This window comes from Mesorhizobium sp. WSM4983, from assembly GCF_029625765.1.
Taxonomy (GTDB): domain Bacteria; phylum Pseudomonadota; class Alphaproteobacteria; order Rhizobiales; family Rhizobiaceae; genus Mesorhizobium.
In genome coordinates this window covers 334,231-388,547 of record NZ_JARTVM010000001.1, presented here as the reverse complement: position 1 = coordinate 388,547, position 54,317 = coordinate 334,231, and the positions used below count along the sequence as shown (strand labels likewise).

The 54,317-nt window shown below is 63.8% G+C and carries 59 protein-coding genes and 3 pseudogenes (1 of these 62 running past the window's edge); 34 read left to right on the top strand and 28 right to left on the bottom strand.

The features are described from left to right. The 6 genes from sufC to P9254_RS02040 all read left to right on the top strand — a co-directional run. A protein-coding gene (sufC, locus tag P9254_RS02065) for a Fe-S cluster assembly ATPase SufC (protein ID WP_066995090.1) crosses the window boundary here: on the top strand, positions 1-81 show its 3' end. Its footprint begins 675 nt before the window's first position; the window shows 81 of its 756 coding nt (coding positions 676-756); its start codon lies beyond the left edge, outside the window; its stop codon occupies positions 79-81. 25 nt (positions 82-106) lie between these two features. Continuing rightward, positions 107-1,381, top strand: coding sequence for a Fe-S cluster assembly protein SufD (sufD, locus tag P9254_RS02060; protein WP_278053984.1), 1,275 nt, complete (start codon positions 107-109; stop codon positions 1,379-1,381). A gap of 103 nt (positions 1,382-1,484) precedes the next feature. Further along, positions 1,485-2,726 carry a cysteine desulfurase gene (locus tag P9254_RS02055; RefSeq protein ID WP_278053986.1) on the top strand — a complete coding sequence of 414 codons (1,242 nt, stop codon included), beginning with the start codon at positions 1,485-1,487 and terminating at the stop codon, positions 2,724-2,726. A 5-nt stretch (positions 2,727-2,731) separates the two neighbouring features. Next, entirely contained in the window at positions 2,732-3,124 is a 393-nt protein-coding gene (locus tag P9254_RS02050; protein WP_066995299.1) for an SUF system Fe-S cluster assembly protein, read from the top strand. A 108-nt stretch (positions 3,125-3,232) separates the two neighbouring features. Beyond that, positions 3,233-3,619, top strand: a complete 387-nt coding sequence (gene sufA, locus P9254_RS02045) for a Fe-S cluster assembly scaffold SufA (RefSeq protein ID WP_066995098.1) — start codon at positions 3,233-3,235, stop codon at positions 3,617-3,619. Beyond that, on the top strand, positions 3,620-4,138 hold the full coding sequence (locus P9254_RS02040) for a DUF2199 domain-containing protein (protein WP_278053987.1): 519 nt from the start codon (positions 3,620-3,622) through the stop codon (positions 4,136-4,138). It begins immediately after the preceding gene. 8 nt (positions 4,139-4,146) lie between these two features. Here the strand turns inward: P9254_RS02040 and P9254_RS02035 are convergent, their stop codons facing one another. Continuing rightward, on the bottom strand, positions 4,147-4,644 hold the full coding sequence (locus P9254_RS02035) for a GFA family protein (RefSeq protein WP_278053988.1): 498 nt from the start codon (positions 4,642-4,644) through the stop codon (positions 4,147-4,149). 89 nt (positions 4,645-4,733) lie between these two features. Between P9254_RS02035 and P9254_RS02030 the strand changes: the two genes are divergently transcribed. After that, positions 4,734-5,057: a TfoX/Sxy family protein gene (locus tag P9254_RS02030; RefSeq protein WP_066995104.1), complete on the top strand. Its 324-nt coding sequence runs from the start codon at positions 4,734-4,736 to the stop codon at positions 5,055-5,057. Positions 5,058-5,060: 3 nt separating this feature from the next. On the opposite strand, the gene P9254_RS02025 is transcribed toward P9254_RS02030, so the two are convergent. Together P9254_RS02025 and P9254_RS02020 are read right to left on the bottom strand one after the other, a co-directional pair. Further along, a complete protein-coding gene (locus tag P9254_RS02025; RefSeq protein WP_127240416.1) occupies positions 5,061-5,978 on the bottom strand; it encodes a pseudouridine-5'-phosphate glycosidase in 918 nt (305 codons plus the stop codon). A 49-nt stretch (positions 5,979-6,027) separates the two neighbouring features. Further along, complete coding sequence (locus tag P9254_RS02020) at positions 6,028-6,966, bottom strand: carbohydrate kinase family protein (protein WP_278053990.1); 939 nt, start codon at positions 6,964-6,966, stop codon at positions 6,028-6,030. A 280-nt stretch (positions 6,967-7,246) separates the two neighbouring features. Here P9254_RS02020 and recA point away from each other — a divergent pair, with 280 nt between their 5' ends. Both recA and alaS read left to right on the top strand, forming a co-directional pair. Continuing rightward, positions 7,247-8,347 carry a recombinase RecA gene (gene recA, locus P9254_RS02015; protein WP_067328293.1) on the top strand — a complete coding sequence of 367 codons (1,101 nt, stop codon included), beginning with the start codon at positions 7,247-7,249 and terminating at the stop codon, positions 8,345-8,347. A gap of 269 nt (positions 8,348-8,616) precedes the next feature. Next, positions 8,617-11,286 (top strand): alanine--tRNA ligase, encoded by a 2,670-nt coding sequence (gene alaS, locus P9254_RS02010; RefSeq protein WP_278053991.1) that lies wholly within the window; start codon positions 8,617-8,619, stop codon positions 11,284-11,286. A 10-nt stretch (positions 11,287-11,296) separates the two neighbouring features. On the opposite strand, the pseudogene P9254_RS02005 reads toward alaS, so the two are convergent. From P9254_RS02005 to P9254_RS01990, 4 genes and pseudogenes are all read right to left on the bottom strand, one after another. Further along, positions 11,297-11,870: pseudogene (locus P9254_RS02005) on the bottom strand (demethoxyubiquinone hydroxylase family protein). Between the two features lie 115 nt (positions 11,871-11,985). Further along, a pseudogene (locus tag P9254_RS28960) lies at positions 11,986-12,105 on the bottom strand (glutathione S-transferase N-terminal domain-containing protein); the annotation flags it as partial. A gap of 1 nt (position 12,106) precedes the next feature. Further along, positions 12,107-12,844 carry a hypothetical protein gene (locus P9254_RS01995; protein ID WP_278053993.1) on the bottom strand — a complete coding sequence of 246 codons (738 nt, stop codon included), beginning with the start codon at positions 12,842-12,844 and terminating at the stop codon, positions 12,107-12,109. A 3-nt stretch (positions 12,845-12,847) separates the two neighbouring features. Continuing rightward, positions 12,848-14,059: an NADP-dependent isocitrate dehydrogenase gene (locus P9254_RS01990; RefSeq protein WP_095800849.1), complete on the bottom strand. Its 1,212-nt coding sequence runs from the start codon at positions 14,057-14,059 to the stop codon at positions 12,848-12,850. A gap of 203 nt (positions 14,060-14,262) precedes the next feature. Between P9254_RS01990 and P9254_RS01985 the strand changes: the two genes are divergently transcribed. From P9254_RS01985 to P9254_RS01950, 8 genes are all read left to right on the top strand, one after another. Then, entirely contained in the window at positions 14,263-15,102 is an 840-nt protein-coding gene (locus P9254_RS01985) for an RNA methyltransferase (RefSeq protein ID WP_278053996.1), read from the top strand. A 79-nt stretch (positions 15,103-15,181) separates the two neighbouring features. Beyond that, positions 15,182-15,796, top strand: a complete 615-nt coding sequence (locus tag P9254_RS01980) for a DUF805 domain-containing protein (RefSeq protein ID WP_176477641.1) — start codon at positions 15,182-15,184, stop codon at positions 15,794-15,796. Positions 15,797-15,902: 106 nt separating this feature from the next. Next, a complete protein-coding gene (murI, locus tag P9254_RS01975; protein ID WP_067328310.1) occupies positions 15,903-16,703 on the top strand; it encodes a glutamate racemase in 801 nt (266 codons plus the stop codon). Positions 16,704-16,762: 59 nt separating this feature from the next. Then, positions 16,763-16,945, top strand: a complete 183-nt coding sequence (locus P9254_RS01970) for a DUF3008 family protein (protein WP_066995133.1) — start codon at positions 16,763-16,765, stop codon at positions 16,943-16,945. A 407-nt stretch (positions 16,946-17,352) separates the two neighbouring features. After that, entirely contained in the window at positions 17,353-17,970 is a 618-nt protein-coding gene (rpsD, locus tag P9254_RS01965; RefSeq protein ID WP_066995136.1) for a 30S ribosomal protein S4, read from the top strand. 187 nt (positions 17,971-18,157) lie between these two features. Then, entirely contained in the window at positions 18,158-19,054 is an 897-nt protein-coding gene (gene ttcA, locus P9254_RS01960; protein WP_442920290.1) for a tRNA 2-thiocytidine(32) synthetase TtcA, read from the top strand. Continuing rightward, complete coding sequence (locus P9254_RS01955; RefSeq protein WP_278053999.1) at positions 19,044-19,871, top strand: inositol monophosphatase family protein; 828 nt, start codon at positions 19,044-19,046, stop codon at positions 19,869-19,871. Before ttcA ends, P9254_RS01955 begins: the two co-directional genes overlap by 11 nt. 78 nt (positions 19,872-19,949) lie before the next feature. Beyond that, positions 19,950-20,360, top strand: coding sequence for a hypothetical protein (locus P9254_RS01950; protein WP_127241473.1), 411 nt, complete (start codon positions 19,950-19,952; stop codon positions 20,358-20,360). A gap of 23 nt (positions 20,361-20,383) precedes the next feature. Here P9254_RS01950 and P9254_RS01945 read toward each other — a convergent pair whose 3' ends face one another. Together P9254_RS01945 and grxD are read right to left on the bottom strand one after the other, a co-directional pair. After that, on the bottom strand, positions 20,384-21,628 hold the full coding sequence (locus P9254_RS01945) for a multidrug effflux MFS transporter (RefSeq protein ID WP_082954039.1): 1,245 nt from the start codon (positions 21,626-21,628) through the stop codon (positions 20,384-20,386). A 147-nt stretch (positions 21,629-21,775) separates the two neighbouring features. Beyond that, a complete protein-coding gene (gene grxD, locus P9254_RS01940) occupies positions 21,776-22,111 on the bottom strand; it encodes a Grx4 family monothiol glutaredoxin (protein ID WP_066995148.1) in 336 nt (111 codons plus the stop codon). 293 nt (positions 22,112-22,404) lie between these two features. Between grxD and P9254_RS01935 the strand changes: the two genes are divergently transcribed. Both P9254_RS01935 and P9254_RS01930 read left to right on the top strand, forming a co-directional pair. Then, on the top strand, positions 22,405-23,526 hold the full coding sequence (locus tag P9254_RS01935) for a multicopper oxidase domain-containing protein (RefSeq protein WP_278054003.1): 1,122 nt from the start codon (positions 22,405-22,407) through the stop codon (positions 23,524-23,526). Next, positions 23,523-24,722, top strand: coding sequence for a ZIP family metal transporter (locus P9254_RS01930; protein WP_278054005.1), 1,200 nt, complete (start codon positions 23,523-23,525; stop codon positions 24,720-24,722). The genes P9254_RS01935 and P9254_RS01930 overlap by 4 nt, the downstream gene beginning before the upstream one ends. Positions 24,723-24,741: 19 nt before the next feature. Here P9254_RS01930 and P9254_RS01925 read toward each other — a convergent pair whose 3' ends face one another. From P9254_RS01925 to P9254_RS01910, 4 genes are all read right to left on the bottom strand, one after another. Then, positions 24,742-24,975: a BolA/IbaG family iron-sulfur metabolism protein gene (locus P9254_RS01925; protein WP_023674714.1), complete on the bottom strand. Its 234-nt coding sequence runs from the start codon at positions 24,973-24,975 to the stop codon at positions 24,742-24,744. 107 nt (positions 24,976-25,082) lie between these two features. Next, positions 25,083-25,607, bottom strand: coding sequence for a hypothetical protein (locus P9254_RS01920; protein ID WP_278054017.1), 525 nt, complete (start codon positions 25,605-25,607; stop codon positions 25,083-25,085). After that, entirely contained in the window at positions 25,604-27,835 is a 2,232-nt protein-coding gene (gene purL, locus P9254_RS01915) for a phosphoribosylformylglycinamidine synthase subunit PurL (RefSeq protein ID WP_095825269.1), read from the bottom strand. Before purL ends, P9254_RS01920 begins: the two co-directional genes overlap by 4 nt. Before the next feature lie 153 nt (positions 27,836-27,988). Next, positions 27,989-29,398: an aminotransferase-like domain-containing protein gene (locus P9254_RS01910; RefSeq protein WP_127216717.1), complete on the bottom strand. Its 1,410-nt coding sequence runs from the start codon at positions 29,396-29,398 to the stop codon at positions 27,989-27,991. 94 nt (positions 29,399-29,492) lie between these two features. On the opposite strand from P9254_RS01910, the gene P9254_RS01905 reads away from it, so the two are divergent. Further along, on the top strand, positions 29,493-29,735 hold the full coding sequence (locus P9254_RS01905) for a DUF1127 domain-containing protein (protein WP_278054227.1): 243 nt from the start codon (positions 29,493-29,495) through the stop codon (positions 29,733-29,735). Between the two features lie 157 nt (positions 29,736-29,892). Here the strand turns inward: P9254_RS01905 and P9254_RS01900 are convergent, their stop codons facing one another. From P9254_RS01900 to purC, 4 genes are all read right to left on the bottom strand, one after another. Continuing rightward, positions 29,893-30,303: a hypothetical protein gene (locus tag P9254_RS01900; RefSeq protein ID WP_067328325.1), complete on the bottom strand. Its 411-nt coding sequence runs from the start codon at positions 30,301-30,303 to the stop codon at positions 29,893-29,895. 55 nt (positions 30,304-30,358) lie between these two features. Continuing rightward, on the bottom strand, positions 30,359-31,027 hold the full coding sequence (gene purQ, locus P9254_RS01895; protein ID WP_067328327.1) for a phosphoribosylformylglycinamidine synthase subunit PurQ: 669 nt from the start codon (positions 31,025-31,027) through the stop codon (positions 30,359-30,361). A 109-nt stretch (positions 31,028-31,136) separates the two neighbouring features. After that, complete coding sequence (purS, locus tag P9254_RS01890) at positions 31,137-31,376, bottom strand: phosphoribosylformylglycinamidine synthase subunit PurS (protein ID WP_066995172.1); 240 nt, start codon at positions 31,374-31,376, stop codon at positions 31,137-31,139. Positions 31,377-31,443: 67 nt separating this feature from the next. Then, entirely contained in the window at positions 31,444-32,238 is a 795-nt protein-coding gene (gene purC / locus P9254_RS01885; RefSeq protein ID WP_040969563.1) for a phosphoribosylaminoimidazolesuccinocarboxamide synthase, read from the bottom strand. Positions 32,239-32,513: 275 nt separating this feature from the next. Here purC and P9254_RS01880 point away from each other — a divergent pair, with 275 nt between their 5' ends. Both P9254_RS01880 and P9254_RS01875 read left to right on the top strand, forming a co-directional pair. Continuing rightward, positions 32,514-32,834: a DUF1476 domain-containing protein gene (locus P9254_RS01880; protein WP_066995175.1), complete on the top strand. Its 321-nt coding sequence runs from the start codon at positions 32,514-32,516 to the stop codon at positions 32,832-32,834. A 100-nt stretch (positions 32,835-32,934) separates the two neighbouring features. Next, positions 32,935-33,708: an HpcH/HpaI aldolase family protein gene (locus P9254_RS01875; RefSeq protein ID WP_095800840.1), complete on the top strand. Its 774-nt coding sequence runs from the start codon at positions 32,935-32,937 to the stop codon at positions 33,706-33,708. A 6-nt stretch (positions 33,709-33,714) separates the two neighbouring features. Here the strand turns inward: P9254_RS01875 and P9254_RS01870 are convergent, their stop codons facing one another. After that, the gene (locus tag P9254_RS01870) at positions 33,715-34,272 is read right to left on the bottom strand and encodes an RBBP9/YdeN family alpha/beta hydrolase (RefSeq protein ID WP_067328331.1); all 558 of its coding nucleotides are present in this window, start codon (positions 34,270-34,272) and stop codon (positions 33,715-33,717) included. A 198-nt stretch (positions 34,273-34,470) separates the two neighbouring features. Between P9254_RS01870 and P9254_RS01865 the strand changes: the two genes are divergently transcribed. Beyond that, positions 34,471-35,283 carry a VOC family protein gene (locus P9254_RS01865; protein ID WP_278054023.1) on the top strand — a complete coding sequence of 271 codons (813 nt, stop codon included), beginning with the start codon at positions 34,471-34,473 and terminating at the stop codon, positions 35,281-35,283. Positions 35,284-35,319: 36 nt separating this feature from the next. On the opposite strand, the gene purB is transcribed toward P9254_RS01865, so the two are convergent. Both purB and P9254_RS01855 read right to left on the bottom strand, forming a co-directional pair. Then, the gene (gene purB / locus P9254_RS01860; protein ID WP_278054024.1) at positions 35,320-36,627 is read right to left on the bottom strand and encodes an adenylosuccinate lyase; all 1,308 of its coding nucleotides are present in this window, start codon (positions 36,625-36,627) and stop codon (positions 35,320-35,322) included. Positions 36,628-36,687: 60 nt separating this feature from the next. Then, complete coding sequence (locus P9254_RS01855; RefSeq protein WP_278054228.1) at positions 36,688-37,146, bottom strand: hypothetical protein; 459 nt, start codon at positions 37,144-37,146, stop codon at positions 36,688-36,690. Positions 37,147-37,398: 252 nt separating this feature from the next. Here P9254_RS01855 and P9254_RS01850 point away from each other — a divergent pair, with 252 nt between their 5' ends. Further along, the gene (locus P9254_RS01850; protein WP_095800838.1) at positions 37,399-37,656 is read left to right on the top strand and encodes a DUF2171 domain-containing protein; all 258 of its coding nucleotides are present in this window, start codon (positions 37,399-37,401) and stop codon (positions 37,654-37,656) included. A gap of 15 nt (positions 37,657-37,671) precedes the next feature. Here the strand turns inward: P9254_RS01850 and P9254_RS01845 are convergent, their stop codons facing one another. Beyond that, on the bottom strand, positions 37,672-38,688 hold the full coding sequence (locus P9254_RS01845; protein WP_278054025.1) for a P1 family peptidase: 1,017 nt from the start codon (positions 38,686-38,688) through the stop codon (positions 37,672-37,674). Beyond that, positions 38,688-39,752, bottom strand: coding sequence for a branched-chain amino acid ABC transporter substrate-binding protein (locus P9254_RS01840; RefSeq protein WP_095800836.1), 1,065 nt, complete (start codon positions 39,750-39,752; stop codon positions 38,688-38,690). Before P9254_RS01840 ends, P9254_RS01845 begins: the two co-directional genes overlap by 1 nt. A 179-nt stretch (positions 39,753-39,931) precedes the next feature. Between P9254_RS01840 and P9254_RS01835 the strand changes: the two genes are divergently transcribed. From P9254_RS01835 to P9254_RS01810, 6 genes and pseudogenes are all read left to right on the top strand, one after another. Continuing rightward, positions 39,932-40,426 carry a flavin reductase gene (locus P9254_RS01835; protein ID WP_067328468.1) on the top strand — a complete coding sequence of 165 codons (495 nt, stop codon included), beginning with the start codon at positions 39,932-39,934 and terminating at the stop codon, positions 40,424-40,426. 3 nt (positions 40,427-40,429) lie between these two features. Then, positions 40,430-40,621 (top strand): annotated as a pseudogene (locus tag P9254_RS01830) (VWA domain-containing protein); the annotation flags it as partial. A gap of 69 nt (positions 40,622-40,690) precedes the next feature. Then, the gene (locus tag P9254_RS01825) at positions 40,691-41,029 is read left to right on the top strand and encodes an XdhC family protein (RefSeq protein WP_278054028.1); all 339 of its coding nucleotides are present in this window, start codon (positions 40,691-40,693) and stop codon (positions 41,027-41,029) included. Between the two features lie 6 nt (positions 41,030-41,035). Further along, entirely contained in the window at positions 41,036-41,740 is a 705-nt protein-coding gene (locus tag P9254_RS01820) for an XdhC family protein (RefSeq protein WP_278054030.1), read from the top strand. Next, positions 41,737-43,356: a molybdopterin-binding/glycosyltransferase family 2 protein gene (locus P9254_RS01815; RefSeq protein ID WP_278054032.1), complete on the top strand. Its 1,620-nt coding sequence runs from the start codon at positions 41,737-41,739 to the stop codon at positions 43,354-43,356. The genes P9254_RS01820 and P9254_RS01815 overlap by 4 nt, the downstream gene beginning before the upstream one ends. A gap of 32 nt (positions 43,357-43,388) precedes the next feature. After that, a complete protein-coding gene (locus P9254_RS01810; RefSeq protein ID WP_127248025.1) occupies positions 43,389-44,279 on the top strand; it encodes an alpha/beta hydrolase family protein in 891 nt (296 codons plus the stop codon). Here P9254_RS01810 and P9254_RS01805 read toward each other — a convergent pair whose 3' ends face one another. Beyond that, a complete protein-coding gene (locus P9254_RS01805) occupies positions 44,280-45,329 on the bottom strand; it encodes a DUF1176 domain-containing protein (RefSeq protein ID WP_067328350.1) in 1,050 nt (349 codons plus the stop codon). 145 nt (positions 45,330-45,474) lie between these two features. Between P9254_RS01805 and P9254_RS01800 the strand changes: the two genes are divergently transcribed. Next, complete coding sequence (locus P9254_RS01800; RefSeq protein WP_095800831.1) at positions 45,475-45,978, top strand: DUF1993 domain-containing protein; 504 nt, start codon at positions 45,475-45,477, stop codon at positions 45,976-45,978. Between the two features lie 51 nt (positions 45,979-46,029). On the opposite strand, the gene P9254_RS28955 is transcribed toward P9254_RS01800, so the two are convergent. Further along, entirely contained in the window at positions 46,030-46,194 is a 165-nt protein-coding gene (locus P9254_RS28955; protein WP_082954041.1) for a DUF1127 domain-containing protein, read from the bottom strand. A 330-nt stretch (positions 46,195-46,524) separates the two neighbouring features. On the opposite strand from P9254_RS28955, the gene P9254_RS01790 reads away from it, so the two are divergent. The 3 genes from P9254_RS01790 (at position 46,525) to P9254_RS01780 (ending at position 49,533) form a co-directional block, all read left to right on the top strand. Then, complete coding sequence (locus tag P9254_RS01790) at positions 46,525-47,043, top strand: hypothetical protein (protein WP_179294479.1); 519 nt, start codon at positions 46,525-46,527, stop codon at positions 47,041-47,043. Positions 47,044-47,160: 117 nt separating this feature from the next. Further along, on the top strand, positions 47,161-48,228 hold the full coding sequence (locus P9254_RS01785) for an aldo/keto reductase (protein ID WP_067328473.1): 1,068 nt from the start codon (positions 47,161-47,163) through the stop codon (positions 48,226-48,228). A gap of 36 nt (positions 48,229-48,264) precedes the next feature. Further along, positions 48,265-49,533, top strand: a complete 1,269-nt coding sequence (locus tag P9254_RS01780; protein WP_095825346.1) for a cysteine desulfurase-like protein — start codon at positions 48,265-48,267, stop codon at positions 49,531-49,533. Position 49,534: 1 nt separating this feature from the next. On the opposite strand, the gene P9254_RS01775 is transcribed toward P9254_RS01780, so the two are convergent. The 4 genes from P9254_RS01775 to P9254_RS01760 all read right to left on the bottom strand — a co-directional run bounded on the left by P9254_RS01775 (position 49,535) and on the right by P9254_RS01760 (position 54,306). Then, entirely contained in the window at positions 49,535-50,563 is a 1,029-nt protein-coding gene (locus tag P9254_RS01775) for a histone deacetylase family protein (RefSeq protein WP_095825284.1), read from the bottom strand. Beyond that, positions 50,560-51,057 carry a GNAT family N-acetyltransferase gene (locus P9254_RS01770; protein ID WP_278054040.1) on the bottom strand — a complete coding sequence of 166 codons (498 nt, stop codon included), beginning with the start codon at positions 51,055-51,057 and terminating at the stop codon, positions 50,560-50,562. The genes P9254_RS01775 and P9254_RS01770 overlap by 4 nt, the downstream gene beginning before the upstream one ends. A gap of 224 nt (positions 51,058-51,281) precedes the next feature. Continuing rightward, complete coding sequence (locus tag P9254_RS01765; RefSeq protein WP_127248021.1) at positions 51,282-52,664, bottom strand: aminotransferase family protein; 1,383 nt, start codon at positions 52,662-52,664, stop codon at positions 51,282-51,284. 1 nt (position 52,665) lies between these two features. After that, positions 52,666-54,306: a N,N-dimethylformamidase beta subunit family domain-containing protein gene (locus P9254_RS01760; RefSeq protein WP_278054041.1), complete on the bottom strand. Its 1,641-nt coding sequence runs from the start codon at positions 54,304-54,306 to the stop codon at positions 52,666-52,668. Positions 54,307-54,317: the final 11 nt, after the last annotated feature.

Below are 54,317 nucleotides of genomic sequence, written 5' to 3'. Positions count from 1 at the left end.
GTCATCAAGTCTGGCGACAAGTCGCTGGCGCTCGATCTCGAAACCAACGGCTATGCCGGCGTGATCGGGCAAGCCGCGTGAGATGGGGCCAAGTGAGGCAAGAGCAATGAACATGCACGCACAGCCCCAGCGGACATTGGCCGAAACGGCGCTGATCGACGCCTTCGGCGAGCGGCTATCGCTGCTGCCCGGCGACGGCGCAGTGATGGTCAAGCGCGACGACGCGATCGAGGCGGTCAAGCACGGCCTGCCGACGCGCCGCGTCGAATCCTGGCACTATACGGACCTGCGCCGGCTGCTGACCTCGGTGCCGGCCTTCGAGGCCAACGGCAATGCAAAGGCGCTCGATCCGGTCCTCGATGGTTCGGCCGCTCTGCCCATGCTGAACGGTGTTTCGAGCGCCAAGGCGCCTGCGATCGAAGGCGTCACGGTGCAGCGCCTGTCGGAGAAGCTCACCGACGGCAGTGTCGCGCCGGGGCTCGATCGCTATGGCGCCGATGACGCAATCGGCGCGCTGAACACGGCCTTCGTGGCCGACGGCTATTTCATCGACATCGCCGACGGCGCCGAGCTGGAAAAGCCGATCGAGCTGCAGAACCTGCAGGCCGGCGGCCAGACGCATGTGCGGCTCCTGGCACGTGTCGGTGCCGGCGCCAAGGCAATCATCGTCGAGCGCCAGACGGGCGAGGGCGCCGAGGCCGCGCTCGTCAGCTCGGTCAGCCAGCTCGTGGTCGGCGACGGCGCCGAGGTGACCTGGCTGATCGTGCAGGAGCAGCCGGACACGGCAACGCACCTTGCTCAGTTCAAGGCGCATATCGGCAAGGACGCGAAGCTGACGCTGTTCGTGATGAACGCCGGCGGCAAGCTGGTGCGCCAGGAAGTCGTGGTCAGGACGACTGGTGAGGGCGCCGATTTCAAGCTGCGCGGCATCAACCTTCTGGCCGGCGACACGCATACCGACACCACCATGGTGCTCGACCATGCCGTGCCGCACACCGCTTCGACCGAAGTGATCCGCAACGTTGTGACCGGCAAGGCGCGGGGTGTCTTCCAGGGTCGCATCAACGTCCACCAATACGCGCAGAAGACCAACGCCAAGATGGCGTGCAACACGCTGCTCCTGTCGGACGAGGGTGAGTTCTCGACCAAGCCGGAACTGGAAATCTTCGCCGACGACGTCGTCTGCGGTCACGGCGCGACGGTCACCGAGATCGACCACAACCATCTGTTCTATCTGATGGCGCGCGGCATTGACGAAAAGGCGGCTCGAGGGCTGCTGGTGAAGGCTTTCGTCGCGGAAGTGATCGAGGAACTGGACGACGAGGCGCTCGTCGATGCGCTCGAAGCGCGGCTCGACGCCTGGTTTTCGACGCACGGATAGCGCTTTCCCCTTCTCCTACTTGGGAGAAGGTGGATTGGCGCGGAGCACCAAGACGGATGAGGGATGCTGGACGGAGTGAGGCGAAGCCTCGAAAGACCTTGTGATGGACCAGAAGATCGAAACCGCTCCCTACGACGTCGAGGCGATCCGCCGCGACTTCCCGATCCTGTCGCGGCAGGTCTATGGCAAGCCGCTGGTCTATCTCGACAACGGCGCCTCGGCGCAGAAGCCGCAGGTGGTGCTCGACACGATCCAGCACGCCTATTCCCAGGACTACGCCAATGTCCATCGCGGCCTGCATTTCCTGTCGAACGCCGCGACCGATGCTTATGAGAAAGCACGCGAGACGGTACGCCGCTTCCTCAACGCGCCGAGCACCGACAACATCGTCTTTACCTCGAACACCACCTCGGCGATCAACACGGTCGCCTATGGCTACGGCATGCCGAGGAACGGCGAAGGCGACGAGATCGTGCTCTCGATCATGGAGCACCACTCCAACATCGTGCCCTGGCATTTCATCCGCGAGCGGCAGGGCGCGAAGCTTGTCTGGGTGCCGGTCGACGATCTCGGCGCCTTCCATATCGAGGAATTCGAGAAGCGGCTGACGAACCGCACAAAACTCGTCGCCATCACCCACATGTCGAACGCGCTGGGCACGGTGACGCCGATCAAGGAGATCGTGCGCATCGCGCATTCGCGCGGAATTCCCGTGCTCGTCGACGGCAGCCAGAGCGCCGTGCATATGCCGATCGACGTGCAGGACCTCGATTGCGACTTCTTCGTCTTCACCGGCCACAAGGTTTACGGTCCGTCCGGCATCGGCGTGCTCTACGGCAAGAAGCACATGCTGGAAGCGATGCGGCCCTTCATGGGTGGGGGCGAGATGATCGAGGAGGTGACGGAAGACATCGTCACCTACAACGAGCCGCCGCACCGTTTCGAGGCCGGCACGCCGCCGATCGTGCAGGCGATCGGGCTGGGCGCCGCGCTCGAATATATGGAAAAGGTCGGCCGCGAGCGCATCGCGGCGCATGAGGCGGACCTCAAGAATTACGCGCACGAGCGGCTGCGCGCCATCAATTCGCTGCGCATCTTCGGCGACGCGCCCGGCAAGGGCGCCATCATCTCGTTCGAATTGCAGGGCATCCACGCCCATGACGTGTCGATGCTTATAGACAGGCAAGGCGTCGCGGTCCGCGCCGGCACGCATTGCGCCCAGCCGCTGTTGAAACGCTTCGGCGTAACCTCCACATGCAGGGCATCGTTCGGCATGTATAACACCAGGGCCGAAGTCGACGCTTTGGCCGATGCGCTGGAAAAGGCGCGAAAGTTCTTCGGGTGACGACCATGGAAGATGCGAGCACCACCGCAGAAACCGCGCCGGAAACGGCCGGTAACGGCCTCGTCTCGGCCTCGGCGATCCCCGCCGATGAGCTGGCGAGGCTGACCGACGATATCGTCTCGGCGCTGAAGACGGTCTACGATCCGGAAATCCCGGCCGACATCTACGAGCTCGGCCTCGTCTACAGGATCGACATCGAGGACGACCGGACGGTCAAGATCGACATGACGCTGACCGCGCCGGGCTGCCCGGTGGCCGGCGAAATGCCGGGCTGGGTCGAGAACGCCGTCGGCGCCGTGGAGGGGGTTTCGGGCGTCGAGGTCAATATGGTGTTCGACCCGCCGTGGACACCCGACCGGATGTCGGAAGAGGCGCAGGTCGCGGTTGGATGGTACTAGCCAGCGACCCCACTAAGGTTGGCTGGCTTGCAGCAAAGGTGAAACTTCACCATCTTAAAGGCAGACTCATTCCGCGGGCCTTGAACCCGCGCGAACGTGGAGAATGACATGGGACGCTTCGCCGTCATCACGATGACCGACAAGGCCGCGGACCGCGTGCGTGAGATCGTCGCTACGCGCGACAACGCGCATGGGATCCGCCTTGGCATCAAGAAGGGCGGCTGCGCCGGGATGGAATACACGGTCGATCTGGTCACCGAGCCGAACCCCAAGGACGATCATATCGAGCGCGACGGCGCGCACGTCTATGTCGCGCCGGAAGCGGCGCTTTTCCTGCTCGGAACCGAGATGGATTTCGAGCAGACGACGCTGCGAACCGGCTTCACCTTCAGGAACCCGAACCAGAGCTCGGCCTGCGGCTGCGGCGAATCCGTCGAGCTGAAGCCGGCCGATCTCAAGGCGCTGGCGGAGGCGCGCGCTTCAAGCGCTGCTTAGGTGAGCGCCGAGGCATATCGCTGGCGATGTGCCTGCTGTGACCAGGAGTTCACCGGACTTCCCACCGATATAGCCTTTGGCGCACCGGTGAATCCAGACGCGCTTGACGAGGTAGCTCGGTCGACTTTCCGCAGGAACGACGATTTTTGCGTGGTGAGCTACGCCACGGGGCAAACAGACCGCTTCATTCGTTGCCTGCTGCCCTTGCCGGTACCTCAGTTGTCCGAAGAGTTCTGTTTCGGTGTTTGGATGTCGGTCTCGGAAAGAAGCTGGAATGTCTATCGAGCCGGGTATGATAGCGGCCAATATGAGGACGAGCTCTGCTTCGGGTATTTGATGCACGACATTCCTGAGTATCCGAGCTCGATGCACCTGTATGCCAATGTTGTGTTTCAGCCCGGCAATCTGCGTCCCAGGGTTTTTCTGCATGATGCAGACCACCCCTTGGTCGCCGCGCAGCGCGAAGGGGTAGATGTGAGGCAGATCGAGCGCTGGGTTGCGCTAACCCATCGCTCTTAGATTCAGGCTTAGTCCATCCACAAGCCGGTGCGCTTGTGCCAGTCGGCGATCGATTCTTCGGGATAGAACTCGAACACCTTGTCGTTCTCGCCGATCGCCGGCTCGACCCAGCTCGCCTTGTATTTCAGCATCAGGTGCACCTTTTCCGGCGGCTTCGGCAGGTCGCTGTCGATCGCCGAGGCGAAGGGATGGACGAGGTCCGGCCAAGTCGGGTCGTAGAGCCAGAGCGCGGCGCCGCATGTCTTGCAGAAATTGCGCTCGCCGGTCGAGACCTCGCAGTGCGGATGCTCGTCGTCCTCGATCTCAGCGCGGTAGACGCCGAGATTGGGCTTGCCGGTGACCTTGAGCGTTTCGTTGTCGGCGCCGAGATTGATGGCAAAACCGCCGCCGCCCTGCTGCTTGCGGCAGATCGAGCAGTAGCAGAGCATGAACGGCACGGGCGTGTGACTTTCCACCTCGAAGCGGACGGCGCCGCAGCGGCAGGAGCCTTTGAGCAGGACAGGCATGGCGCGAAACTCCATTTCATGTCTCAACCTGTCAGCATGCTGTTGGTTGCTGCGATGACAAGGCCCATGCCGGATGAGATGATTGCGGCATGGACAATGACCGCCTCGAAGAATTGTTCGAGAGCCTGGGGCCGATCAGCATCCGAAAACTGTTCGGCGGCAAGGGAATCTATTGCGACGGCGTCATCGTCGCGGTGGTCGTGCGCGGCGAACTGATGCTGAAGGCCGACGAGGAGACGATCCCCGAATTCGAGGCCGCCGGCTGTAGCCAATGGACCTATACCGGCTCGCGGCACGGCAAGGAGGTGGCGATGCCCTATTGGAGCGTTCCCGACAGCGCCTTCGACGATCCCGACGAAATGGCGGTCTGGGCGCGGCGCGCTTATGAAGCGGGGCGGCGCGCGGGCAGATAAGGCTTACAGCGCCTTCGCGATCTCCGCCGCCAGCCGCGCATTGTTTTCGACCAGCGCGATGTTGGTCTTGAGGCTGCGGCCGCCGGTGAGCTCCAAAATCCACGACAGGAGGAACGGCGTCACGGCTTTGCCGGTGATGTTCTGCGCTTCGGCCGCCTTTTGCGCGGCCTGGATGTAGCCGTCCATCTCGGCTGCCGGGATCTCGTCGTTCTGCGGCACCGGATTGGCGACCAGTATGCCGCCGCCGAGGCCGAGCGCCTGCCGGATATGATAGAAATGCGCGATATCTTCAGGCGCATGCAACGTCAGCGGCGCGCGGAAGGGCGATTGCCTGGACCAGAAGGCCGGCATGGTCTCGCAGCCATGGCCGATGACTGGCACGCCGCGCGTCTCCAGCACTTCCAGCGTCTTTTCGATGTCGAGGATCGCCTTGGCGCCGGCCGAGACGACGACGACCGGCGTGCGCGCCAGCTCGTCGAGGTCGGCCGAGATGTCAAAACTCTTTTCGGCGCCCTTGTGGACGCCGCCGATGCCGCCGGTGGCGAAGACCTTTATGCCGGCCATGTGCGCGGCGATCATGGTGGCGGCCACGGTGGTGCCGCCGGTGCGCTTTTGGGCGACGGCAAAGCCGATATCGGCACGCGACAGCTTCATGGCGTCGCCGGTCATGGCAAGCGATTCGCGCTCGCCATCGGAAAGGCCAATCTTGATGCGTCCATCGACCACGGCGATCGTCGCCGGCACGGCGCCGCTCTCGGCGATGATCTGCTCGACCTTGGCGGCCATCGCGCCATTGTCGGGGTATGGCATACCGTGGGTAATGATGGTGCTTTCCAGCGCCACCACAGGCCGCCCGGCGGCAAGCGCCTCCGCCACTGGCGGATGAATGTCGATGAAGGGGCGGGCGGTTTCGGGCGTCATGTCCGTTCTCCACTCCGGAGAAAACACTCCGGCAAGATAGTTTGTGGCCCTATGCCACCACCCGTGCCTCGGGCACAAGGGCAAGCGCCTGGCCAAAACTGCCGGCGGTGAAAGACGGTACCGCCTCAGCGCTCTCGATGGCGAGCATCGCCGCGGCAACACCTTCGCGCAGTGCCCTCCGCAAAGGCAGCCCGCGCAGCAGCGCGGCAACCGTTGCTCCGGTCAGGGCGTCGCCGGCGCCGGTTACGTCGGCAACTCGTCGCGGGGAGGGCGGGTCGATGGCGAAGACGCCCGATTGGTCGAAGCCGAGCACCGGAGCACTGCCGGCCGTGATCACGCCTGCCGTCAAGCTCAGCCGCCTGAGTTCCCCGACAAGATCGCGGCCGGAAATATCCGCACCAGCCAGCGCCGCCGCCTCTCGGCGGTTCATGAACAGCAGCGAAAGATTGCCGAGCAGCGGCGCCAGCCGCACCACCTTGGCCGGCGAGATGGCGATGGCGAAAATCGGCCTGTCGCCGGCTTGCGCAACCAGACGCTCGAGGGCCGCCGTTGGCAGGTTCGCGTCGCAGAGGATCGCGTCTGCCTCGGCGATCGCCTCGCGCGCCTTGGCGCGGCGGATCTGCTTGGGGAAGGCGAGGTCGTAAAGGCCCATATCGGCAAAGCCGACGATCAACTCCCCCTCGCTGTCGATCAGCGCAGTGTAGCTCGGCGTCGTGCGGTCGAGGAACACCGCCGAAAGGTCGGCGATGCCGGCCTCGTCGATCGCCGATGCGACGGTCTCACCCGCCGCATCGCCGCCGCGCACCGAAAGCAGCGAGGCCGAGACGCCGCGCTTCACAATGCTGCGCAGCGCGTTGAAGACGCCGCCGCCGACATCCTCGCGCATGATGCCGGGATTGGATGCGGCGGGCACGTAAGGGCCCGAGACCTGGCCGCGCCGGTCGATATGGGCGCCGCCCAGCGCCAGGATGTTTGGGGATGTCGGCATGCCGCGGAGGTGACCTCGTTGATTGTTTGCGTGCGCACACTAGGTTTCCGCGCATCGCCCCGCAATCGGGTCGCGATTCGGGCCGCCCAGATAACGAGATCTCGCTTGGATCAGCAGCACTGGTTCACGCCATCTCTAGTGAGACAAAAATAGAACAAATCCAGATATTGTTTGTTTTCCAGTCATTTGCTGCCTCTTGCCAGATGAGAACAAAAAAGGTACAAACTGGCAGGGATCACGGATTGTCCGGCCTTCATTGACGACCAAGGGGTGATGTATCATGGCTCAGAATAGTTTGCGGCTTGTAGAGGATAAGGCAGTGGACAAATCAAAGGCTCTGGATGCGGCGCTGTCGCAAATCGAGCGCGCTTTCGGCAAGGGCTCGATCATGCGGCTCGGCGCCAATGAGCAGGTGGTCGAGATCGAAACCGTGCCGACGGGATCGCTGGGGCTGGACATCGCGCTCGGCGTTGGCGGGCTGCCGCGCGGCCGCATCATCGAAATCTACGGGCCGGAAAGCTCGGGCAAGACGACGCTGGCGCTGCACACGGTTGCGGAAGCCCAGAAGAAGGGCGGTATCTGCGCCTTCGTCGATGCCGAGCACGCGCTCGATCCGGTCTATGCCCGCAAGCTCGGCGTGGACCTCGAAAACCTCCTGATCTCGCAGCCCGACACGGGTGAGCAGGCGCTGGAGATCTGCGACACGCTGGTGCGCTCCGGCGCAATCGACGTTCTGGTGGTCGATTCGGTGGCGGCGCTGACGCCGCGCGCCGAAATCGAGGGCGAGATGGGCGACGCGCTGCCCGGCCTGCAGGCCCGCTTGATGAGCCAGGCGCTGCGCAAGCTGACCGCGTCAATCTCGCGCTCCAACACCATGGTCATCTTCATCAACCAGATCCGTATGAAGATCGGCGTCATGTTCGGCTCGCCGGAAACCACGACCGGCGGCAACGCGCTGAAATTCTACGCCTCGGTGCGCCTCGACATCCGCCGCATCGGCTCGGTCAAGGATCGCGACGAAGTGGTCGGCAACCAGACCCGCGTCAAGGTGGTGAAGAACAAGCTGGCTCCGCCCTTCAAGGTGGTCGAGTTCGACATCATGTATGGCGAGGGCGTGTCGAAGACCGGCGAGCTCGTCGATCTCGGGGTCAAGGCCGGCGTGGTCGAGAAGTCGGGCGCCTGGTTCTCCTACAATTCGCAGCGTCTCGGTCAGGGCCGTGAGAACGCCAAGCTTTTCCTGCGCGACAATCCGGACACGGCGCGCGAGATCGAGCTGGCGCTGAGGCAGAATGCCGGGCTGATCGCCGAAAAATTCCTCGAGAACGGCGGCTCCGAAGGCGGTGGTGACGACAGCTTCGAGGACGAGGCTGGCGCGATGTAGGCACTGCCGGAGTTCGGCCATAATCCGGATCCATTATCTAAAGCTGATGTAATCGAGTTCCCTAGTACTGCGTTCGAACCGCCGGCCTTCGTGCCGGCGGTTTGCGTTTGGGGGGCGAGGGCACAGGCCGCCCGGCCGGAGGATTGGCGTTGGTTCCGTGTTTCTGGACAGGGTCAAGAGCTACGGCTAAAAGGCCAATCTATCTTCTGACACACGAAAGCCCATTTGCCGCCGGCCTGGCCGGCGGTTTTCGCGAAAAGGCAGTATCCATGAGTGGCGTGAACGAGATCCGGTCGACATTCCTCGACTACTTCCGCAAGGAGGGCCATGAGATCGTCGCCTCCAGCCCGCTGGTGCCGCGCAACGATCCGACGCTGATGTTCACCAACGCCGGCATGGTGCAATTCAAGAACGTGTTCACCGGCCTGGAGAAGCGGTCCTATTCGCGCGCCGCGACCGCGCAGAAGAGCGTGCGCGCCGGCGGCAAGCACAACGATCTCGACAATGTCGGCTACACCGCGCGCCATCTCACCTTTTTCGAGATGCTCGGCAATTTCTCGTTCGGCGATTATTTCAAGGAGCGCGCGATCGAGCTTGCCTGGAACCTGATCACCAAGGAATTCGGCCTGCCGAAGGACAAGCTTCTGGTCACCGTCTATCACACCGATGACGAGGCGGCCGGCTACTGGAAGAAGATCGCCGGCTTCTCAGACGATCACATCATCCGCATTCCGACCTCTGACAATTTCTGGGCGATGGGCGACACCGGTCCCTGCGGTCCGTGCTCGGAGATATTCATCGATCGCGGCGAGCATATCTGGGGCGGTCCGCCCGGCAGCCCGGAGGAGGACGGCGACCGGTTCCTCGAATTCTGGAACCTGGTGTTCATGCAATATGAGCAGGTGACGAAAGACGAGCGCATCGACCTGCCGCGCCCGTCGATCGACACCGGCATGGGCCTGGAGCGCATGGCTTCGATCCTTCAGGGAGTGGAGAGCGTCTTTGAGACCGACCTGTTCCGGCATTTGATCGATGCGGCATGCTCAGCGCTCGGGCACGGTCACAACCAGGAGAACGCAGCATCCTTCCGCGTGATCGCGGATCATTTGCGCTCGTCATCCTTCCTGGTGGCCGACGGCGTGCTGCCCTCCAATGAAGGCCGCGGCTATGTGCTGCGTCGCATCATGCGTCGTGCCATGCGCCATGCGCAACTGCTCGGCGCCAAGGAGCCGCTGATGTGGAAGCTGGTGCCGGCGCTGGTACGCGAGATGGGCCAGGCCTATCCGGAACTGGTGCGTGGCGAAGCGCTGATCACCGAGACGCTGAAGCTCGAGGAGACGCGCTTCCGCAAGACGCTGGTCCGCGGTCTCGGCCTGCTTTCGGAGGCGACGGAACAGCTGCACGCCGGCGCCATGCTGGATGGCGAGACGGCCTTCAAGCTCTACGACACCTATGGCTTCCCGCTCGACCTGACGCAGGATGCGCTGCGCCAACGCGACATCTCGGTCGATCTTGCCGGCTTCACCGCTGCGATGGAGCGGCAGAAGGCGGAAGCGCGCGCGCACTGGGCGGGGTCGGGCGAAGCGGCGACCGAGACGGTCTGGTTCCCGGTGCGCGAGCAGACCGGCGCCACCGATTTCCTCGGTTACGAGACGGAAGAGGCGGAAGGCCTGATCCAGGCCCTGGTCAAGGATGGCAAGATCGTCGACAGCGCCGGGCAGGGCGACGCGGTTGCCGTCGTCGTCAACCAGACGCCATTCTATGGCGAATCCGGTGGCCAGATGGGCGATACCGGCATGATTTCCGGCGACGGCTTCTCGATCGAGGTCACCGACACGCAAAAGAAGGCCGACGGGCTTTTCGTGCATTTGGGCAAGGTGACGCGCGGTACGATCAAGACCGGCGCTGCCGTGGAGCTAAAGGTCGATCACGCGCGCCGTTCGAAGCTGCGCGCCAATCACTCCGCGACGCATCTCATCCACGAGGCGCTGCGTGAGGTGCTGGGCACCCATGTCGCTCAGAAGGGTTCGCTGGTCGCGCCTGATCGCCTCCGCTTCGACATTTCGCACAACAAGCCGATCTCGGCCGAGGAGCTCGAGGATGTCGAGCGCATGGCCAACGAGATCGTCGTGCAGAACAGTCCGGTGACGACGCGGCTGATGTCGGTGGACGATGCTATTGCCGAGGGCGCGATGGCGCTGTTCGGCGAGAAATACGGCGACGAGGTGCGCGTCGTTTCGATGGGCACCGGCCTGCACGGCGCCAAGGCCAACCGTCCCTATTCGGTCGAGCTCTGCGGCGGCACGCATGTCAGGTCGACCGGCGATATCGGCCTTGTGCGCATCCTGTCGGACAGCGCGGTCGCCGCCGGCGTGCGCCGCATCGAGGCGCTGACCGGCGAGGCGGCGCGCAAGCATCTCGACGAGCAGGACAAGCGCCTGAAGGCAGCCGCGGCGACCTTGAGGATCTCGCCGGCCGACGTTCCTGCGCGTGTCGAGACTTTGCTCGAGGAGCGCAAGAAACTCGAGAAAGAGCTCGCCGAGGCGCGCAAGAAACTGGCCCTTGGCGGCGGCGCGGCCGTTGCCGATGCTCCGGCCACCAACGAGACGGTTGCGGGTGTCGGCTTCCTCGGCAAAGCGGTCAGCGGTGTCGCGCCGAAGGACCTGAAGCCGCTTGCGGATGCCGGCAAGAAGACGCTGGGCTCCGGCGTGGTCGTCTTTATCGGCGCCGGCGAGGACAACAAGGCGAGCGTGGTGGTCGGCGTCACCGACGACTTGACCGGCCGCTTCAGCGCTGTCGATCTCGTCCGTGTTGCGTCCGCCGCGCTTGGCGGGCAGGGCGGCGGCGGGCGTCCCGATATGGCGCAAGCCGGCGGCCCCGACGCCTCCAAGGCGGACGACGCCATCGCGGCGGTAAAGGCGGCGCTCGAAGCCGCTTAGTGTTCCTGTGTCAGGAAGGCTTTGCCGCTTTCAGGGCGCGCGCCATTCTGACAGAGTCGCCCCAGGTGGACAGCCAGATGAGGCAATCCGTGGCGACGGCGATCGCCGCGCGCAGGAGGAGAAGCAGCGGGCCTGGTGCCAGCAGATGCTCCTCGGCGTGACGCAGAGGGCCAGCTCTTCCTCGCGGATCGACAGGATGATGGCGTGCAGTCCGGGATCGCGCCCGGCTAGATAGTAGAGCTGGTCGTCAAGATGGCGGTGCACGGTCGCTTCGACAGCGGCGGTGCATGCCCAGATGCCTTGTGGGCCGAGCAGGGCGGTGAGAAAGCCCAACAGCCAGCCGCCCCAGCTCCAGAACTGCATGACGCGACATGGACGCGAGTTTCGCATTGGCATGGCGGCACGGAAGGCGGCGCAATGCTGGCGCTCGTGTCCAAGCATCTCCGACAAAGACGGCACGCAATCGCGTGCCGGGCGACAAAGATTTGCGCTGAATAGATCCTGATCGCTCCAAACTCGCCTGCGTGGTTGACCCGGACTATCCTGGCTGTGGTCAGCGCTTCGCGACCGGAAAGCTCATGCATTGGAGAAGCTTGCCCGCCTGACGATGCGATCCCACCGGTCCTGCAAGTCTGGAAAGCGGGCAAGCAGCTTTCGCCCTTCGGCGACCTTGAGGAAATAGCCGATAATTGACGCCCTTTCGGCCGTGAAGATGTCGAGAGGGACGAGCTCGTAGTCGACGCCCTTTTGATTGAGCGCCATTCGCGCGATGCGGACATAGACGCTGTAGTGGGCGCCGTAGAGAAGAGGCTTTGCCACTTCATTCCTCTTTGGCTTGGCTGTCCCGTATCCAGACGCGCAGCGTGCCGGTGGTCTGAAAGCCGCAGTCCAGTGCGTCATCCAGCCCGCCGCCGCGTTCATACCCGACCAGCGCGCGACTTTCAGCAAACGTATTGGCTGCGGCTTGCACAGCATCTCGATAGGTCGAATTGCCATCCGTGGCAAAGACATTTGACAACCCGATCACGAGCTCGGATCTATTGGCTATGCAGCCGGCGGTGAAGCCGTCGGCCGTCCGTCGGCCAAGGATGGCGATGGCAGGGTCGGCCAGAACTGCGGTCGGAAAGACACGGCCGCTGGAGGAACCTGCGCCATCCGTCCAGGCAAGTTCCCACATCTCCAAGCTGGCTGCGTCCCCAACACGTTCCCAACCGGAGGGGGTCGTCGTTGGACGCCTTAGGTCCATCCAGATCCAGCTTGCTTCGAAGAGTTGGCTGAACCCGAGCGGTCGGAGATCCAGACGGCAGAAGCAATCCTTGACCGAAAAGCTGGTGGCAAGAACAGATGTCAGTCTGGCTATTTCTGCAAGTTGGATCGGTACGGCATCGGCATCCAAAGTGGCGGCATTGGGGTAGTAAGGAGGTGCTTGCTCATCGCTGGACCAGACGGAGCGGCTCCTCCGGCCGCTTAGCCCGTGCACCTTGAAAATAGCCTGGCAGAGGTCGGCATTGTTGCCAGCGCAAAGGCGGACCCTTTCGCTGGCAACAAGGCTCGGCACTTCTTACCCCATCGCCTTCTGCAGGTTCTCGTCGATCTTGTCGAGAAAGCCGGTGGTCGACAGCCAGGGCTGGTCGGGGCCGATCAGCAGCGACAGGTCCTTGGTCATGAAGCCGCCCTCGACGGTCTGGATGCAGACCTTTTCCAGCGTCTCGGCAAAGCGCTTGAGCTCGGCATTGCCGTCGAGCTTGGCGCGGTGGGCCAAGCCACGCGTCCAGGCGAAGATCGAGGCGATCGAGTTGGTCGAGGTTTCCTCGCCCTTCTGATGCTGGCGGTAGTGGCGGGTGACGGTGCCGTGGGCGGCTTCCGCTTCCACGGTCTTGCCGTCCGGCGTCATCAGCACCGAGGTCATCAGGCCGAGCGAGCCGAAGCCCTGCGCCACCGTGTCGGATTGCACGTCGCCGTCATAATTCTTGCAGGCCCAGACATAGCCGCCCGACCATTTCAGGCTGGAGGCGACCATGTCGTCGATCAGGCGGTGCTCGTACCAGAGTTTTCTCGCCTTGAACTCGGCCTCGAATTCCTTCTCGTAGACTTCCTGGAAGATGTCCTTGAAGCGCCCGTCATAGGCTTTGAGAATGGTATTCTTGGTCGAGAGATAGACCGGGAAGTTGCGCAGCAGGCCATAGTTCAGCGAGGCGCGAGCGAATTCGCGGATCGACTCGTCGAGATTGTACATGGCCATGGCGACGCCGGCGCCCGGCGCATCGAAGACGTCATGCTCGATCACCTGGCCGTCCTCGCCGACGAATTTGATTGTCAGCTTCCCCTTGCCCGGGAAGCGGAAGTCGGTGGCGCGGTATTGGTCGCCGAAGGCGTGACGGCCGACGACGATCGGCTTGGTCCAGCCGGGCACCAGGCGCGGCACGTTCTTCATGATGATCGGCTCGCGAAAGATGGTGCCGCCGAGGATGTTGCGGATGGTGCCGTTGGGCGACTTCCACATTTTCTTCAGCTTGAATTCCTCGACGCGCTGCTCGTCGGGCGTGATCGTCGCGCATTTCACGCCGACGCCGTATTTCTTGATGGCGTTGGCCGAGTCGACGGTCACCTGGTCATTGGTGGCGTCCCGGTTCTCGATCCCTAGATCGAAATAGTCCAGCTTGATGTCGAGATAGGGGTGGATCAGCTTGTCCTTGATGAACTGCCAGATGATGCGGGTCATCTCGTCGCCGTCGAGCTCGACGACCGGGTTCGCCACCTTGATCTTCGCCATGGAAAAATGCCTCGTTGCTGGGGATCTGAACGGCCTTGCCCGTGGCTTCGGCCGAGGTTGGGCAGCGTATATCAAAGCCTTTTTGAGCGCGCAAACCGCGATCAGCCGATCGCAGACCGGTGTCGCGCTTGTGAATGCTTCATTTTCAGGCCCGGATGTGGCAGGGGACGCCGAAACGCCGCAAACCTCATGTACGGAGAGCCATGCCAGCCGCAAACGACACCGCCAAGACCGCCGGACCGGCGATCATCCTTGTCGAGCCGCAACTCGGCGAGAATATCGGCATGGTCGCGCGCGCCATGGCGAATTTCGGCCTTTCTGAGCTGCGCCTGGTCAATCCGCGCGACGGCTGGCCGAGCGAGAAGGCGCGCGCCGCCGCCAGCCGCGCCGACCACGTCATCGATGCGACAACGGTGTTCGACGACCTTGCCTCGGCAGTGGCCGACCTCAACTTCGTCTTCGCCACCACCGCCCGCGAGCGTGACGGCTTCAAGCCGGTGCGCGGTCCGGTGGATGCGGGCAGGGCGCTCCGGGCCCGCGAGCAGGCGGGGCTGCGCACCGGAATTCTGTTCGGCCGTGAACGTTTTGGCCTCTACAATGAAGAGGTTGGTCTGGCTGACGAGATCGTCACCTTTCCCGTCGATCCCGGCTTCTCCTCGCTCAACATCGCACAGGCCGTGCTTTTGATGTCCTATGAATGGATGAAATCCGGCCTTGCCGAAGAGACCGCGACCAACTTCGCCGGACCGGAGCTCGTTCCGGCGACCAAGGAACAGCTGCACAGCCTGTTCACCTATCTCGAAGGCGCTCTCGAGGCGCGCGGCTATTTCCGCCCGGAAGAGAAGAGGCCTACGATGGTCGACAATCTGCGCGCCGTGCTGACGCGGGCGGGATTCGCTGAGCCCGAGTTGAAGGTGCTGCGCGGCATCATCTCGTCGCTCGACAGGTTCTCGCCGGCAATGCCGCGCGGCGACGGCTCACCGGGGGATGATCCCAGGCGGGCGCCGGCTACGCGCAAACGAACAACGGACAAAGAAAGTTAAAATCCGTAAGCTCCGAACCTTCAAGGTAACCGAATATTATGCGGTTTGGCTCATCGTTCTCGAAACGATGGGGCAGCAGATGTTTACGTCCAATATTGGCCGTCTGCATTTCTTCTTCTATTCGCTAGGTTTGTTCATAGCGGAAGCGGTAGCGATCGTGCTCTGCATTGCCGCAACGACCGGCTTCGCGGGATTGATCAATTCGATGCCGGGTCCGTCGCGGCAAAGCCTGGCCGGCGCCGCGCTCGTTGTGTCGCTCGTCTTCGTCGCGCTGCGCGGCAACATCGCATGGCGCCGCAGCCGCGATGCCGATGGTTCAGGCTGGATCCTCTGGTCCTATATCGTCTTTTCCGGCATCTATGGCTTGCTGCAGGCGGGCACGCTTCTGGTTATCGATTTTGGCAATCCTGAGAGCGCGCCCGGTGGCCTGAACCTGCTCGGCCTTGCCATATTCGGCCTCTGGTGCACGATCCTGTGGGCAAAGCCTGTGGCCGGCAGCAACATCGATGAGCTGACCGAGGCTTTCGACTTTGAAGGCTCGTTGCCGGCGGAGGCGCGCCCCGCGAGGGCGACAGCGAGCGTCGCTCCAGCTGCGCCACGGACTGCTGCGCAACCCGCGCGTCCGGCGCCGGCGCCGGCGCCGCAGCCGTTTGGCCGGGCGCGACCCGCCGGCTTCGGCAAGCGGGGGCTCTGAGTTGCGCAAAAGCTGCTGGCATCTGCCACTTCAAGACCATGATCGTTCAGGATAGAAGCGCGGTTGGCCAAATCTCGGGTCAGCTTCTTCCTGTAGTCGGATGACAATGAACGATCGATCAAACCAGCGTCCGATCCTGATGTTCGATTCCGGTGTCGGCGGACTGACGGTGCTGCGCGAGGCGCGCGTCCTGATGCCGGATCGGCGCTTCGTCTATGTCGCCGACGACGCGGCTTTTCCTTACGGCGCATGGGAAGAGCCGGCGCTCAAGGAGCACATACTCGCCCTGTTCGGCAAATTGCTCGACCGTCTGCAGCCGGCGATCTCAGTGATCGCCTGCAACACCGCCTCGACCCTGGTGATCGATGCGCTGCGGGAAAAATTTCCCGGTCATCTGTTTGTCGGAACGGTGCCCGCGATCAAGCCGGCGGCCGAGCGCACGCGGTCCGGCCTGGTTTCGGTGCTGGCGACCCCGGGCACGGTTAAGCGTCAGTACACGCGTGACCTGATCAGCAAATGGGCGCAGAAATGCCATGTCCGGCTCGTCGGCAGCGACAGGCTTGCCGCATTGGCCGAGATTTATATGCGCGAAGGTTTTGTCGACGAGGAAGCCGTGCGCGCCGAGATCGCGCCCTGCTTCATCGAGCACGACGGGCAGCGCACCGACATCGTCGTGCTCGCCTGCACGCATTATCCGTTCCTGGCCAACCGCATGCGCAAGACCGCTCCGTGGCCGGTCGACTGGATCGATCCGGCGGAAGCCATTGCCCGGCGCGCCATGTCGCTGCTGCAGCCTATCGGCGAACCGTCGGGCGAGACCGAGCCCGATATCGCCCTCTTCACCTCTGGTAAGGTGGATTTCGCCACGCGCAGGCTCATCCAGGGCTTTGGGCTGACCTCGCGCTAGCTGGAACTGCGATAGCGCCGCAGCGTTTCTCTTCCCACTACCGCACAGGGAGAAATCGCATGCCAGCCAAATCGCAAGCCCAACAGAAGGCAGCCGGCGCAGCCCTTTCGGCCAAGCGCGGCGAGACCAAGAAAACCGAGCTTAAGGGTGCTTCGCGCGAGATGTACGAGTCCATGAGCGAGAAGCAACTCGAGGAGTTCGCCGAGACCAAACGCAAGGGACTGCCTAGCAAGAAGTCATGAACTCCTGCCTGGCTCTCAAGTTGGTGCCTGGATAGGAAACCGCGGCATGCCATGACGTGGCGGATCTGCTTGCGGCCATGCCAGTGCCTTCGCGGGGCTGCGGCTTTCTGACGGCAGAATAGTGGAGCCGGTGCGTCGCCGATCACGAGCTTGACACCGGTTAAATCTCTGTTTAACAGGGCCACCAACACCGGGCGGCGACGTCCGGTGGTTTCTTTTGCATGGGCAAGACCTCGCCGGAAGCCAGTCTGTCGGCGGTCTTGTTCGAACTGACGTGTCCCGTGGGTTTTCCGTCGCGTTGCGTGGGAAAACCCTGTCAGGCCTCGAAAACGGAGGCCAGAGGAGGGCGCGTTTCCTTCACCCGGAGCCATGGGGCCCCGGGTCATATCGTTTTGAAAGGGAATGCGATGAGCAAGCGCGAATCCGCGAAATACAAGATCGACCGCCGTCTCGGCGAAAATATCTGGGGCCGTCCGAAGTCCCCGGTCAACAAGCGCGAATACGGCCCCGGACAGCATGGCCAGCGCCGCAAGGGCAAGCTTTCCGACTTCGGCCTGCAGCTGCGCGCCAAGCAGAAGCTCAAGGGCCACTATGGCGACGTTTCGGAAAAGCAGTTCCGCAAGGTCTATGAGGAAGCCAACCGCCGCAAGGGCGACACCTCCGAGAACCTGATCGGCCTGCTCGAGTCGCGTCTCGACGCGATCGTCTATCGCGCCAAGTTCGTGCCGACCATCTTCGCGGCCCGCCAGTTCGTCAACCACGGCCACGTCAACGTCAACGGCAAGCGCACCAATATCGGTTCGTACCGCTGCAAGCCGGGCGACGTCATCGAGGTGCGCGAGAAGTCGAAGCAGCTCGTCATCGTGCTGGAATCGGTAGGCTTGGCCGAGCGTGACGTGCCGGACTATATCGAGGCCGACCACAACAAGATGACCGCGACCTACAACCGCGTTCCCGGCCTGGCGGATGTTCCGTTCGCCGTCCAGATGGAACCGAACCTGGTCGTCGAATTCTATTCGCGCTGATCCGACCAATCGGCGACACCCATCCAAGGCCGCCCTCGAGGCGGCCTTTTCTTTGTTTGTCGCGTCGGCCAGGGCGGCAATTCCACCCTGGTCATTTTTTTAGCCGCAATTCCGCGACGGCTAGTGATTCCACTTGGCTGCAAAATGCTCTAAGCGAAGCGGCAACAGAACCGTGGGCACCTGCGCCATGAATATGCTGCCAAACGTCAAATCGCTTGAGCCGATCGCCGACGAGCCGGACGGCGGATTCCATCCGCTGTTCCGCGACGTGCCATCCTCGGTCGAGTTCAACAAGCTGCGCAAGCGGCTGCTGCGGCTCACACGCCAGGCGATCGAAGACTTCGCCATGGTGAAACCCGGCGAGCGCTGGCTGGTGGCGCTCTCCGGCGGCAAGGATTCTTATGGCCTGCTTGCCTTGCTGCTCGATCTCAAATGGCGCGGGCTGCTGCCGGTCGAGCTGCTTGCCTGCAATCTCGACCAAGGTCAGCCGAATTTCCCGAAGCACATCCTGCCGGACTATCTCGGCGCCAACGGCATTGCGCATCGCATCGAATACCAGGACACCTATTCGGTGGTCACCGACAAGCTGCCCGAAGGCAGCACCTATTGCTCGCTCTGCTCGCGGCTGAGGCGCGGCCATCTCTATCGCATCGCGCGTGAGGAGGGTTGCACCGCGCTGGTGCTAGGCCACCACCGTGAGGACATCCTCGAAACCTTCTTCATGAACCTCTTCCATGGCGGGCGTCTCGCCGCCATGCCGCCGAAGCTTCTTAATGACGAGGGCGACGTCATGGTTCTGCGCCCGCTCGCCTATTGCGCCGAGGCCGATCTCGAGAAATTTGCCACTGCAATGAAATTCCCGATCATCCCGTGCGATCTCTGCGGCAGCCAGGAAGGGCTGCAGCGCAACGCCATGAAGGCGATGCTCGACGATATCGAGAAGCGCATGCCTGGCCGCAAGGACACGATGATCCGCGCGATGACCAATGTGCGGCCCTCGCATCTGCTCGACCGAAAACTGTTCGACTTCGCCGCGCTCGATGCGCGCCTTACCATGGGAAAAGACATTTCCGATGACGTTTGACATGCAAGCGATCGACTGGCTGGCCGAGCTTCTAGCTGACGCAGCCAGGGCCGAAATCATGCCGCGCTTTCGCCGGTTGGGCGAGGGCGATATTCGCCAGAAGACGTCCGCCGCCGATCTGGTTACGGAGGCGGACGTCAACGCCGAAAGGCTGATCACTGCCAGGCTGCGCGAGCGTTACCCTACAGCGATGATCGTCGGCGAGGAGACCTGCTCCGACAATCCGGCCTTGCTCAAAGGGCTCGGCGATGCCGCGCTGGCCTTCGTCATCGATCCGGTCGACGGCACCTTCAACTTCGCCTCCGGCGTGCCGCTGTTCGGCGTCATGCTCGGCGTCGTGGTCAACGGCGAGACGGTTGCCGGCATCATCCACGACCCGATCGGGAAGGACTGGCTGATCGGCGCCAGGGGGGCGGGCAGCCATATCCGCCACGCACATGGCACGCTGGAGAGGGTGCGGGTCGCCGAGCCGGTGCCGATCTCCGAGATGACCGGCGCGATCTCGTGGCAGTATCTGAAGGAACCGGAGCGCTCGCGGCTCGCTCGCAACCACACAAAGGCGCTGTCGCAGTTCGGCTATCGTTGCGCCGCGCACGAATACCGGCTGCTGGCGAGCGGCCATGCGCATTTCGTCGTCTACAACAAGCTGATGCCGTGGGACCATCTGGCCGGCGTGCTGATCCATCAGGAGGCCGGTGGTTATGCGGCGCGGATCGACGGCGATGCCTATCTGCCGTCGCATGTCGACGGCGGGTTGTTGGTTGCGCCAGACAAGGATAGCTGGAACGAACTGCGGCGCGAGCTCTGGGCGGAATAGGATCGATTGCGCTGACGAGGGCCAGCCCGTCGGCTGGAAGGTGTCGATCTACACCCTCACGCAAATCCGGAGATGTGAATGAGCACCCGGTCCGCGATGGTCGCTCTGGCTCTCGCCCTCGCCGTGACGATCACCGGTGCTGACGAAGCAGCGGCACGGGAGCGCGCCTGCGGCAGTCGCGATCCCGTAAACTCCATAGCGGAAATGTCGGCTGCCATTTACGCCTGCTGGCGGCCGCCCCGCGGAACTGCCGGCCTGTCCTTGACCCTGCGGTTCTCGCTCCGCCGAGACGGAACGCTCATTGGCAAGCCGCGCGCGACCTTCTCCGTACTCGGATCGAACGATGCATTGAACAGAGCCTTCGTTGCCTCAGTCCTCGAGGCTCTCGATAAGGCCCTGCCGTTACCCTTTACCGAGAGCATGGGCGAGGCGATCGCAGGGCGCATACTTTCGCCCCGCTTCACGGTTGCGCTTGAACGAAAATCCTGAGCGGGTGGCCGTAGGCGAGGGTCTCACACCGGCGGATTGTGGGGCTGGAACAGCCTTCCGCGCTCGGCGATCAGGATCATCAGCAGGGCGGCGAGGGAAACGCTGCAGAAGCCGGCGGCCAATGGCGTGACCGTGCCGTTATAGGCCTGGCCTATCAGCGTTCCGAGCAGGCCGCCGAGAAAGGTCTGCATGAAGCCGAGGATGGAGGACGCCGTGCCGGCAAGCTCGCCGAGCGGCTCCATCGCAAGCGCGTTGAAATTCGCGCCGAGACAGCCAAATGGAACCATCGCGCCGGCAAAGAAGGCGATGAACAGCCAGAGCGGCATCTCGATCTCGAGCGAGACGACGAGCCAGACCAGGCTGATGGCGAGGAAGAGCAGCAGCGCGCTCTGCGACAGGCGCCGCATGCCGACCTTGCCGACGAGCCGCGCGTTGAGGAAGTTCGAGAAGGCGAGCACGCCCGCGACGCCGGCGAAGATCAGCGGAAACAGCTCGCCGACATGGAAGACTTCGAGATAGATCTGCTGCGCGGAATTGATGAAGCCGAACATGGCGCCGAAGATGAAGGTGCTGGCAAAGGCATAGCAAAGCGCGATGCGGTTGGTGAGCACGATGCGGAAGCCGCCGACGACGGCGTTGACGGTTAAGGGCCGCCGGTATTCCGGATGCAGCGTCTCCGGCAAGCGCAACAGCGACCATGCCGACACGATGAGCGCGCCGACGGCCATGGTGACGAAGATCCAGTGCCAGGTGGCGAAAAGCATGATGAACTGGCCGATGCCGGGCGCGACGACCGGTATCGCCATGAACACCATGAAGATCAGAGACATGACCTCGGCCATGCGGCGGCCCTCGAAGGTGTCGCGCACGATGGAGACAGCGATGACGCGGGTGGCCGCCGCGCCGATGCCTTGCACGACACGGCAGGCGAGCAGGGTGGCAAAGGTCGGAGCAACAGCAGCGGCCGCTACCGCCGCCACATAGATGATCAGGCCGGCGACCAGCGGCGCACGGCGGCCGAAACGATCGGAAACCGGACCGAAGAAGAGCTGACCGGTGCCGAAGCCAAGAATGTAGGCTGTGATCACATACTGGCGGTGGTTTTCATTCTCGACGCCGAGCGAGGCGCCGATCTGCTGCAGTGCCGGCAGCATGATGTCGATGGCGAGCGAATTGAGCGCCATCAGCGCCGCGCAGAGCGCAATGAATTCCCAGCGCGGAATGGGCAAGCTTTTTGCCGACTGCTGCGCTAGTGCCTGATTGTCCACGGCAAAATCCGATCAATCAAACGAACACGCGCCGGTCGACCGGCGCATCAATTCGTCTCGTTCTCGAGTTCGAAAGCCAAAGTGCCGAGGTGGGGCGGCCCCGAATGTCATCGCGCAGCCGGCTGGGCCGGCCAGCGCGAGCTCAAATCAGGCGGCGCCTTTGACGCTGACGCCTTTTTCGACCAGGAAATCCTGCAGCTCGCCGGCCTGGAACATCTCGCGCACGATGTCGCAACCGCCGACGAACTCGCCCTTGACGTAGAGCTGCGGAATGGTCGGCCAGTTGGAATAGTCCTTGATGCCCTGGCGCAGCTCGGCCGAGGTCAGCACGTTCACGCCTTTGTAGTCGACCCCGACATAGTCGAGGATCTGCACCACCTGGCCGGAGAACCCGCACTGCGGGAAGCCGGGGGTGCCCTTCATGAAGAGCACGACGTCGTTGCTCTTCACTTCGCTGTCGATGTAGTCGTTGATGCCGCTCATGGGGGAATCCTTTCACGCCTGTGGGGGTCAGGCTCGAAGCATGTCCATCAAATAAACCTATAGGTTGGCTGAAACAAGACGTTAGCCGCGACGCACCCGAAATGGCGCAAAGCTTTGGTCCGCCATTGGGCCAAATCCGCCAGCCGGAACTCTTCCCACAAGCGGGCCGGCAGGCCGGTTCTCTTGTCCCGGTGCCGCTGACGGTTTCCCAGGTGCGCACGCGCCAGAATTATAGCTATAGCTAAATCTTGTAGCATGCGCTATCCTTGCCAGTGCCTTGGAGGAACGCGGATATGCGCGAAACGAAATCGCTGCTGGAACAAAAGCTCGATCGAAGGCTGCTTCTGGCCGGTGGCCTGGCGGCCGGCGGCACGGCGGTGATGGCGACCGCGGCGCGCGGGCAGACCGACCACGCCGGTCACGGAACGCCAGGGGCGGCCGAACCGCAGCCGGCGCACCTGTCCGCGCATGGGGCGATGATCACCGTCGGCGAGGTCGAGGATAGCCGCAACGGATTCGATCCAGTGAAGCTGCTGAGCGACTGGGAGACCGGGACGGTGTCGACGCTGCCGGACGGGCGGACACTGCGCAGCTTCGAGGTCACGGCCGAGGACAAGGAGATCGAGATCGCGCCCGGCATCCTGTTCCCCGCCTGGACCTACAATGGCCGCGTGCCGGGGCCGACGCTGCGGGCCACCGAAGGCGATCGCTTGAAGATCGTCTTCCGCAACAACGGCTCGCATCCGCATTCCATGCATTTCCACGGCATTCACGCAGCACGGATGGACGGCGTTCCCGGCGCCGGTCTGATCGGGCCGGGCGAGGAGTTCATGTACGAGTTCGACGCCAGGCCGTTCGGCTGCCACCTCTACCATTGCCATGCGCTGCCGCTGAAGCGGCACATCCAGAAAGGTATGTACGGCGCCTTCATCATCGATCCCGATCCCGCCCGGCATCCGGAGCACGAGGCGGTCGCCCGCTCGCGCCTGCTCGGCACGCCGGAGAATGCCGGCTGGCAGGAATTCGTGATGGTGATGAACGCCTTCGACACCAATTTCGATAACGAGAACGAGGTCTATGCCGTCAACACCGTCGCCCATGCCTACGCGAAGAAGCCGATACGGGTGCTGAAGGACAAGCCTGTCCGGATCTATCTCGTCAACGTGGTCGAGTTCGACCCGATCAACTCCTTCCATCTGCATGCCAATTTCTTCGACTACTACAATCAGGGCACGACGCTGACGCCGACACTCAGGACCGTCGATCTGATCACCCAGTGCCAGGCCGAGCGCGGCATCCTCGAGTTCCATTTCAAGGAGCACGAGCCAGGCCTCTACATGTTCCATCCCCACCAGTCGGAGTTTACCGAACTCGGCTGGTCGGGCATGTTCGACGTCGTGGAGGCCTTGTCGTGACCGATGTCAGTAGCACCTCCCGGGATACACAGGCCGGTCGGCCGCGCTGGCTCTCTCTGCTCTGGATAGTACTGCCGCTCGCCGTGCTCGGGCTCGCGGTTGCGTGGATGGTCTCTTCCGACCCGTTGGCGAGCTTTCGCAACGGCGCGCCGCCGGTCGAGAACCTGACCTTCGAGCGGACAATTATCGGAAACGACGGCATTCGAATCCTCGTGCGGGCCGGCGGGTCGGAACCGATGGCGATCGCGCAGGTCCAGGTCGACGACGCTTACTGGCAGTTCACGCAGGATCCGCCGGGGCCGATCGCGCGCGGCGCAACGGCATGGATCAGCCTGCCATACCCCTGGGTGCTGGGGGAGGCGCATGCGATCAATGTCGTAACCAGTACCGGGACAACATTCGGGCACGATATCGCCGTCGCCGTACCCACACCGACGCGCAGTTCACCTAGCTTTGCCGCGCAAGCGGTGCTGGGCGGCTTTGTCGGCATCCTGCCCGTGGCGATCGGCCTGATGTTCTATCCGGCACTACGCGGGGTCGGGCGGAACGGCATGGACTTTCTCCTGTCGATGACCGTCGGTCTGCTCGCCTTCCTTTTCGTCGACACGCTCGAGGACGCGTTCGAACTGGCCGGCGAAGCAGCCGCCCTGTTCCAGGGGTCGACCATGATCGTACTCGCAGCCACCGCCAGTTTCCTTCTGCTCATGGCGGCAGGCCGGCGCAGCGGGACACCGACCGGGCTGGCGCTTGCCACCTTCATCGCACTCGGCATCGGCCTGCACAATCTCGGCGAGGGGCTGGCGATCGGCGCCGCCTTCGTCTCGGGCGCAGCCGGGCTCGGCACGTTCCTGGTGCTTGGCTTCACCTTGCACAACATCACCGAAGGCATCGGCATCGCAGCCCCGATCCTGAAGCAGCGACCGCCGCTCAGGACCTTCGCCATGTTGACGCTGCTCGCGGGAGGTCCCGCCGTCGTCGGCCTATGGATCGGCAGCCTCGCCTATGCGCCGCAATGGTCGGCGCTGGCGCTGGCGATCGGCGCCGGAGCGATCCTGCAAGTGATCGTCGAGATGGTTTCGCTGCAGCTTCGCCAGCGCCCCGACGGCTCGCGCGCCTTGCTCGCACCGGCTGCGATGGCCGGGCTGACAGCCGGGGTCGGCTTCATGTACCTCACGGCGATGCTGGTAAAGATCTGAACAACCGCGGCGTCAACACTCAGTCCGGAACGCTGGTCTGCAGGGCGAGCGCATGCAGCACGCCGCCCATATTGCCTTTCAGCGCGTCATAGACCATCTGGTGCTGCTGGACGCGGCTTTTGCCGCGGAAGCTCTCGGCCACCACTTCGGCAGCGTAGTGGTCGCCGTCACCAGCCAGATCGCGAATCGTCACCTTGGCGTCCGGAATGCCTTCCTTGATCAGCCGTTCGATGTCGTGCGCATCCATTGCCATGGCAGAAATCCTGTTTTCGAGCGGGCGCAGCCCGTGCGATGAGAGTCGGGGATAAGCGTAGAGCCTTTCCGGTCCGGATTGAAGCCGTTCCATCCGTGACCGAGGCTTCACGGGATATTCCGACCCGGCTGAGCCGCGTCGCCGGCGGACACATCCTCGCGCGTCGAGTAGGCGCGACCGAGGCTGAAGGTCAGCACGTAGAGCGGCACGTTTATCGCGATGCCGACCATCGGCAAGTAGCTCGTCCACTGCCAGACCGGGGAGAAAAACGGCCGGCCGTAGCCATCGCACATAAGCGAAGAAGCGAACGCCCAAAGCGCTCCGATGGCGGTTGCAATGGCGAAGAGCTTGACGCAAGTGACGATATGCCTTGCCCGAGCCGGCTCCGGCAAAAGGCGCTGCCACAGCACCAGGCACAAAACAGGAATGGCGTAGACGAGGTCCTGAGCGGCCAGCAACGGGATTGCGCCGTTCGCCGCAGCAAGGAACTCGGCTCGCGTTTCGAGCCTTGGACAGACCTCGCTCGAGGTCGTCGACAGCAGCAGAAAGACGAACGGGCCGAGGAACCAGAAAAAGAACAGCGACGGCCAGAAAACCGCTGCAAGCAGCGCCCGGACCGCCAGCCTGGTCAAATGGCCTGATCCATGAAGCGCGGGAACCAGCCCTCATGGGCGGCGGTCAATTCGCTGACCGGAACGGCACGCGCCTCGCCGAGCTTCAGCATGTCGCCACCGGTCGTGCCGATCCACGGCGCGAAGATGCCGAGCTTGCCCTGCTCCGCGCGGATCCTGTCCCATTCGCCGCTTTGCGGGTCGATCGACAAGGTCAGGAGATAACGTCCTTGGTCCTCGCCGAACCAGACCGGGATCGGATCGGTGCCGGTGAGACCGGGAATGGTGGCGCCGATGCCGGATGCCATCGCCATTTCGGCCAGCGCCACGGCAAGGCCGCCGTCGGAGACATCGTGCGCGGCAGTCACGATGCCGGAAGCGATCAGCGCGCGCACATGGTCGCCGACGCGCTTTTCATGTTCGAGGTCGACGGGCGGCGGCGAACCGTCGGCGCGGCCGTGGATGTCGCGCATATAGACCGACTGGCCGAGATGGCTGCCCCATGTCGGCGGCGCGCCGACCAGCACGATCATCTGGCCCTCGGCGGCAAAGCCGATGCGGGCCATCTTCGACCAATCGGCGATCAGCCCGACGCCGCCGATGGTCGGCGTCGGCAGGATGCCGCGGCCATTGGTTTCGTTGTAGAGCGAGACATTGCCGGAGACGATCGGGAAGCCGAGCGCGCGACAGGCGTCGCCGATACCCTTAACCGCTCCGACAAACTGGCCCATGATCTCCGGCCGCTCCGGATTGCCGAAATTGAGATTGTCGGTGGCGGCAAGCGGCAGGGCGCCCGTTGCCGTCAGGTTGCGCCAGCATTCGGCGACGGCCTGCTTGCCGCCCTCATACGGGTCGGCCTCGCAATAGCGCGGCGTGACGTCGGAAGAGAAGGCGAGCGCCTTGGTTGGATGGCCTTCGACGCGCACCACGCCGGCATCGCCGCCTGGGAGCTGCAGCGAATTGCCCTGAATCAGCGTGTCGTACTGCTCCCACACCCAACGGCGCGAAGAGAGGTCCGGTCCGCCCAGCATCTTGAGCAACGCGTCGGCGACGTCGGCCTTGGGCGCGTCGTTCGCTGCAAGCGGCGCCGGCTTCTTCGTTTCGACCCAGGGGCGATCATATTCCGGCGCCTGGTCGCCCAGTTCCTTGATCGGCAGGTTGGCGACCTCGTCGCCGTGGTGCAGCACGCGGAAGCGCAGGTCGTCGGTGGTCGTCCCGACGATGGCGAAGTCGAGGCCCCATTTGCGGAAGATCGCCTCGGCTTCCTCCTCTTTCTCGGGGCGCAGCACCATCAACATGCGCTCCTGGCTTTCCGACAGCATCATCTCGTAGGCGCTCATGCGCTCCTCGCGCACCGGCACCTTGTCGAGGTCGAGCTCGATGCCGAGATCGCCCTTGGCGCCCATCTCGACCGCCGAGCAGGTGAGCCCGGCCGCACCCATGTCCTGGATGGCGATGACCGCGCCCGACGCCATCAGCTCGAGGCAGGCCTCCAGCAGGCACTTTTCGGTGAAAGGGTCGCCAACCTGTACGGTCGGCCGCTTCTCCTCGATCTTGTCGTCGAACTCGGCCGAGGCCATGGTGGCGCCGCCGACGCCGTCGCGCCCGGTCTTGGCGCCGAGATAGACGACCGGCAGGCCGACGCCCTTGGCCTGCGACAGGAAGATGGCGTTGGTTTTGGCGAGGCCGGCCGCGAAGGCGTTGACCAAGATGTTGCCGTTGTAGCGGGCGTCGAAATTGACCTCGCCGCCGACGGTCGGCACGCCGAAGGAATTGCCGTAGCCGCCGACGCCGGAAACGACTCCAGCGACCAGGTGCCGGGTCTTGGGGTGGTCAGGCGCGCCGAAGCGCAGCGCGTTCATCGCCGCAACCGGTCGCGCGCCCATGGTGAAGACATCGCGCAGGATGCCGCCGACGCCGGTCGCGGCTCCCTGATAGGGCTCGATATAGGAGGGATGGTTGTGGCTCTCCATCTTGAAGACGACGCAGTCGCCGTCGCCGATGTCGACCACGCCGGCATTCTCGCCCGGCCCCTGGATCACCCGCGGGCCGCTGGTGGGCAGCGTGCGCAGCCATTTCTTGGAAGACTTGTAGGAGCAGTGCTCGTTCCACATCGCCGAGAAGATGCCGAGCTCGGTGAAGCTCGGCTCGCGGCCAACCAGATCGAGGATGCGCTGGTATTCGTCGGGCTTCAGCCCATGCGCGGCGACGAGCTCGGGGGTGATCGGCACGGAATTGGATATGGTCATGAGCGGCGATTGGTATCCGTGGGAGAGGGGGCTTTTCTGAGTCTCCTCTTATCGCAAGCTTTCGAGCGATACACCCCCAAAGCACGACGAAAACGCCGCAAAACCGCTGCGCCGGCACCGGCCGGTAGCGCGAGGCGCTTAGGAAAGGACAGGTCAGGAAAAACTGTCGTAGCCGGCGCGGCCCTCGTCGAGCAGGCGGCGGATGACCGCGACGCCACCGGCGACGTCCTTACTTTGCCGGGGTTGCGAAACACCGAAGCGGACGCCGTGGAAGACTTGCTCGGAACGACCGGCCTTGAACTCGTCCTCGTCGTCGATGAGCACGCCCTGCGCAAGGCAGGCATTCTTGAAGGTGCCTGAGAGCCAAGGATCCGGCAAGGTGAGCCAGACGAAGGGCACATTGTCCCGCGCCTTGAAGTCAAAGCCAGCCAGCGTCTCGCGCACGACATGGAGACGAGCTTGGATCTCGGCAATGCAGCGCTTGCGGATATCGTTGGCCTGGCCCGACATCACCAGCCTTGTTCCGACCTCCGCCAGCAGAAAGGGCAGCCCGCCGGTCATCATCTTGTGCGCCACGCGGATGCGGTGGCGGTAGGCGGGCGGGCAGGACAGCCAGCCGCCGCGCACGCCGGCCGCGACCGACTTCGACAGGCCGCCGGCTACGATCGTGCGCTCAGGGGCGTATTCGGCGAGCAGTGGCGTCGGATCGTCGGTCAATTCGCCATAAAGATCATCCTCGATCAGGACGACATTGTACTCGCGCGCTATGCGCGCGATCGCCTGGCGCCGCTCCGCCGACAGCGTAACCAGCGTCGGGTTCTTCGCCGTCGGCATCACGAACATCATCTTCGGGTGTTTCTGCGCGCAGACGCGTTCGAAATCGTCGGGATCGAGACCTTCATCGTCCGCCGAGACCAGCGCGGTACGGCGCCCGATCAGACCGGCGCTGCGCGAGATCTGCGAATAGGTGAGATGCTCGAAGACGATCGTGTCGCCAGGCGTGGTGAGCGCCGCGATCGCCGCCATCACCGCCGCATGGGTGCCAAGCGTCGGCACGATCGAATCGGGCGAGGGGTGAAAGGAATTGCGCTTGAGCCAAAGGCCGCCGGCCTCGAACCAGCGATCCGGGAAATCCCTGGTATAGCTTGAAATGTCGTGGGGGTGCTCCTCCGCCGTCCGCGCCAGCAGTTCGGCAATCAATGCGCCTTGTCCGACATCGGGGGCGGCGGTGCTGTCGAAGCGCAGCTTGCCGCTGGGCGCATCGATGAGCCGCGTTCCGAGCGCGGCGGGCTGCAGCTCGGGCTTGGGGCTCTCCGCGCGTTGCGCGAGCACATAGGTGCCGCGCCCGACCTCCCCACTCACCAGCCCGCGCTCGCGCAGCAACTGATAGGCCCGGCCGACCGTGCCGACCGTAGTGCCAATGTCGTAGGCGAGGTCGCGCTGCGGCGGCAGTTTTGCACCCGCATCGATGACGCCCTTGTCGATATCTGACTCAATGCTGTCAGCAAGGCGCTGATAGAGAGGGCCGGAACCGGAAGCGAGGTCTGGGAGCCAATTTGTCATGGTGACAATTTTTTATATTGCATCGCGAGACGAGTCAATCGATATGAGAACGCGGGTAGCTAGAGTACAATTGATAGAATTGGTTGATCGCAAGATGAATACAATTGATACATTCCATTATGACAGCGCCGAGTTGCACGGCCGCCCGTCGGGGCGCCGCAGGTTCGTTGACCGGGTCGTATTCGTGCTTCGTGCCATCGCCAGGCAAATCGACCGAATGCTGGAACGCCGTCGCGGACGCCTTGCGCTCTTGGAGATGACCGACGAGCAGCTCAAGGACATCGGCATTTCGCGCTGCGACGCCCATCGCGAAGGTATCAGGCCGTTCTGGGACTAAGCGCGTCGCGACGCCCTTGATTGTTGCGATGCATGTCAAATCGCTGCGCGGTTTGGGCATACATCGACCGCGAACAGAGCTTCGATGGTATGTTGATTGACGAGCGCGAAAAGCCGACCGTCAATCCTGCATTTGCAGGAAGTGGGCTACGGCCGAGTCACGCGGCAGCGGCGCAGGATGAATTGCCGGCCTGCCAGCGCGCGATGTCGGAGCCTATGCGCGCGCCCAGCGGTTCGGCCATCAACGGCCCGAACACGTCCACTTTGCGGGAATTGCCTTGTGCTTGCACGACCAGCAGCGGCTTGCCGCCATAGTGCTTGGCGGGCACCAGCAGGAAGCGCGGCGTGCCGCTGTAGGAGTTGAGCTCGTTGGCCATCTGATAGGGCTTGAAGGCCGGGTCCTTGCTGGCGATCCAGCACTTGTGAGCGGCGATGGCGACCTGCTCCATGGCAAGCAGGGAAGCGCTCTTGCCAGAGGGGGGCGGCGTGGTCTTCGAGCCGGACTGGCAAGAGGCAAGCGCAAATCCGGCGGCGGCCAGGAGAGCAAGGCGAGCAATCGTCAGTCTCATGGTCAGGCCGCCCCGTTGGTCTGAAAGAATGGTCTGAAGGAATCGTCTGAAAGGATCAAGCGGCGATGCCAAGCGCGCCTTCGAACAGCGCCCGGCCGTCGCTGCCGCCGTGTGCCGCCTCGATCAGGTTCTCCGGGTGCGGCATCAGACCGAGCACATTGCCCTTCTCGCTGACGATGCCGGCGATGTCGTTGATCGAGCCGTTGGGATTGGTGCCTTCGGCATAGCGGAACACCACCTGGCCTTCGCCTTCGAGGCGGGCCAGCGTTTCGGCGTCGGCGAAATAGTTGCCGTCGTGATGCGCGACCGGTGAGCGAATGATCTGGCCGGGCTGATAGCCGCGGGTAAACATCGTGTTGGCGTTGGCGATCTCGAGCTTCACGTGCCGGCAGACGAATTTCAGCGAGGCGTTGCGCATCAGGGCGCCGGGCAGCAGCCCCGCTTCGACCAGGATCTGGAAGCCGTTGCAGACGCCGATGACCATGACCCCCTTGGCCGCCTTTTCGGCCACTGCCCGCATCACCGGCATGCGCGCGGCGATCGCCCCGCAGCGCAGATAGTCGCCGAAGGAGAAGCCGCCGGGAATGGCGATCAGGTCGACGTCCGGGATTTCTGTATCGGTCTGCCAGACGGTCGCCGGCGCCTGACCGGAAATCTTGGTCAGAGCCGCGATCATGTCGCGGTCACGGTTGAGCCCAGGCAGGAGGACGACGGCTGATTTCATTTCGGTCGTAGGGCCTCTGGTTTTCGGCGAGTTCGCTGGTGATGCACGCGCTTCAGGAGCCTGTACATCAAATCGCTGGTGGCTTCAGGCATAACCTCTGCGCTGCAACTCAGGTAATAGCCACACTGTAATTCTCAATCACCGTGTTCGCCAGAAGCTTGTCGCACATGGCCTTGAGGTCGGCTTCGGCCTTGGCTTTGTCGGTTCCGGTGAGCTCGATGTCGAAGACCTTGCCCTGCCGCACCTGGCCGACGCCGTCGAAGCCCAGTCCTGAGAGGGCGTGCTCGATCGCCTTGCCCTGCGGGTCGAGAACTCCGTTCTTGAGGGTGACGGTGACGCGGGCTTTCATCGATACTCCTGAGTGATCGGTAGTGCGGAGGGCGGGCACGTCGTTTCCGGCAGGCCCGCGCTGGCAGTCAGTGCTTCGTGCTCTTCGAGGGCTCGGAAGAGGCAACGAGCACCGGGCCTGTCGGGCGCGGCGGCTCGTTCTCGTTCATGATACCGAGGCGGCGGGCAACTTCCTGGTAGGCCTCGACCAGGCCGCCCATGTCGCGGCGAAAGCGGTCCTTATCGAGCTTGTCCTGGGTGGCGACGTCCCACAGCCGGCAGGAATCCGGCGAGATCTCGTCGGCGACGACGATGCGCATCATGTCGCCCTCGAACAGGCGCCCGCATTCGATCTTGAAGTCGACAAGCTGGATGCCGACGCCCAGGAACAGGCCGGAGAGGAAGTCATTGACGCGGATAGCCAGCGCCATGATGTCGTCGATCTCCTGCGGGCTCGCCCAGCCGAAGGCGGTGATGTGCTCTTCCGACACCATCGGGTCGTCCAGCGCATCTGCCTTGTAGTAGAATTCGATGATCGAGCGCGGCAGAACCGTGCCTTCCTCGATGCCCAGGCGCTTTGCCAGCGAGCCGGCGGCGACGTTGCGCACCACCACCTCGAGCGGGATGATCTCGACTTCCTTGATCAGCTGCTCGCGCATGTTCAGCCGGCGGATGAAATGGGTCGGGATGCCCATACGATTGAGGTGATTGAAAATGTGCTCGGAGATGCGGTTGTTGAGCACGCCCTTGCCGTCGACCACCTCATGTTTCTTCTTGTTGAAGGCGGTGGCGTCATCCTTGAAGAACTGGATCAGCGTCCCGGGCTCAGGTCCTTCATAGAGGATCTTGGCCTTGCCTTCGTAAATGCGGCGGCGATTTTTCATCTGATTTTTTCTCTGGATTGGCGGGCAGGCGGCAAGCGGCCAGTTCCTGTCCGTCTGCCTAAATTAGTTGTGGCGACGGGTGCGTTCAATGCCGGTGTCTATAGCAATCGTAATGTTTGCTCAATCGGCAAATCCAGCCGATCAACCGCTTTCGGAACCGAAATGCCGCAGCGCAGCATGGGACGTTGCATATTGACCGGCCCGCGACCTTTTGGTTTGTGCTGGGTAAGCACACATATTCATAGCCAAGCGAATCGATTTGATCGGAGGGACGCATGAGCAGCATGAAAGACCGCGAAGAGGGCTTCGAGCGCAAATTCGTCTTCGACGAGGAGCTCCGCTTCAAGGCCTCGGCGCGCCGCAACAGAGCGCTCGGCCTGTGGGCCGCCGAAAAGCTGGGCAAGAGCGGAGCCGATGCCGAGGCCTATGCCAAAGCGGTAGTCGTCTCCGACATCGAGGAGGCTGGCGACCATGACGTCTTCCGCAAAATCCGCGAGGACTTCGACGCCGCGGGCGTCAACCAGTCGGACCATCAGATCCGCCGCACCATGGACGAGCTGATGGCGCAGGCGATCGAGCAGGTCAAGAACACGTAAAAATCGTTGGACCAATCGACCGCCCGGCTCAGCCGGGCGGTTTTCTTAGCCTTGCCGCCGTTTCCGGCTGAGACTGCGGATCGTTACCAAGGAAGTTCCGATGTCGCTCAAGTCCCGCCTGGCCGCCGACGAAACGCTGTTCACCGCCTGGTCCGGCGTGCCGGACGCGCTGACGGTAGAGATCATCGCCAAGCAGGGCTTTGATGCCGTTACCCTCGACATGCAGCATGGCGGCCACCACGAGGACAGCGTTCTGCGCGGCCTGGTGCCGGTGCTTGCCGCCAACAAGCCGGCGCTGGTGCGCATCCCGGTCGGGCGCTTCGACATGGCGAGCCGGGCGCTCGATTTCGGCGCAGAGGCGGTGATCGCGCCGATGGTCAATTCCGTGGACGACGCCAGGCAGTTCGCCGCAGCGATGAAGTATCCGCCGATGGGCGAGCGTTCTTGGGGCCCGACCTATGCCTTCCCGCGCCATGGGAAGGGCGACCATGCCGAGTGGCTGCGCGACTCGAACCAGCGCACCATGGCCTTTGCCATGGTCGAGACGCGTGCGGCGTTCGAGGCGCTGGACGGCATCCTCGAGACGCCCGGCATCGATGGCATCTTCGTCGGGCCGTCGGATTTCTCGATCGCTTGGTCGAAGGGCACCACCGTCAATTCGACGCTGGAAAGCATGATGGAGACGGTCGCCTCGATCGCCGAGCGGACGCGCAAGGCAGGCAAGCACGCCGCGATCTATGTCATCGAGCCGGCCATTGCCGGCCGCGTCGTGTCGATGGGCTATCGGCTGCTCGCCATGGGTTCTGACCACACGCTGATCTCGCTCGGAGCCAGGACGCTGCTCAAGAGCATGCGGGATTCGATCGGCGCCTGAGGCGTTTCAAGGCTCCTTCAGTTCCGTGAGGAACTTGGCGAAGGTCATCGATCCCTCCGGCCAGGGGCCGAAGCCCGCGTCCTGGTTGAGATGGCCGGCGTCGCCGGCGTCGATGAACAGCGAACCCCAGGCGGCGGCGATATCCTCGGCAACCTCAAAGGCGCAGAACGGGTCGTTGCGGCTGGCGATCACGATCGACGGAAAGGGCAGGGGATCGCGCGAATAGGGCCCGAAGGTCATCAGGTGCCTCGGCCTGATCTCCGGATTGGCGACATCAGGGGGCGCCACGAAGAAGGCGCCCGCGACCGGCTTCTGGAATTGCGGGATCGCCTGCACCGCCGCCGCCACACCCAGCGAATGCGCGACGATGACCACCGGCCGCTCGGCCTCGTTGACAGCTTTCGCTACACTTGCCGTCCAGTCCTCGCGCACGGGTTTCGTCCACTCGGCCTGTTCGACCCTGCGTGCCGTCGACAATTTCGATTGCCAGCGGGTCTGCCAATGCTCGGGACCGGAGTTGGTGTAGCCGGGTATGATGAGGATATCGGCGTCCTTGACTTTCATGGCGCCGATGTAGCGAGCGCCCCTGTCTGATGCAACCGGCCGGTGGAATGCAGTGGCATCACAAAGGTGAACAACGTGTTCGATTCTTACAACCTTGTGTGAACGATGGTGATGAACGATCTGGAGAGGGAACAGGAATGACTAATAAACGTCGGAGCGACTGCCCATCGTGAGATCGGCGCCCGAACGGAGAGTGTGATGAGCGAACTGCCTTTTGCCGCGACCACCCCGGTCAGCGTCGCGCGTGTCGGGTTGAAGGCGCGCGATGCCGAAAACCTTGCCGCCTATTATCGTGCCGTCGTCGGCCTGCAGGAGTTGAGCCGCGCCGATGGCGCGATCACCCTCGGCGCCGCGGCCCGCCCGCTGCTGGTGCTGGAGCAGGATGCCTCGGCCAAGCCTGACGACCCGCGCAGCGCCGGCCTTTTCCACACTGCGTTCCTGCTGCCGTCGCGCGCCGATCTCGGCCGGTGGATCAGCCATGCCGCCGCCAACCGGATCGGCATCGAAGGCGCCTCGGACCATCTGGTCAGCGAGGCGCTCTACCTCACCGACCCTGAAGGCAACGGCATCGAGATCTACGCCGATCGCCGTTCGCAGGATTGGAAATGGAACGGCGACAAGATCGCAATGTCGACCGAGCGGCTGAATCTCCCCGCGGTCGTCGCCAGCGTGCCCGTCGGTGACGCCGGCTGGCAGGGAGCGCCGGAAAACACCATTGTCGGCCATGTCCACCTGCGCGTCGGGCGTCCGGAAGACGCCGAAGCGTGGTGGCATGACGAATTCGGCTTCGACACGGTCGCCAAATATGGCGGTCAGGCGGTGTTCCTGTCCTCCGGCCACTACCACCACCATATCGGTGCCAATTCCTGGCGCAGCGCCGGCGCCGGCCGCCGCGATCCCTCCCGCTCGGGCCTCGCCTGGGTCGAAATGCGCTCGGATAACGTGAAGGCCGAGACGACGCGTGAAGATCCCTGGGGCACGGTGATCAGGACGGTGCCTGGCAAGGCCTGATTAGGCTGCGCCACGCTAGCGGGCCTTCCCCCGGACTCAGGCCTGTCCAAACACCCGCTTGAAGATCGTGTCGACATGCTTGGTGTGATAGCCGAGGTCGAACTTCTCGCGGATCTCGGCCTCGGGCAGTGCCGCTGTCACGTCCTTGTCGGCAAGCAGTTCCTCAAGGAAATCAGCACCTTGCTCCCATACCTTCATGGCATTGCGCTGCACCAGGCGATAGGCATCCTCGCGTGACACGCCAGCCTGGGTCAACGCCAGCAGCACGCGCTGCGAATGCACCAGGCCGCGGAACTTGTTGAGGTTCTTCTCCATGTTCTCGGGGTAAACGAGCAGCTTATCGACGACACCGGTCAGGCGTGCCAAGGCGAAGTCGAGCGTCACCGTCGCGTCCGGTCCGATCATGCGCTCCACCGAGGAGTGCGAGATATCGCGCTCGTGCCACAGCGCCACATCCTCCATGGCCGGCATGGCGTAGGAGCGGACCATGCGGGCAAGGCCGGTGAGATTCTCGGTCAACACCGGGTTGCGCTTGTGCGGCATCGCCGACGAGCCCTTTTGTCCCGGCGAGAAATATTCTTCCGCTTCCAGCACCTCGGTGCGCTGCAGATGCCGGATCTCGACGGCCAGGCGCTCGACCGACGAGGCGATCACGCCGAGCGTAGCGAAGAACATCGCATGGCGGTCTCGCGGGATGACCTGAGTCGAGACCGGTTCCGGCTTCAGGCCGAGTTTCTTCGCCACATGCTCTTCGACGTAGGGATCGATGTTGGCGAATGTGCCGACCGCGCCCGAGATGGCGCAGGTGGCGATGTCTTCGCGCGCGTGCAGCAACCGCTCGCGGCAACGCGAGAATTCGGCATAGGCCAGCGCGAGCTTGACGCCGAAGGTGGTCGGCTCGGCATGGATGCCGTGGCTGCGGCCGATGGTGATGGTATCCTTGTGCTCGAAGGCGCGGCGCTTCAGGGCCACAAGCAGCGCGTCAATGTCGGCAAGCAGAATGTCGCTGGCGCGTGTCAATTGCACCGCAAGACACGTGTCGAGAACGTCCGACGAGGTCATGCCCTGGTGAATGAAGCGAGCGTCCGGTCCGACGAATTCGGCGAGATGGGTCAGGAATGCAATCACGTCGTGCTTGGTGACGCGCTCGATCTCGTCAATCTTATCGACGTCGAATTTGGCCGCGCCGCCCTTTTCCCAGATGGTCTTGGCGGCTTCCTTCGGGATGACGCCGAGCTCGGCCAGCGCATCGCAGGCATAAGCCTCGATCTCGAACCAGATGCGGAACCGGGTTTCGGGCGACCAGATGGCGACCATTTCCGGCCGGGAATAGCGAGGGATCATGGTTTCTTAGTCCTGCTGGGAGAAGCTTTGGCCGCGTCCTAACAGAGGCCGGCTCAATGCTCAACGCCGCCGGCGTGCAAACCAGATGCTGGCGGCGGCAAGTACGGCAAAGCCGAACGGAAAATAGAGCCGGATGCCCAGGACGACGAACTGGTAGAGCGCAGCGAGGATCGTGAACACGAACTCAGACGCCCAGGTCCGCGTGAAGGCCGGCGCGTGCCACTCGGCGTAGTAAGAACGGTATTGCAGGGCAAACAGCCCGCCGGTGAAAGCGAGCGTCGCGCCGAGCAGGCATACGAAAGCTGCGGCGAGCGCGGTTTCCCAGTGGCGGCCGCGCGATACCAGCGCGGCGAACGTCAGCCCGACCGGAAAAGCAAGCGCGCCGCCGAGGGCATAAAGCAGCACGACGAAGCGTGCGCTGTCCGGCGTCTCCCAATAATACAGATTGAGGAAAGCGCTCGCCGCCATCGCAAGCCCCCACAGCAAGGCGCCGACAATTGCCGTGCCGGTCGACGGCAGAGCGTCGCGCAGGCGGTTTGCCAGGCGCAGACGCAAGGAGGCCGGCTGCAGCGACGTTACGGTCACTGGGCCACGTTCCGCGGCGAAAAGCGGTTCGGCTTGCGTGGTGTTGGCAATGCTCCCTGTCTCATTGGCGTCATGGCTATCACACCATGGTGAACAAGACGTGCCGCTCGATGCATTCAATCCGGCGGCCGTTTGTTATTGTGGGCGGCCGACAGGGACGCGCGGCCACCCACCGGAGGGACCAGCATGACCGTCGATCTCAGTAAGATACGCGAGCATATGGAAGTAGTCGGCGCCGATGGCGTCCATGTCGGCACCGTCGACAAGGTCGAGGGGCAGCGCATCAAGCTGACCAAGGCCGACAGCGGCATGGGCTCGCACAAAGGCCACCACCATTACGTTCCGCTGGCTCTGGTCGCGGAGATCGAAGGAAAGAAGGTCTGGCTCTCGGCGAATTCGGAAGTCGCGGTGACGTTCGAGGAAGAGAAGTCCGACCCGACCTGACCGGCGTCCAGAACTCTAGCGGGACGACCAGACCGGAAAGAGATCGCCGTCGGCCGGCCTTGCCGCGTGGACGCCGCGGCTGATGGCGCGGGCCATCGTAGACCCCGCTGCGGCATAGAGGTCGATCGCTGCATCGGCGCTGAGTTCGATGCCGCTCCTGCCGGTCGCGAGCGCAAAGACGAGATCGCCGTCGGCCGGTGTGTGCGTCGGCCAGATGGCGCGGGCAAATCCGTCATGCGCCGAAATCGCCAGCCGTTTGGCGGCCGACTTGGAAAGCACGGCATCGGTGGCAATGACGGCAATCGTCGTGCTGGCGCCCTCTGGTGGTTCCCCTGCGCGCCTGTCGCGGTACTTCAAGAGTATCTTCCTGGCGTCTTCCGGTATCGGGTCGGGATAACCCAAGCCGCCGAATTCATCGCCCATCTCGAAGGGAGCGGCCCAGAAATGGCGGCTGCGTCCGACCGTCACCGAACCGGTCGGGTTGACGGCGGCGAGCGCGCCGATGGTGACGCCGCTGTCGAGCATCGTCGAGGCCGAACCCAGCCCGCCCTTCAGACCGGAAGTCAGAGCGCCGGTACCGGCGCCGACCGTACCGAGCGGGAAATCGGTCGTTGTCGCCTGAGCCGCCTCGTAGCCAAGCTCGCGATAGGGCGGATAGCGGCCCCAATCCTTGTCGCCGCCATTGCGCAGGTCGAAGAGGATCGCGGCCGGCACGATCGGCACGCGAAAACCACCCACCTCGACGCCGATGTTTTTCTCCCGCAGCGCCGCCTGGACGCCGGAAGCGGCATCGAGGCCGAAGGCCGAGCCGCCGGACAGCACGACTGCGTGAATGGTCGCGATCGAGTTTTGCGGCTCGAGCAGGTCGGTCTCACGCGTGCCTGGTGCGCCACCCAGCACCTGGACTCCGGCCACCGCCGGCTCCTCGCAAAGCACTACCGTGACGCCGGACTTCAGCCTGGCGTCAGCAGCATTGCCGACGGTGAGTCCGGCGACGTCGGTGATCAGGTTGCGTGGACAGGTGCGGAACATCAGTTTTCCTCCAGCGGCACGAAATGGGTGCCGTCGAAGCGGAAGGCGCGGAATGGGTTTTGGCTGAGATCGCCCTTTTCGTCGAAGCGGACGGTGCCGATAGCGGTCGCGAAATCATGGTCGGTCAGCGTCTTGGCGAGCGGCTTGCCGGAGCTTTCTGCGTCGACCGCTGCCGCCTTGGCGACCTCCACCGCGGCATAAGCCGGCAGCGTGTAGCCGTCGGTCACGATCTTCCTTTCGCCAAAGGCCTGCACGACCTTGGGGTCCGCGACTTCTGCCCACTCCGGCAGCGCGATCATCAGTGTGCCGGCCGCATAGGGCACATCGCCGGGTGGCGTGCGCAGCGTCTCGCCGCCGGCGAAGGTGATGCCGGCATTGAGCGAGGCAGCGTCGCGCCCCATGATGGCGATGTCGTCGCCGTCGCCGCCGGCAAACACTTTCGTAGCCCCCGCTTTCTTCAGGCGGCCGATCAGCCCGATCTGGTTGTCGAGCTGCGGCCGGAACGTGTCGACGAAGACCGGTTTCAGCGCCGCCTGCTCGGCGGCCGCGCGGAAAGTCTCTGCGATCTCTCGGCCATAGATGGTGCCGTCATCGATAACGGCGAACAATTCGTTCTGCCAGAGCCGAGTGAGGATCGTGGCCACCGCATTGCGTTCGTCGTCGCCGCGCGGGCCAAGCCGGTAGACCGGCCAGCCGGTCTTGGCGCGGCGGTCGGTCAGGCTCTCGGTGCGCACGCCGATCGCGATGACCGGAATGTTGGCATCCTTCAGGATCGGCAGCGCCGCCTCGATCGCTTCGGTGCACAGAAAACCGACAACGATGTTGACCTTGGCATCCACGAACTGCCTGGCAGCCGCTGCACCGCCGTCGGCCGTGCAGGCGTCGTCAACGGTTCGGACCGCGACGCCTTCGGCGTCCGCCGCCAGCGCGGTCCCCGCCTCGATCTGCTTGCCGAGGATCGCCGACGGCCCGGACAGCGGTGCGGCGACGCCAACCAGCGTCTCGGCATGGACGCTCGCGCCCAGCCAAAGCAGCGCGGCTAAAGTCGTCGTGAGAAGGCGCATTCGGGCGAAGAGGTCCTCCGTGCCGGGAGTATTGTTCCGGCACTATTCCAGCAAAGACCTAAAGGCTGCCTAATCCCGGTGCAACACGCGAATTCAGGATTGCGCTCAAGCACTTCGCTTGTGTCATACAATATGCAGCCATATATAACGAGCTTCCGTTTTGGCAGGTGGATCATCGGGTGCTGAAGATTAATGACATCGGGCCGCAAGCCTATCGCGATGCGATGGCGCATTTTGCCGGCCATGTGCATGTGGTGACCACGGACGGCCCGGCCGGGAGACGGGGCGCAACGGTGATTGCCGCCTGCTCGGTCTCGGATACGCCGCCCGCCGTGCTTGTCTGCCTCAACCGCGAAAATCCCAAGAACGAAGCCTTCATCCGGAACGGCAATTTCGCGCTGAACACACTCGCCTCGGACCAGGAGGCGCTGTCGGTCGGCTTTTCCGGCATCACCGGCCTGCCGTCCGAGGAGCGCTTCGCGCTCGGCGAATGGGACGTGATCTCGACCGGCGCGCCGACGCTGAAAGGCGCGCTCGCCGTCTTCGATTGTCAGATCATCGATACCAAGGATTTGGCCACCCACCGTGTGCTTTTCGGCAAGGTGACAGGCCTGCGCATCGGCGATAATTTGCGGCCGCTGATCTACCACAACCGCGACTACCACGTTCTGTGAAAACCGCTCTTGCGCTTTGATGGTTCGAGGCGCGCCCCCGTGGCGTGAAGGCGATGCTGCCGCGTGTCGACGAGTTCCGCGCCGTGCACAATGTCGGACTCGCTGGCCGATCCTTGCGCCCCGCTCGCCCAGCGGCCGGCCGCAGCTGTGGACCTGCGGCGCTGGCTGCGAACTGGCGACAGGCGGGCCGCGTAGCCATATGTTTCGCAGCGATATATTCCTCTGGGACGTTCCCCGAGAAAACAGACTTTGTGAGAAGCGACGATGGACGAGAGCATTTATCTCGATGAGCTCCGCGATCCCCTGATCATCGCGGAAGGCTGGATGAAGAACGGTAAGAATGTCGCCATCGCGACCGTGGTCGAAACCTGGGGTTCGGCGCCGCGCCCGGCCGGCAGCCATCTGGTTATCGACGCCGAAGGGAATTTCCACGGTTCGGTTTCCGGCGGCTGTGTCGAGGGCGCGGTGGTGACCGAGGCGATCGACGTGATCGGTTCGGGCAAGCCGAGGATGCTGGAGTTCGGCGTCGCCGACGAAACCGCCTGGCAGGTGGGGCTGTCCTGCGGCGGCCGCATCAAGGTCTATGTCGAGCGGCTGGGTTGACTGCGGATGGATCCGTATGTTCTCAAAACATTGAACGAAGAGCGCCGCGCCAGGCGCGCCGCGGTGCTGGTCACCGACCTCAGTGACGGCCGCGACCGCATCGTGCGTGAAGGCGACCGCGTCGCGGGCGAGCTCGGCGCGGCGATCGCCAGTGCGTTCCGCACCGGCATCTCTCGATCGGTGGAAGCGGAAGGGCGGACTTTCTTTCTCAATGCGCATCTGCCGCGCCCGCGCCTGGTGGTGGTCGGAGCGGTGCATATCAGCCAGGCGCTGGCGCCGATGGCCAGAATCGCCGGCTATCCGGTCGAGATCATCGATCCGCGCACCGCCTTCGCCACGCCGGAGCGCTTCCACGATGTGGCGCTGCATGCCGAATGGCCGGAAGATGTGCTGAAGCGCCAGCCGCTCGACAGCTACACCGCGCTTGCCGCCGTCACTCACGATCCCAAGATCGACGATTTCGCGCTGAAGGCGGCGCTCGACGCCAGGTGCTTCTATGTTGGGGCGCTTGGCAGCAGGAAGACTCACGCCAAGCGGGTCGAGCGTCTGCTGGCGCTCGGCGCCAGCGCCGACCAGATCGCCCGCATCCATGCACCGATCGGGCTGGACATCGGCGCCGCGAGCCCGGCCGAGATCGCCGTCGCGGTGCTGGCACAGACCATCCACGCCTTCCGCTCGCGCGGCCTGGAAAGCAAAGGCGCGGTGGCGTGAAGTTCGGCCCGATCGCGATCGATGAGGCCGAAGGCGCGGTGCTGGCGCATGCGACCACTGCCGGCGAGCGGCGATTCCGCAAGGCGCATCGGCTGAACGGCGAGGACGTTGCTGCGCTGAAGGCGGCCGGCATCAGCGAAGTCGTCGTGGCCGTTCTCTCTTCCGATGACCTCGGCGAGGATGCCGCGGCCGAAAAGATCGCGTTGAACATGTCCCATCGCAACGTCGAGACGAAGCCCGCTGCAACGGGACGCGTGAACCTGCATGCCGAAGCCGCAGGCGTCTTCACCGTCGACGCCAAGATGATCGACGCCATCAATGCCATCGACCCGGCGATCACCATCGCTACCCTGGCGCAGCACGCGCCTGTCGAGGCGGGCCAGATGGTGGCGACGGTGAAGATCATTCCGTTTGCCGTCGCTGCGAGCCTAGTCGATGCGGTGGCCAGGATTTGCGCCGGCGGCGAAATCTGCGCCGTCAACGCCTATCGCCCGGTCAATGTCGGCGTCATCCAGACGACGCTGCCCGGCTTGAAGCCGAGCGTGCTCGACAAGACGCTGCGGGTCACCGAGGCGCGGCTGGCGCGCTCCGGCGGCCGGCTGAAGGCGGAGCGGCGCACGCCGCATGACGTGACGCTTGTTGCGGAAGCAGCAAGCGCGCTGGCGCGCGACAACGACATGGTGGTGATCTTCGGCGCCTCGGCGCTGGCCGATTTCGCCGATGTCATCCCTGCCGCGATCGAGAAGGCGGGCGGCAAAGTCATTCGAGCCGGCATGCCGGTCGATCCCGGCAATCTGCTGGTGCTCGGTACGCTCGACGGCAAGCGCGTCATCGGCGCGCCCGGCTGTGCCCGCAGCCCGAAGGAAAACGGTTTCGACTGGGTGCTGGACCGGCTGATCGCCGGGCTTGACGTGACGGCGGGCGACATTGCGGGCATGGGCGTCGGAGGCCTGTTGATGGAAATCCCGTCCAGGCCGCAGCCGCGCGAGCCGCTGCCGTCGCAGTCGGCAAAAGCGGAGCCGAGGGTCGACATCGTGCTTCTCGCCGCCGGGCGCTCCAGCCGCATGGGCGGGCCGAACAAACTGCTGGCGCTGTTCGACGGCAAGCCGCTGGTGCGGCGCACCGCCGAGCGGGCGCTGGGATCGAAAGCGGCCAACGCCATCGTCGTCACCGGCCATCAGCGCGAGCGGGTGCGCTCGGCGCTCTCAGGTCTCGATATCACGCTTGCCCACAATCCGGACTTCGCCGACGGGTTGGCCTCGTCGCTTAAGGCGGGCATCGCGCGGGTCGCGCCCGACGCGGCCGGCGCCATGATCGTGCTCGGCGACATGCCTGGTATCTCGTCTAAGGATCTCGATAGCCTGATCGATGCGTTCCGCCGATCCGGGGGCCGCGCCGTGGTGCGCGCGGCGCATCACGGCAAACGCGGCAACCCGGTGCTGCTGCCGCGGTCGCTCTTTGCCGCCGTCGCGCAGCTCGAAGGCGACACAGGCGCGCGCCATCTGGTCGAGGCCGAAGGGCTCGACGTCATCGATGTCGAAATCGGGCAGGGCGCTTCGATCGACGTCGATACGCGCGAGGCGCTGGAAGGCGCGGGCGGCGTGCTGCAGGATTGACAAACCGAAGCCGAATTTCGCATGGCTTCGGAATGTCTTTGCGCTGCCGAACTTTCCTCACTTTGCTCGCCGCAACAGCTTTTTCGCTCTCTGCCGCCGAGGGCCAGACGTTGTCGCTGAAACCCTTCAAGGACGAGCTTTTCGCCTACCCGGCGACGCTGTCGAGCGGCGACAACGGTGCCTATACGGTGCTCGACTATCGCGAGATGCGCGACATCAATCAGCGCGACGAGGTGCCTGAAAGGCGTGTGCATGCCCAATATATCGACCCCGGCGTGCGCAAGATGCAGCAGGACTTGATGCTGAAGACCGATGTCGGCGATGTCCGGCATGTCGCAGTCGGCAAGACGCAAGGTGCCGCCATCATCGTCCTTTACCTGCACGGGCAGGGCGGCAGCCGCAAGCAGGGCGTCGACGACTTCACCTTTGGCGGCAATTTCAACCGCCTGAAGAATCTGATGGCCGAAAATGGCGGTCTTTATCTTTCGCCGGACTTTCCCGATTTCGGCGACAAGGGCGCCGCCCAAGTCGCGGCTTTGATCGACCACTATGCAGAGACATCGCCCGGCGCGAAAATCTTCGTCGCCTGCGGCTCGATGGGCGGCATTCTCTGCTGGAAGCTGGCCGACCGCAAGGATATTGGCGCCCGCGTCAGTGGGCTCCTGCTGCTCGGCTCGCTCTGGGACGAAAGCTTCTTGACCAGCCCGGCGTTCAAGCGCCGCGTGCCGGTGTTCTTCGGCCAGGGCAGCCGTGACGTGGTTTTCCAGGTTGAGAAGCAGGAAGCCTTCTTCCGCTCGATTCTCGCCAAATCGAAGACCTATCCGGCCCGCTTCGTGCGGTTCGAGACCGGCACGCATGGGACGCCGATCCGCATGGTCGATTGGCGCGGCACACTGAACTGGATGCTGACGAAAGCGCCCTGATCAAGGCGGCGTGTTGTAGTCCAGGACGGTCTCGGGATTGATCTCGCCGTCGTAAGATGCATCGACATCATACTGCACCAACGAGAAATTGCCGTGGCGGAACAGATAGGTGCCGGTCGATGAAGCGTCGCCGACGCCGCGCCATTTGTTCATCGAGGTGATCGTCTGGGTCTTGTCGTCATATTCGGAATTGACCAGCTGGTCGTCGGTCAGGAAGCCGATGATGTGGATGCCCTCGACCTTGCCTTCGCTGTTGTTGTTCTCGTAACGGATGTCGAGTTCCGGCGCGGCGAACTGCAACTGCCGGACGCCGGACACGTCGTCATAGATGTAATAGACCGCGCTTTCATTGTAGGCGGCCATCGAGCAGAAGAAGCGGAAGAGCCGCGTCTCGCGCTCCGGCTCGTCGGCTCCGGCGTCCTTGTCCTTGTAATGGATCGAGTAGGCGTCCGGCTCGCCGGCCGGCTTGCCTTCCGGGTTCTCCTTGTCGCACTGCTCGCCATAGGCGGCGAGGAACGCCTTCCTGGCCTGTTCCAGCGCCTCGTCCTTCTTGGGCGGCGGCGGGCCGTCGCCGCAGCTTGTCGGCACGGCATCCTGGAAATCCGAAGTCGACGGTTTCAGGGCGCCCTTGTCGATAAAGATCGGCTGGAACGGCGGTTCCTGGATCTGCGCGTTGACCTGGCGAAGCGTGTAGCAGCCGGCAAAGATCTTGGCTTCGCCCTTCTTGTCGGTGGCCTGGATGGCGACAGGGACGCTGTAGTAGATGCTGCCGGCAGCACCTTCGTCCGATACCGCGCCGGTCTTGACCTCGACCGTGTCGGTGCTGTCGTAGCCTTTAACGAAGGCGTCGAAATCTTTTGCCGGCTTGGTGTCGCCGAAATAACCCCAGGCGCGAGCGAATTCATGCCGGTTGATCGCGCTGTAGAGCGAGCGGACAACGGCCTCGGCACTGGACCGGTCGTCGATATAAGGAGCTTCGGCTGCAAGCGCCGACCGGCCGATGGCCGCAAGGGAGAACAAGGCAGTCGCTGCGATAAGGGCAGGTCTCATCGGGAATCTCCGCTCGATAACGAAAATACTACCACCGCGATTGCGGCGAGGCGGTGACGGGGGCGCACGGGCTGCTTGAAGAATCGAGCCGGGAAGCGCTAGCTCACGGCCCGCGGCGCTGACGCCGCCTGGGGAGATAACTCACGTGACCATATCCATGTACGATATTTCCGTGGCCGTCTTTTCGGCCCGGCTGAAGGCGCTGGCCAGCGTGCTGTCACTGGCCGAACAGAACGCCGCCGACCGCAAGATCGACCCGCAGGTGTTTCTGACCGCGAGGCTGGCGCCCGACATGTTCGCGCTGACCCGGCAGGTGCAGATCGCCACCGATCATGCCAAGGGCGCGCCGTCGCGGCTCGCCGGCCGCGAAGTGCCGAAATACGAGGACAACGAGTCCAGTTTCGAAGAGCTGCACGCCCGAATCGCCAAGACGCTCGATCATCTGGCGACATTCTCGGCCGCCGATCTGGACGGGTCGGAGGAGCGGACGATCGAATTGAGGCTTGCCGGACGCGAGGTCTCGATGGCCGGACTGCAATATCTGCTCAACGCAGCCATGCCGAACTTCTACTTCCACATCACCACGGCATACGACATCCTGCGGCACAATGGCGTGCCGCTGGGCAAGTCGATTTTCCTAGGACGCTGAAGACGGAGAGGTTTACCGGCGCCGCCGAGAACCCTCTTTTTCATCTTTGAATCAGCGTATCGACATCTCGCGGGCGATACGTGGAAAGTCGGCCGGCTTGATGCCGATATCGGCGCGGTCGGCGTTGCTCATCGCGTTCAGCAGCGCGAGCGCCGATCGGTAACGCTGCTGTTCCTGCGGCCGCGGCCGCGCGAACATTTCGGTGAAGAACCCCATATTCCAGCCCCTTGTTTGTCCTCCACACGCCGAGAATATAGGTGATTTGTTACAATTGTGCAGTGCAGCAAGTGCATGGCTGCCATGCCCGGTGAATCTTTTTCCGCCAAAATCGCTTCTCTTCTGAAACTTTTGCGGAAACTCGACCGTACGCCACGGTGCTGGGACCGGCCGGGCTTTTTCCTCGCCACTCTGGCGACCCTGCCGGTCTATATCGAATGCAGCCGGCATTTTTGTTTCCGGCCGACCTGCAGCTTCAACACCCGCAATTGTTAATGTCGTCGGTATTCATTTTTAACGACAGCGATCTATGGTCGACGGCAACAATGAATGCCGTTGCGACAGGAGGAGGCTGAGATCGGCACCGGGAACAAGCTGGATTTCGCTTCGTTGCTCGACGACCTCATCATCGCTTCCGAGAAGGGCGAAGACGGGGGCGCCCGGCCCTCTATTCCATTCGACTATCTGTCGGTGGCGGACGAGCTTCACTCCGGCCGCATCAAGGTCGCCGGCGAAAGCGTCGCCGCCGAGTACCGCGAAGCGGGCGCCGACCTTGCCGCCGAGTTCGCCGCGCTTCTCGACCAGGCCAAGCTGGCTCTCGCTGAGGAAGAGCATCGCCCTGAGGAAGAGCTGGCGCCGATCGACCCTGAATCGATTGCCGGCGAGCTCGGCCTCGATCGCCCTGCGAAGGATACCGATTTCGGCCGCATTCGACGCAACTTCGCCTTCGCCAACCATCCGGACCGTGTCGCCCCGCATCTGCGTCAGCGCGCCATGATCCGCATGCAAGTGGCCAACATGCTGATCGACGAGGCCAAGCGGCGCGCGCTGGCCGCGGCACGACGCTAACCGGTTTCCGAATTCACGCAAAAGTCGCCAGGACCGGCTTGGAGAAAATCCGGCCTATGCCTTATGCTTGAATTCCTCCCCGCGCAGCCGCGCGCCACCTCCCGCCGGAGACATTTCATGCAAAAACGCCGCCTCGGTCGGACAGACCTCCTTGTTTCGCAAATCTGCCTCGGTTCGATGACCTGGGGCCAGCAGAACACAGAGGCCGAAGGCCATGCCCAGATGGATCTGGCCTTCTCGCGCGGCGTGAATTTCATCGACACCGCCGAGCTTTACCCGATCCCGCCCAAAGCCGAGACGCAAGGGTGGACCGAGAGGATCATCGGCAGTTGGATGAAGACCAGGGGCAACCGCGACAAGGTCATCATCGCCTCGAAAGTGGTCGGCCGCACGGCCAACGCCTGGTTTCGCGGCGGCCGGCCATCGAAGCTTGTGCGCGCCGACATTTTCGATGCGGTCGAGAAGTCGCTCGCCAAGCTCCGCACCGATTACATCGATCTCTACCAGATTCATTGGCCGGACCGGGACATTCCCTGGGGTTCGAACCCGACGCGAGTCGGGGCGGTAGCGCGGCGGGCCGATGCTGTCGGAGCGCCGGCGGACGAGACGCCGATCGCCGAGACGCTAGCTGTCTTCGAGGAACTGGTGAAGGCGGGAAAAATCCGCCATTTAGGCCTGTCGAACGAAAGCTCGTGGGGCGTCATGCGTTTCCTGGCCGAGTCCGACAAGGGCGTCGGCCCGCGAGTCGCCTCGCTGCAGAACGCCTACAATCTCGTCAACCGCACCTTCGAGGTGAACCTGGCCGAAGTCTGCCAACGCGAAGAGATCGCGTTTCTACCTTATTCTCCGCTGGCGCAGGGCTACCTCACCGGCAAATATGATCACGGCGCGCGGCCGCAAGGCTCTCGCACGCAGCTCTTCAATCGCGGCCAGCGCTACGAGACGCCGAATGCGGCGGAAGTGCTGCTCCAATACAGCGAGCTGGCGCGCTCTTTCGGCATGGAGCCGGCGCTCTTCGCCAACGCCTATGTGACGAGCCGGCCTTTTGTGACCGCGAATATCGTCGGCGCCACCAGCGTCGCGCAGCTCGACATGGCGCTGTCTTCGGTCGAGGTCCGCTGGACGGAGGAGATGCAGAAGGCGGTCGATGCCATCCACCAGCGCGTCGGCAACCCTTGCCCGTGACTGGAAATCATTGAGAAGGACGAAGGGATGGAGGCGATGGCAGATTTTCCGATAGAGCTCGTGCGCGGACGGTTTCCAGCACTTTCGCTGACCGACAAGGGCCGCCGTCGCATCTATCTCGACAATCCCGCCGGAACCCAGGTGCCGCAGGCGGTGGCGGATGCGGTCTCGCGCTGCCTGCTAACGACAAACGCCAACCTCGGCGGCTTCTTCGAAACGACGGTCGCGGCGCAGCAGGTGGTCGATGATGCGCATGCGGCGATGGCCGATTTTCTCGGTGCGGCAAGCGTCGAGGAAATCATCATCGGCGCCAATATGACGACGCTGACCTACCACATGTCGCGCACACTCGGCCGGACGATGAAGCCGGGCGACGAGATCATCCTCACGCGCATGGACCACGAGGGCAATGTCTCGCCCTGGCTGCAGCTTGCAGAGGATCTCGGCCTTGTCGTGCGTTTCCTGCCCTTCGACGACAAGAGCTGGCAGGTCGAGGAAGCGCGGCTGAAGGCGCTGCTTTCGGAAAGGACGCGGCTTGTGGCGCTGAACTATGCCTCGAACCTCACCGGCTCGATCAACCGCGTGAGCGAGCTGACGGCACTCGCCAAGCAGGCCGGGGCGCTGGTCTATGTCGACGCGGTGCAATTCGCGCCGCACGGGCTGATCGACGTTCAGGCGCTGGGCTGCGATTTCCTGGTCTGCTCGGCCTATAAATTCTTCGGGCCGCATATGGGTATATTGTGGGGCCGCCGCGACGTCATCGATGCGCTGAAGCCCTACAAATGCCGCTGCTCGTCCAACCACCTGCCGGAAAGGTTCGAGCTCGGCACGCCGCAGATCGAGCTGATGGCTGGGTTGACCGCAGCGGTCGACTACTTCGCCGATCTCGGCGCCGCAGCCGGCGAGGGCGGTTCGCGGCGGCAGCGGATAGCGAGAGCCTTCGAAGTGTCGATCGCTTACGAGAATACGCTCGCCCGGCAGTTGATCGAGGGCCTGTCGAACATCGAGGGATTGACCATCCGCGGCATCACCGACCCGGAATGTTTCGGCGATCGCGTGCCGACAATTTCCTTCACGGTAGAGGGCATCGCGCCGGAAACGATCGTGCGACAGATGAATGCCGAGAACATCTTCCTGTGGTCCGGCCACAACTATGCATGGGAGATCGTCCACCAACTCGGCATTCCGCCGGAGCAGGGCGTCGTGCGCATCGGCATCGCGCATTACAACACAGCCGCAGATATCGACGAGACGCTGGAAAGCGTACATCGCGTCATTGCAATGCTGAGGCAGCAGCGCGCCTGAACTATCCTTTCTTCCCGCCAAAGCCGGTCAGGAAAGCGGTGAGGTTGTCGCCGAGCGCATCGCAGAGGTAGCCGCCCTCCTGGACGATGACCGTCGGCAGGCCAAGGCCGGCGATCGCCTCGCCGACGCGCGCGAAGCCGGGCGTCGTCACCGAAAGGCCTCCGAATGGATCGCCTTCGAATGCGTCGAGCCCGAGCGCGACAACCAGCGCTTCCGGCGCGAAGGCGCGGATGCGCCGGAAGGCTGTTTTCAGCCCTTCCAGAAATGCCGCGTCGCCGGATTTGCGCGGCAGCGGCAGGTTGAGGTTGTAGCCGAGGCCCGCCCCTTCGCCGCGCTCGTCGGCATGGCCCCAGAAGAAGGGATAGAAGCGCACCGGATCGGCATGCAGCGAGACGGTCAGAACATCCGGCCGGGCGTAAAAGATTCCCTGCGTGCCGTTGCCGTGATGCAGGTCGACATCGAGTATGGCGACGCGTCCCGCGTCCTTTCTCAGCACCTGCGCGGCGACCGCCGAATTGTTGATGAAGCAGAAGCCGCCCGCCACGTCGGCAAAGGCGTGATGGCCAGGCGGGCGGCAGAGCGCGTAAGCCGCCGTCGCGCCGGCCATCACGGCTTCGGCGGCTTCCACTGCGCTCCAGGCGCTCCAGAGCGCACTGTTCCAGGTCTCTGCCGAGATCGGGCAGGCTGTGTCGGCCATATGATAGCCAGCCTGGCCGACCGCCGAGGCCGGATAGGAGCCGCCGCGGCCGATTGGATGGATGTTCGGGATGACCTCCGCCGAGGCGCCATCGATGCGTTGCCAGCGCGCGAAGATGTGCTCGAGAAAGTCGAGATATTCGGGCGTATGCACGGCGGCGATCGGCCCAAGGCCATGGTCGTTGGGCCGTTCGATCGTCACACCGGCCGATCTTGCGCCGGCTAGCAATCTCTCGACCCGTTCCGGCTTTTCCGGATTGGGTTGCGGCGCGCCGCTGGAAAGGAAGGCCTTCGGGTCATGGCGCTTCTGTTCCTCGGCATAGAAGGCTTTCATCGTTCGTCCTCCGGCGCGTCGGCAAAGGCAAAAAAGGCCTCGCCGACAATCTTGTGCACCTGCTCGTAGCTCGACCAGCCGATGCCGAGCTTTTCATAGAAGGTCTTCGCGGTTTCGTTATCGGTGTCGACGGAGAGCCTGAGATAGACGCCGCCTGCAGCGCGACACTCCTTGGCCACGCGCCGCAACAGCTTCTCACCGATGCGGCGGCCGCGAAAGCGGTCCTCGACATAGAGGTCCTGCACAAAGACCCCGGGCCGGCCCATCCAGGTCGAAAAGATCGGAAAGTGCAGGCAGAGCCCGGCAAACTCGCCGTCGACCTCGGCGATCAAGGTCGAAAAGGCGGGCTTTGCGCCGAAGCCGTAGCGGCGGAGGTCATCCGGTGTCGAGGTGATCTCTTGATGCGCGCCGATGTGGGTACCGAGGCGCAGCAAGGCGGCATGGATGGTTTCGGCATCCTCGATTTGGCTGGGGCGGAGGATAATTGTGCTCACGACAAGTATGGCGCCCGGGCACCCCCCTCTGTCCCGCCGGACATCTCCCCCGCAACGGGGGAGATCAGCAGGTGCACCGACGGCGCGGTTCCGGCAACGTCGGCGATTGGCGAAAGCGACAGCGACATCGGATCTCCCCCCTCGTGGGGGAGATGGCCGGCCGGCCAGAGGGGGGAGCGAAGGATCGCGAACATCTCAGGACGTCTCACAGCGCCATTTCACCCTCAGCCTGCAACCGGCAGATCGAGTTCCTCCGCCAGCGCCTCGAGCGAGTCGCCGATGATGGCGATCATCTCGCCGATCTGCTCGCGCGTGATGATCATCGGCGGCGCCACCATGAAATTGTCGCCGTCGACGCCGCCCTTGACCTTGCGGCCATAGATGATCAGGCCGCGCGCATAGGCGTGGTCGAGCAGGCGCTGCGTTGCCTTTTTCGCCGGCGCGATCGGCGTCAGCGCCTCCGGATCGGCGACCATCTCGGCGCCGAGCAGCAAGCCCTTGCCGCGCACGTCGGCGATGAAAGGGAAACGCTTCTGCAACGCCTTCAACTCTGCGATCAGCACATCCCCCATGGTGGCGGCGTTGGCGATGAGATCGAGCCGGTCCATTTCGCTCAGCACCGCAAGGCCGGCCGCACAGGCAAGCGGATTGCCAGCATAGGTGTGGCCGTGCTGGAAGCCGCCGGAGGCGAGCAGCGGCTCGACCAGTCGCATGGGAGCCGCCAGCGCGCCGAGCGGCGCATAGCCGGAGCCCAGCCCTTTTGACAGCGCGACGATGTCCGGCTTGCAGTTCCAATGGTCGCCGCCCAAAAATTTACCGGTGCGGCCGGCACCGCTCATCACCTCGTCATGGATGAGCAGGATGCCGTAGCGGTCGCATATCTCGCGGATGCGCGCATAGTAGCTGTCGGGCGCGACAAGGGCTGCCGTTGCCGCGCCGCCGACGGGTTCCATGATGAAGGCGAGCACGCTTTCCGGGCCCTCGGCCTGTATCTTGTCTTCGAGCATGTCGGCATAACGGATGCCGCGCTGCTCCATCGAGAGGTTGTCGCGATCGCGCCAGGCGGCCGGCGCCGGCACCGTCGGCATCACCCGCATCAACGGCGTAAAAGTCTCGGCAAGCGCGTCGTCGCCGGTGATGGCGAGCGAACCCAGCGTGCCACCGTGATAGGACGGGAAGCGGGTGATCACCTTCCAGCGCTTCGGCTGCCCGGTGGCGACCGCCCATTGCCGGGCGAGTTTGATGCAGGATTCGGTCGCTTCCGAGCCGCCCGAGACGAAGAAGATGCGGTCCATGCCTTCGGGCAGCTTGTGAGCCAGTGCCCGCGCCAGTTCTTCCGCCGGTTCGTTCTCGAAATGAAGCCGATAGGCGAAGGTGGTCTTGTCCATCTGCCGCTTCATGGCGTCGAGCACGTTGCGGTTGGAATGGCCGATATTGGCGACCATCGGTCCGCTTGAACCGTCGATGAAGCGGCGGCCGTCCTTGGTCCAGAAATAGATGCCCTCGGCGCGGTCGACGAGTGGCCGGCGCAGGCTGGAGAGATAGAACAAATGCGACGGCGGCCGCGCTTCGGCTTCAGGCGAGGGCTGCACTTCCGGTGTCGGCATGTCAGGACTTTCCGAGATAGCGGTCGAGAACATTCTTGGTGACGCGTTCGACCATCGCGTCCTGCCTTAGCAGGCCGGCGACCCATTCGCAGCTTCCGGCGTGGAAGACTTCGCCCTTGCCGCGCGGGAAATTGACGATCATGCCGTTGCCGCGCTTGACCTTATCGAGATTGGCGTCGCTGGCCTCGCCGAACAAAGTCTCGGCGGTGAAGCGGCCGTCCTCGTCGGTGAGGAACTGGTCTTCGATCGGAATGTCGGCGCTTTCCTCGACCTGACTCGCCAGGCCGACGGCCAGCACCTGCAAGCCGTCCGGCGCGCCGCTCTCTTCAGTCGGGTACGGCAGGCCGCCGCGTATTTCGAAATCGAGCCCGTCGACCTCATAGCCATAGACATGGCTATCGGCGCCAAGCAGGTCGCCATAATAGATGCCGGTGCCGGCGAAGGCCCAGTGCTCGGGGCGGTAGACCGGGAAGCCGCGCACACCGCGCGGCGCGCAGCCGCCCCAGCCGGCATAGACGCCACGCGTCGCGTTGAGGCCGAAGGTAGCGCTGCCCGGACGGCCGATCTCCGGCGCTTCCCAGGAATTGGTGGCGCGGGTGATGTCGCCGCCGCGATAGGCCGGGTCTTCGGCCCGCGCCCGGTATTTGTAGCAAACCTGGCGTCGGCCCTCGTCCTCCAGCCTGGTCTGCCACATGAAATTGCCGGCGAAGCGCGCCGCGTGGCCGCCGCGCTCGACATAAGCGTCCACCGCGTCGCGCATCTCCCAGGTCCAGTATTCGTCGTGGCCGACGAAGACGACGCAATCATAGCCGTCGAGGATTTCCGGCGAGAAGTGCAGCTCGTGCTGGCTGGCGAGGTCGACCTGATATCCGGCGCGTTCGGCAAAGCGGAAGAAATGGCTGTCGTAGCTTGCCCAGCCGGAAGACGCGTATTTCTTCGAATGTCCCGTGGCAAAGGCCCATTCCATATGCGGATAACGCGGCACGGTCTTCGGCGGCATCGCGACTTCCAGCGGCACGCGCGGTGCATCCTTGGGCAGCACGACGAAGCCGCGGCACCAAGGGCGTTGCGTGGAGACCATCGTGGCATATCGGTCGCGGTTCGGGCCGGTGATGCCCTGATAGTGGTTGGAGCCGCCCCAGGTGTTATAGGCGAGCCAGGTGCCGGTCGCGGCGATCTGCAGCAGGCGACCAGGCTTGCGGCCGGGCAGGGGCGCGACGATGAAGAGGTGGTGGCTCTCGATCGGCGTGCCGTCCGGCCCTTCAGCCGAAAGCCTGACACGGTAAGCTCCCGACGGCCAGTCATCGCCGATGCGGAATTCGAACGAGGCTTCCCAGCCGCAGCCGTCGACCGAACATTGCTCGGGCGTTTCCTGCCAGCGCGCCGACAGTCCCGACCCATCGAAGACCTTGGTTTCATCGCCGCCGTCGCGGACGATGACAATCCTGAATTGCGGGGCCGTCGAGCTGACGAAAAGCGTCACCGTCTCGCCCGGACGATAGGAAAAGCGGTCGCTGTAGCACCAGATCTCGCCGCTCGAGCCATCCATGCCGGGCCACTCGTAATAATGCCCGCGCACCGCCTCCCGGCGCTGCTCGGGCGTCAGTCCGAAATCGGGAAAGTCGGCGGGCCGTTGCGTCATGGAAAAACCGA

Excerpts from the sequence above, each read along its gene's own strand:
- P9254_RS02025 (WP_127240416.1), bottom strand. The coding sequence starts at position 5,978 with ATGACGCCCGAAACCGCCCGCCCCTTCATCGACATTCATCCGCCAGTG.
- purS (WP_066995172.1), bottom strand. The coding sequence starts at position 31,376 with ATGAAAGCCCGCGTCACCGTCACCCTCAAGAACGGAGTTCTCGACCCG.
- P9254_RS01790 (WP_179294479.1), top strand. The coding sequence starts at position 46,525 with ATGCCGTTGCGACAGGAGGAGGCTGAGATCGGCACCGGGAACAAGCTG.
- alaS (WP_278053991.1), top strand. The coding sequence starts at position 8,617 with ATGAGTGGCGTGAACGAGATCCGGTCGACATTCCTCGACTACTTCCGC.
- P9254_RS01760 (WP_278054041.1), bottom strand. The coding sequence starts at position 54,306 with ATGACGCAACGGCCCGCCGACTTTCCCGATTTCGGACTGACGCCCGAG.
- P9254_RS01875 (WP_095800840.1), top strand. The coding sequence starts at position 32,935 with ATGTCGCTCAAGTCCCGCCTGGCCGCCGACGAAACGCTGTTCACCGCC.
- P9254_RS01955 (WP_278053999.1), top strand. The coding sequence starts at position 19,044 with ATGACGTTTGACATGCAAGCGATCGACTGGCTGGCCGAGCTTCTAGCT.
- P9254_RS01910 (WP_127216717.1), bottom strand. The coding sequence starts at position 29,398 with ATGACAAATTGGCTCCCAGACCTCGCTTCCGGTTCCGGCCCTCTCTAT.
- P9254_RS02020 (WP_278053990.1), bottom strand. The coding sequence starts at position 6,966 with ATGCCGACATCCCCAAACATCCTGGCGCTGGGCGGCGCCCATATCGAC.
- P9254_RS01870 (WP_067328331.1), bottom strand. The coding sequence starts at position 34,272 with ATGAAAGTCAAGGACGCCGATATCCTCATCATACCCGGCTACACCAAC.
- P9254_RS01935 (WP_278054003.1), top strand. The coding sequence starts at position 22,405 with ATGCGCGAAACGAAATCGCTGCTGGAACAAAAGCTCGATCGAAGGCTG.
- P9254_RS01880 (WP_066995175.1), top strand. The coding sequence starts at position 32,514 with ATGAGCAGCATGAAAGACCGCGAAGAGGGCTTCGAGCGCAAATTCGTC.
- murI (WP_067328310.1), top strand. The coding sequence starts at position 15,903 with ATGAACGATCGATCAAACCAGCGTCCGATCCTGATGTTCGATTCCGGT.
- P9254_RS01840 (WP_095800836.1), bottom strand. The coding sequence starts at position 39,752 with ATGCGCCTTCTCACGACGACTTTAGCCGCGCTGCTTTGGCTGGGCGCG.
- P9254_RS01950 (WP_127241473.1), top strand. The coding sequence starts at position 19,950 with ATGAGCACCCGGTCCGCGATGGTCGCTCTGGCTCTCGCCCTCGCCGTG.
- P9254_RS01805 (WP_067328350.1), bottom strand. The coding sequence starts at position 45,329 with ATGAGACCTGCCCTTATCGCAGCGACTGCCTTGTTCTCCCTTGCGGCC.
- P9254_RS02055 (WP_278053986.1), top strand. The coding sequence starts at position 1,485 with ATGGACCAGAAGATCGAAACCGCTCCCTACGACGTCGAGGCGATCCGC.
- P9254_RS01785 (WP_067328473.1), top strand. The coding sequence starts at position 47,161 with ATGCAAAAACGCCGCCTCGGTCGGACAGACCTCCTTGTTTCGCAAATC.
- P9254_RS01970 (WP_066995133.1), top strand. The coding sequence starts at position 16,763 with ATGCCAGCCAAATCGCAAGCCCAACAGAAGGCAGCCGGCGCAGCCCTT.
- P9254_RS02050 (WP_066995299.1), top strand. The coding sequence starts at position 2,732 with ATGGAAGATGCGAGCACCACCGCAGAAACCGCGCCGGAAACGGCCGGT.
- P9254_RS01780 (WP_095825346.1), top strand. The coding sequence starts at position 48,265 with ATGGCAGATTTTCCGATAGAGCTCGTGCGCGGACGGTTTCCAGCACTT.
- rpsD (WP_066995136.1), top strand. The coding sequence starts at position 17,353 with ATGAGCAAGCGCGAATCCGCGAAATACAAGATCGACCGCCGTCTCGGC.
- P9254_RS01900 (WP_067328325.1), bottom strand. The coding sequence starts at position 30,303 with ATGAGACTGACGATTGCTCGCCTTGCTCTCCTGGCCGCCGCCGGATTT.
- sufD (WP_278053984.1), top strand. The coding sequence starts at position 107 with ATGAACATGCACGCACAGCCCCAGCGGACATTGGCCGAAACGGCGCTG.
- P9254_RS01985 (WP_278053996.1), top strand. The coding sequence starts at position 14,263 with ATGCCAGCCGCAAACGACACCGCCAAGACCGCCGGACCGGCGATCATC.
- purB (WP_278054024.1), bottom strand. The coding sequence starts at position 36,627 with ATGATCCCTCGCTATTCCCGGCCGGAAATGGTCGCCATCTGGTCGCCC.
- P9254_RS01865 (WP_278054023.1), top strand. The coding sequence starts at position 34,471 with ATGAGCGAACTGCCTTTTGCCGCGACCACCCCGGTCAGCGTCGCGCGT.
- grxD (WP_066995148.1), bottom strand. The coding sequence starts at position 22,111 with ATGAGCGGCATCAACGACTACATCGACAGCGAAGTGAAGAGCAACGAC.
- recA (WP_067328293.1), top strand. The coding sequence starts at position 7,247 with ATGGCTCAGAATAGTTTGCGGCTTGTAGAGGATAAGGCAGTGGACAAA.
- P9254_RS01925 (WP_023674714.1), bottom strand. The coding sequence starts at position 24,975 with ATGGCAATGGATGCGCACGACATCGAACGGCTGATCAAGGAAGGCATT.
- P9254_RS01820 (WP_278054030.1), top strand. The coding sequence starts at position 41,036 with ATGGATCCGTATGTTCTCAAAACATTGAACGAAGAGCGCCGCGCCAGG.
- P9254_RS01905 (WP_278054227.1), top strand. The coding sequence starts at position 29,493 with ATGAATACAATTGATACATTCCATTATGACAGCGCCGAGTTGCACGGC.
- P9254_RS01775 (WP_095825284.1), bottom strand. The coding sequence starts at position 50,563 with ATGAAAGCCTTCTATGCCGAGGAACAGAAGCGCCATGACCCGAAGGCC.
- purL (WP_095825269.1), bottom strand. The coding sequence starts at position 27,835 with ATGACCATATCCAATTCCGTGCCGATCACCCCCGAGCTCGTCGCCGCG.
- P9254_RS01825 (WP_278054028.1), top strand. The coding sequence starts at position 40,691 with ATGGACGAGAGCATTTATCTCGATGAGCTCCGCGATCCCCTGATCATC.
- P9254_RS01845 (WP_278054025.1), bottom strand. The coding sequence starts at position 38,688 with ATGTTCCGCACCTGTCCACGCAACCTGATCACCGACGTCGCCGGACTC.
- purQ (WP_067328327.1), bottom strand. The coding sequence starts at position 31,027 with ATGAAATCAGCCGTCGTCCTCCTGCCTGGGCTCAACCGTGACCGCGAC.
- P9254_RS01990 (WP_095800849.1), bottom strand. The coding sequence starts at position 14,059 with ATGGCGAAGATCAAGGTGGCGAACCCGGTCGTCGAGCTCGACGGCGAC.
- P9254_RS01765 (WP_127248021.1), bottom strand. The coding sequence starts at position 52,664 with ATGCCGACACCGGAAGTGCAGCCCTCGCCTGAAGCCGAAGCGCGGCCG.
- P9254_RS02030 (WP_066995104.1), top strand. The coding sequence starts at position 4,734 with ATGGACAATGACCGCCTCGAAGAATTGTTCGAGAGCCTGGGGCCGATC.
- P9254_RS01810 (WP_127248025.1), top strand. The coding sequence starts at position 43,389 with ATGTCTTTGCGCTGCCGAACTTTCCTCACTTTGCTCGCCGCAACAGCT.
- sufA (WP_066995098.1), top strand. The coding sequence starts at position 3,233 with ATGGGACGCTTCGCCGTCATCACGATGACCGACAAGGCCGCGGACCGC.
- P9254_RS28955 (WP_082954041.1), bottom strand. The coding sequence starts at position 46,194 with ATGGGGTTCTTCACCGAAATGTTCGCGCGGCCGCGGCCGCAGGAACAG.
- P9254_RS02035 (WP_278053988.1), bottom strand. The coding sequence starts at position 4,644 with ATGCCTGTCCTGCTCAAAGGCTCCTGCCGCTGCGGCGCCGTCCGCTTC.
- purC (WP_040969563.1), bottom strand. The coding sequence starts at position 32,238 with ATGAAAAATCGCCGCCGCATTTACGAAGGCAAGGCCAAGATCCTCTAT.
- P9254_RS01850 (WP_095800838.1), top strand. The coding sequence starts at position 37,399 with ATGACCGTCGATCTCAGTAAGATACGCGAGCATATGGAAGTAGTCGGC.
- P9254_RS01980 (WP_176477641.1), top strand. The coding sequence starts at position 15,182 with ATGTTTACGTCCAATATTGGCCGTCTGCATTTCTTCTTCTATTCGCTA.
- ttcA (WP_442920290.1), top strand. The coding sequence starts at position 18,158 with ATGAATATGCTGCCAAACGTCAAATCGCTTGAGCCGATCGCCGACGAG.